The sequence below is a fragment of the Streptomyces sp. S063 genome, from assembly GCF_002832675.1.
Classification (GTDB): domain Bacteria; phylum Actinomycetota; class Actinomycetes; order Streptomycetales; family Streptomycetaceae; genus Streptomyces; species Streptomyces sindenensis.
On the sequence record NZ_CP021707.1, the window covers coordinates 916,498 to 973,532 of the forward strand.

Below are 57,035 nucleotides of genomic sequence, written 5' to 3' on the forward strand. Positions count from 1 at the left end.
GGACCGCGAGCTGCACCGCGCGGGGGCGGCCGATGTCGCCGAGCGCGTCGAGGGCGGCGCGGATCGTGCGGCCGGAGAAGAGCACGTCGTCGACCAGGACGACCAGGCTGCCCTCGATCCCCTCGCCGGGGATGTCGGTGCGGGCCAGGGCGCGCGCCGGGCGCAGCCGCAGGTCGTCGCGGTACATGGTGATGTCGAGCGATCCGACCGGCGTCTTCCGGCCGGTGATCTGTTCGAGTTTGTCGGCGAGCCGACGGGCGAGGAACACGCCCCGGGTCGGGATGCCGAGCAGCACCACGTCGTCGGCGCCCTTGGCGCGTTCGACGATCTCGTGGGCGATACGGGTCAGCACACGGGCGATGTCGGGGGCCTCGAGAACGGGGCGCGCCGCGTTGCCGGTGTCGTCGTGCTGTGCGTCCATAAGAAACGGACCTCCTTCTCCGCCTCACGGGACGGATCGTTAAAGGACGTCGAAATTGCGTCATCCACGCTACCAGGGCTTGCGCCCGGCCCTGGCCCCACCCCCGGGAGGTGCCGGTCCGGACCATTCGGCTTGACGCATCCAAGTAACGCTGCGTAACCTCACAGTGAGTTACCAGCCACGCGGCGGAGCCGCACACTGTTCCAGCGTCCGGGGAGCCATATGTCCAGCGAATACGCAAAACAGCTCGGGGCCAAACTCCGTGCCATCCGCACCCAGCAGGGCCTCTCCCTCCACGGCGTGGAGGAGAAGTCGCAGGGTCGCTGGAAGGCCGTCGTGGTCGGTTCGTACGAGCGCGGCGACCGTGCCGTGACCGTGCAGCGCCTCGCCGAGCTGGCGGACTTCTACGGGGTCCCGGTGCAGGAGCTGCTGCCCGGCACGACGCCGGGCGGAGCCGCCGAGCCGCCGCCGAAGCTCGTCCTGGACCTGGAGCGCCTCGCCCACGTCCCGCCGGAGAAGGCCGGTCCGCTGCAGCGTTATGCCGCGACCATCCAGAGCCAGCGCGGTGACTACAACGGCAAGGTGCTCTCGATCCGCCAGGACGACCTGCGCACGCTCGCCGTGATCTACGACCAGTCGCCTTCCGTACTCACGGAGCAGCTCATCAGCTGGGGCGTGCTGGACGCGGACGCGCGCCGCGCGGTCTCCCACGACGAGAGCTGAGCGAACGGGGCCGGACCCCACAGCAGAAACGTGCCGCCGGGTGGGCGGGGACCTTCGGGTTCCCGCCCACCCGGCGTTTGTGCGCCCGGGGCTCCGATGGCGGGGCGGGCGCTCGAACCCGCGGCCGACGGATCATGGGACCGCCGCTCCGGCCGGCCCGGTACACCGAAGGGCCCACGGTCGGCTGACCGTGGGCCCTTCGTGGTGTGCGCGACCGAACCGTCGCGGCCGGGGCTACTGCTCCCGGCGGAGGTTCGGCTTCAGATCCTTGAAACGGGCCAGCAGGCCGTTCACGAAGGACGGGGAGTCATCGGTGGAGAACTCCTTGGCGAGCTGGACGGCCTCGTCGATCACCACGGCGTCCGGGGTCTCGTCCATCCAGATCAGCTCGTACGCGCCGAGCCGCAGGATGCTCCGGTCGACGACCGGCATACGGTCGATCTCCCAGTCCACGGCGTAGGTGACGATGAGGTCGTCGATCCGGTCCGCGTACTGCGCGTACCCCTCGACGAGCTCCATCGTGAACTCTCCGACCGGCGGCTGACGGTCGTCGGTCCGCGAGTGCCGTACCCAGTCCGCGAGGACGCTCTGCACGGACTCACCGCGCTGGTCGGCCTCGAAGAGAATCTGGAAGGCGCGCTTGCGGGCCTTGTTCCGGGCGGCCACGGTTAGCTGTTCACCCGGCCGAGGTAGTCGCCCGAGCGGGTGTCGACCTTGATCTTCTCGCCGGTGGTGATGAAGAGCGGCACGCCGATCTCGTAACCGGTCTCCAGCGTGGCGGGCTTGGTGCCGCCGGTGGAGCGGTCGCCCTGGACGCCCGGGTCGGTGTGCTGGATCGTCAGCTCGACGGCGGCGGGCAGCTCGACGTAGAGCACCTCGCCCTCGTACTGGGCGACGGAGGCGGTGAAGCCCTCGATCAGGAAGTTGGCGGCGTCGCCGACGGCCTTGCGGTCGACCATGAGCTGGTCGTACGTGTCCATGTCCATGAAGACGAAGTACTCGCCGTCCATGTACGAGAACTGCATGTCGCGGCGGTCAATGGTGGCCGTCTCGACCTTCACGCCGGCGTTGAACGTCTTGTCGACGACCTTCCCGGAGAGCACGTTCTTGAGCTTGGTGCGCACGAAGGCAGGGCCCTTGCCGGGCTTGACGTGCTGGAACTCGACGACGGACCAGAGCTGGCCTCCGTCGAGCTTGAGCACCATGCCGTTCTTGAGGTCGTTCGTGGAAGCCACGGTTGCGGAATCTCCTGGACTGAAGCTGGTGGAACGACCGAGGATCCGCGCTAGAGCGCGAGCAGCTCCTTGGTCGTCATGGTGAGTAGCTCGGGTCCGCCGTCCGCCTCGGGGCGCACGACGAGCGTGTCATCGATCCGGACACCGCCCCGGCCCGGGAGGTGGACCCCCGGTCCGACGGTGACCGGCACACAAGCGTCCAGTTTACCCATGGCTGTCGGTGCCAGTTGCGGGTCCTCCTCGATTTCGAGCCCCACACCGTGCCCGGTCCTCGGCTGAAGGCCCTCTGTGTGTCCTGCGGACTCCAGCGGATGGCGGGCCGCGCGGTCCACGTCCCGGTAGGCGGCCCCGGGCGCCAGGGCCTCCCTGCCTGCCCGCTGAGCGGCGAAAACAAGGTCGTACAGCTCGATCTGCCACTCGGCGGGGGCGGTGCCGATGACGAAGGTGCGGCCGATCTCGCAGCGGTAGCCGTGGTAGCTCGCGCCGAGGCGGACGGAGAGGAAATCTCCCTCCTCCACCCTGCGGTCCGAGGGCCGGTGGCGTCCCTGGCCGGAGTTGGGTCCCGTGGCCACGGAGGTGACGAAGGCGGGGCCGTCCGCTCCGTGGTCCACGAGGCGGCGCTCCAGTTCGAGGGCGAGATGGCGTTCGGTGCGGCCGACCAGGATCGATTCCAGGAGTTCGCCGAGGGCCTGGTCGGTGATCTCGGCGGCGATCCGGAGGCAGCCGATCTCCTCCTCGTCCTTGACGATCCGGTGCTGCTCCACCGTGAAGCCCAGATCGGCCAGTTTCAGCCGCGGGGCGGACTTTCCCATGGCCCGGTGCCGGGCGACGGTCAGGTCGTGCTCCTCGACGGCGAGGGACTCGGCGCCCGACGCGGCGGCGAGGCCCGCGGCGGCGACCACCGGATCCTCGTCCGGGACGGGCAGGATGTCGATCCGCAGGGCCTCGTCGGGCCGCCCGTGGGCGCCGTCGCCGGCCGGGGCGCGGGGGCAGAGCAGAACGTCCTCACCGGGGCCGAGCAGCAGCACGGCGCCGGGGGGCGCTCCGCCCGCGAGATAGCGGACGTTGGCGGGGCGGGAGACCAGGGCGGCCGCGGAGCCCGCGGCGGCGCACCGGTCGCGGAGCAGCCCGCGTCGGACGGCGTGCACCTCTGACATGGTTCGAGCGTACGAGCGGGCGCGGTGGCCCGCCCGGCCAGCGCACCCGACCGGGGGCGGGGCTCCGGGACGCTGCCGCTACCAGGCGGGCGGGCTCGCGATGGAGCGGGCCAGCACGTCGTCCAGGACGCGGGCGGTGGTCTCGACGTCGTAGGTCGAGTTGTCGATGATCGGGAGGCCGGAGCCGTACCAGCCGGCCATCCGGCCGTGGATGCGGGCGACCTCCTCGTCGGAGAGCCGGCGGTTGCCGCTGCGCGCCGCGTTGCGCTCCAGGACGATCTCCAGGCCGGGCAGCAGGACGACGGGCAGCAGACCGGGGCCCACGTGGCGCTTCCAGCCGCCGAGGCCGACGACGGGGCGGTCGGGGAAGACCGCGTCGTCGAGGATGCAGGAGATGCCGTTGGCGAGGAAGTTGCGGGCGGCGAAGCCGCAGGTGCGGCGGGCCAGGCGGTACTGGGCCTCGGAGTGGTCGTTCCAGCCGGCCTGCGGGTCGGCGAAGCCGGAGCGGACCCATTCGCGGACGTCGTCGAGCGAGACGTGGGCGGTGGGCACCCGGCGGCGGGCCGCCCAGAGCTTGGCGACGGTGGTCTTGCCCGCCCCGGCCGGGCCGATGAGCAGCACGGCGAGCGTCGCTCCCCCGGTGCCGGGCTCGGCGGGGGGCGCGGGCAGCGGTACGGGCCCGCCCGGCGGCAGCTGGACGTGTCCGGTGTGCCCGACGGCCTCCCTGGCGGGGGGCGTGGGGCCGGTGCCGCTCCAGCCGGGGCCCGGGGCCTGGCCGGGGGCGGGCGACGGCTGAGCGTGGCCGGGGGCGGGAGGGGCCTGGCCGGGAGCGGGGGGTGGCGGAGCCTGGCCGGGGCCGACGGGGGCGGGCCCTGACCGGGGGGCGTCGGAGGCGCGGGCCGGGCCTGGCCGGGGCCCCGGGGCGGCGGGGGTATCGGGGGCGGGCCGGGGTGGCCGGGGTGCTGGGCCTGGTACGGCCGGCCGACGTGCCCGCTACCGGGTCCGTGGGGCGGCAGCGGGGCCCCCACTGCGTGCTGCATCCGGTGCCACTCCGTCTCGTCACTGCAACTGGCGCTGCTGGGAGGGCTACCGTACCTTCCCGGGCCGTCTCGGGGTGAACGGCCCGGGAGGGTACGAAGTGCCCGTCGCCGCGCGGTGGGGCGGGCGGGGACCGGCGGGGCGTCAGTCCGTCAGTTCGTCGGCCAGGGCGCGCAGGGCGAGCCGGTAGGAGCCGATGCCGAACCCGGCCACCGTGCCCGTGGCCACCGCCGCGACCACGGAGGTGTGGCGGAACTCCTCCCGGGTGTACGGGTTGGAGATGTGCACCTCGATCAGCGGGGCGGTGCGCTGGGCGGCCGCGTCCCGCATGCCGTACGAGTAGTGCGTGAAGGCGCCCGGGTTGAGAACGACCGGAATCGATCCGTCCGCCGCCTCGTGGAGCCAGCGGATCAGCTCGCCCTCGTCGTTGGTCTCGCGTACGTCGACGTCGAAGCCGAGCTCCTTGCCGAGCACGGTGCAGGTCTCGACGAGTCCGGCGTAGGAGGTGGCCCCGTAGACGTCGGGCTCGCGCGAGCCGAGCCGGCCGAGGTTGGGGCCGTTGAGGACGAGGACCCTGCGGGTCACGCGGAGACCTCCCCGTAGGCGGCGAGCAGCACGGCCGGGTCGGGGCCCTCCAGGACGGTGGGCTTGCCGATGCCGTCCAGGACGATGAAGCGCAGGAGGTCGCCGCGGGACTTCTTGTCGACTTTCATGTTCTCCAGCAGCTTGGGCCACTGGTCGCCGCGGTAGGCGAGCGGCAGGCCCACGGACTCCAGGATCGTCCGGTGGCGGTCGGCGGTGGCGTCGTCGAGGCGGCCGGCGAGCCGGCCCAGTTCGGCGGCGAAGACCATGCCGATGGAGACGGCCGCGCCGTGGCGCCACTTGTAGCGCTCGTTCTTCTCGATCGCGTGCCCCAGCGTGTGGCCGTAGTTGAGGATCTCGCGGAGTCCGGACTCCTTGAGGTCGCTGGAGACCACCTCGGCCTTGACCCGGATGGAGCGCTCGATCAGCTCGGCGGTGTGCGGTCCGGAGGGCGTGCGGGCGCCCTCGGGGTCGGCCTCGACCAGGTCGAGGATGACGGGGTCGGCGATGAACCCGGCCTTGATGATCTCGGCCATGCCGGAGACGTAGTCGTGGACCGGCAGCGACTCCAGGGCGGCGAGGTCGCAGAGGACCCCGGCGGGCGGGTGGAAGGCGCCCACGAGGTTCTTGCCCTCGGCGGTGTTGATGCCGGTCTTGCCGCCGACGGCCGCGTCGACCATGCCGAGCACGGTGGTCGGGACGGCGATCCAGCGGACTCCGCGCAGCCAGCTGGCGGCGACGAAACCGGCGACGTCCGTGGTGGCCCCGCCGCCGACGCCGACGATGACGTCGGTGCGGGTGAAGCCGGTCTGGCCGAGCGCCTTCCAGCAGTAGGCGGCGACCTCGACGGTCTTGGCCTCCTCCGCGTTGGGCAGCTGGACCGCGATGGCCTCGTACCCCTGGTCGGCCAGGTCCTGGCGGACCGCCTCACCGGTCTCGGCGAGCGCCTCGGGGTGCAGGACGGCGACGCGCCGGGCACGGTCGCCGATGAGCTGGGGCAGCTCGCCGAGGAGCTGGTGGCCGACGAGGACCTCGTACGGGTCGGAGCCCGCGGAGCCTGCGACCTGGATGCGGGTGGGGCCCTGCTGCGTCATGCCGGTGTTCTCCACGCCGGGGGCGGCTTGGCCCTCCGGCAGTTCCAGTGCGTCGATGATCGCCTGGGCGACCTCTTCGGGGGTGTTCTCGTCGGTCGCGACGACGGTACGGGCGACCTCTTCGTACAGATGGCGGCGGGCGTCCATCAGCTCGCGCCACTGTCGGCGGGGGTTGACCGCGAGCAGCGGGCGGGCGGCGCCGAGTCCGACGCGGCGGACGGCCTCGTCCACGTCCATGGAGAGGTAGACGACCGGCAGGCCGGCCAGCAGCTCCCTGGTCGTCCCGTCCAGGACGGCTCCGCCACCGAGGGAGAGGACGCCCGGGTGCTCTGCGACGGCCGTGGCGACGGCGCGGCGCTCCAGGGCACGGAAGTGCTCCTCGCCCTCGTCGTAGAAGATCTCCGCGATCGGCTTGCCGGCCTCGGCGACGACGTCCGCGTCGGTGTCCCGGTAGGTGGTGCCGAGCCGGGCGGCGAGCAGTTCGCCGACGGTGGACTTGCCGACGCCCATCGGGCCGACGAGGACGACCAGGGGGCCGCTCATCGGATCTGGAGGTGGTCGAGGTACGACTGGACGTTGCGGCGGGTCTCGGCCACGCTGTCGCCGCCGAACTTCTCCGCGACCGCGTCGGCCAGGACCAGGGCGACCATCGCCTCCGCGACGATGCCCGCGGCCGGGACGGCGCAGACGTCGGAGCGCTGATGGTGGGCCTTGGTGGCCTCGCCGGTGGTGACGTCCACGGTGGCCAGCGCGCGCGGCACGGTCGCGATGGGCTTCATCGCGGCGCGGACGCGCAGCAGCTCGCCGGTGGTGAGGCCGCCCTCGGTGCCGCCGGCCCGCCCGGAGGTGCGCTTGATGCCGTCCTCGGTGGCGACGATCTCGTCGTGCGCCTGGGATCCGGGGACCCGGGCCAGCTCGAAGCCGTCGCCGACCTCGACGCCCTTGATGGCCTGGATCCCCATGAGGGCAGCGGCGAGCCGGGCGTCCAGGCGCCGGTCCCAGTGCACGTGCGAGCCGAGCCCGACGGGCACGCCGTACGCGAGCACCTCGACGACGCCGCCCAGGGTGTCGCCGTCCTTGTGGGCCTGGTCGATCTCGGCCACCATCGCCTCGGACGCGTCGGCGTCCAGGCAGCGGACCGGGTCGGCGTCCAGCTTCTCCACGTCGGCGGGGACGGGGACGACCCCGTACGGCGCCTTGGCGGCGGCCAGCTCGACGACGTGGCTGACGATCTCAATGCCCGCGGTCTCCTTGAGGTAGGAGCGGGCGACGGTCCCGAGGGCGACGCGGGCGGCGGTCTCCCGGGCGCTGGCGCGCTCCAGGACCGGCCGGGCCTCGTCGAAGCCGTACTTCTGCATCCCCGCGAGGTCGGCATGGCCGGGCCGGGGACGGGTCAGCGGGGCGTTACGGGCGAGCTGGGCCAGCTCCTCGGGGTCGACCGGGTCGGCCGACATGACCTGCTCCCACTTGGGCCACTCGGTGTTGCCGACCATGACGGCGACCGGGGAGCCCATGGTGAGCCCGTGGCGCACGCCGCCGAGGAAGGTGACCTCGTCCTTCTCGAACTTCATCCGCGCGCCGCGGCCGTAGCCGAGCCGTCGCCGGGCCAGCGCCTCCGCGACCATCTCCGTGGTGATCGGGACACCGGCGGGAAGACCCTCCAGCGTCGCCACCAGTGCGGGGCCGTGCGACTCCCCCGCGGTCAGCCAGCGCAACCTGCTCAACGGTGCTCCTCATGCTCGCGCCTGAAATCCAACGGCGCCACCGGGTGCGCGGCCCTGGCCCGCCGCTCCCGATCCTCCCACGAACGAAGGCACGATCCGGTCGCCGGTCCAGCAGACGGACCGGCCACGCCCGCAGGCGGTCGGTCAGCGCGAAGCGAGCGCGGCTTCCCCGGCCTGCCGCATGGCGGCCAGCGGCGCCGGGATCCGGCCGGTCATCTGCTCGACCTGGAGCAGCGCCTGGTGAACAAGGAGGTCGAGTCCGCCGACGACCGCCCCGCCGCGCGCGGACCAGGCGGCGGCCAGCTCGGTGGGCCACGGCTCGTACAGCACGTCGAAGAGGATGCCCGGAGCCTCGGGCACGGAGCCGGTGAAGGCGTCCGTCGCGCCCGCCGGGGTGGTGGCGATGACCAGGGGTGCGCTCAGTGCCGCCGCCCCGTCCGCCCAGTCGGCGGTCATGACGTCGACCCCGAGCCGCTCGCCCCAGCCGCGCATCTCGGCGGCCCGTTCGGGGCTGCGCACGTACGCCGTGACCGGGCCGGCGCAGACCACGGCGAGCGCGGCCAACGCGGAGGAGGCGGTGGCGCCGGCGCCGAGGACGGCGGCGGATTCCACCTTGTCGACGCCGCGTTCCCGCAGGGCGGCGACCATGCCGGGGATGTCGGTGTTGTCGCCGATGCGACGGCCGTCCTCGGTGAACACGACCGTGTTGACGGCCTCCACGGAGGCGGCCGTCGCGCTGACCTCGTCGAGCAGCGGGATGATCGCCCGCTTGAGCGGCATGGTCAGGGACAGCCCCGCCCAGGAGGCGTCCAGCCCTTCGACGAACCCGGGCAGCGCCGCCTCGTCGACCTCGAACCGGTCGTAGGACCAGTCCGCCAGGCCCAGCTCGGCGTACGCGGCGCGGTGCAGGACCGGGGAGAGGGAGTGGGCGATGGGCGAGCCGAGGACGGCGGCCCGGCGTGGTGCGCTCACTGGCCGGCCTTCCCGTCCTCGTACTCCCGCCGGTTCTTCTCGTGCTCCTCGTTCGTCTCGGCGAAGACGGTCTTGTCCTCGTTGATCGAGACGAAGTAGTACCAGGGGCCCGGTGTGGGATTCATGGCCGAATGCAGGGCCTCCGCACCCGGATTGCTGATGGGGCCGGAGGGCAGACCGATGATCTTGTACGTGTTGTACGGGTCGTCGATCTTCCGCAGATCGTCGACGGCACCGACGTCCAGCGTGCTCTGGCCCTTGATGTAGTTGACCGTGGAGTCGAATTCCAGCCGCCCGACGGTCTCCATGTTGCCCGGCTTGAGCCGGTTGTAGACGACCCGCGCGACCTTGTCGAAGTCGTGCTTGTACTTGCCCTCGACCTGCACGAGGCTCGCGACGGTGATGAGTTCCCACGGGGTCTTCAGGCCGAGCTTCTTCGCGCTGCCCTCCAGGTCAAGCTTGCCGTACTCCTTGTTCGCCCGCGCGACCATCCGCTTCAGCGCGTCCTCGGGCTTCGACCCCTTGGCGACCGGGTAGGCCGCCGGATAGAGGAACCCCTCCAGCGGGTCCTTGACGTCCGGGTTGTCGTCGGCCCAGTCGGGCAGCCCCAGGGACTCCGCCTTGGTCTTGGCGACCTTCGCCGTTGTGCCTTCCTTCAGTTTGAGCCGCTTGTCGATCATTTCGTAGACCTTCGCGTTACGGGTCCCCTCGGGGATCACGAACGCGTTCTGGCTCTTCGGATCGAGCATCAGCGTGATCGCGCTGGCCGCCGACATCTCCTTGTTCAGGAGGTAGACGCCCGCCTGGAGCGACTTGCCCTTCGGGTTGTCGTTCTGGGCGGCGACGAAGGCGTCGGAGGACTTGATGACGCCCTTCTTGCGCAGGATGTTCGCGATGTCGTACCCGAACGCGCCCTCGGGGATCTCGACCTCGACCTGCTCGCCGGTGCCCGACCCCGCGTAGTCGGCGGGGGCGCCGAACTGCTTCTTCCAGAAGGTGTAGCCGACGTAGCTGACGCCGCCCAGGCCACCGACCAGGACGACGGAGACCACCAGGCAAGCAACGCCACTGCGGCTCTTCTTCTTGCCCTTGCCGCCCCGGCGCTCGTTGCCCCCGCGGCCGCGGCGCGAGGCGCGCGATCCGTCGTCGTCCGGGTCATCGTCGTCGTCACGCGGGTCGCGGTCGGACGGATCGTCGGCACCGGTGAAGAAGGGGTGTGTCTCCTCCTGCGGCTGGTCCGGATCCCAGTCCGTCGGTCCCTGCTGCTGGGGCTGCTGTTCGGGCGCGGCCTCGCGGCGGCCCGGGGGCTGCGGCGGCGGGTAGGCCTCGGGGGTGCCGTAGTAGTCCTGCGTCGCGTCGTAGCCGCCGGGCTGCTGCGCGTACGGGTCCTGGGGCTCGGCCCCGTACGGCATGGCGGCCTGCTGACCGGTGCCCCAACCGCCGTCGTACTGCGGCTGGGCACCGGGCTGCTGGGCGTACGGGTCCTGCTGGGGCGCGCCGTACTCCTGCTGGTGGTTCTGCTGCTGGCCGTACTGCTGCTGGCCATACTGCTGCTGATGGTTCTGCTGCTGGCCGTACTGCTGATGCTGGTCGTACGACTGCTGCTGGTGACCCTGGTACTGCTGATGGTTCTGGTGCTGCTGGGCGTACGGGTCCTGCGGGTAGGACTGCTGCTGGTCGCCATACTGGCCCTGGCCCTGGCCGTGGGCGGCCTGGTGGCCTCCCCATCCCTGGTCCCCGTACAGGGGATCCTCGGGATGCCACGGTTCGGAGCCGGGGCCCCGGCCATACTCAGTCATCGATCCCCTAGAGCCGCGAGACGACGTTCCGTCTCTTCGCTTCGCTGTGCGGTGTTTGTTCGAACACCGCCGCATCGCGCGGAACGTTACCGTATCGCGATCAGACAACCACTTCGACGCCCTCACCGGGGGGATTGCCAGACGCCCGTTCGGACTCCAGAGCGTTCTGAAGGATCACCACAGCGGCAGCCTGGTCGATGACAGATCGGCCCTTCTTGGACTTCACGCCCGAGGCGCGCATGCCCTGGGCCGCCGTCACTGTGGTCATCCTCTCGTCCACGAGTCGCACCGGGACGGGGGCGATCGACCGGGCGAACACCTGGGCGAAGTCACGGACCTTGGCCGCCGCCGGGCCCTCGCCGCCACCGAGCGAGCGCGGCAGGCCGAGGATGACCTCGATCGGCTCGTACTCCTCCACGATCTGGCGGAGCCGCCGGTGGGCGGCCGGGACATCGCGTCCCGGCACGGTCTCCACCGGCGTGGCCAGGATCCCGTCGGGGTCGCACGAGGCGACCCCGATCCGGGCGTCCCCTACGTCGACGGCGAGCCGCCGGCCTCGGCGCATCTGCGTCATCGCGCTCGTCACGCCGTCTCGGTGACGAGGCGTTCGACCGCGGCGACGGCGTCGCCGATGGCGGCCGGGTTCGTGCCGCCGCCCTGGGCGACGTCCGGCTTGCCGCCGCCACCGCCGCCGAGGGTCTTCGCGGCCGTGCGCACCAGGTCACCGGCCTTGAGACCGCGCTCGCGGGCGGCCTCGTTGGTGGCGATCACCGTGAGCGGACGGCCGTTGGCCGTGGTGAACAGGGCCACGACGGCCGGGCGGCCGCCCTGGATACGGCCGCGCACGTCCAGGACCAGCTTGCGCAGGTCGTCGGCGGAGGTGCCGTCGGGGACCTGGCCGGTGACCAGGGCGACGCCCCGGACGTCCTTGGCGGAGTCGGCCAGTCCGGCGGCGGCCGCGAGGACCTTCTCCGCGCGGTACTTCTCGATCTCCTTCTCGGCGTCCTTCAGCTTGCCGAGCATGCCCGCGATCTTCTCGGGAAGCTCCTCGGGACGGCCCTTGACCAGCTCCTGGAGCTGGGCGACGACCGTGTGTTCCTTGGCCAGGAAGTTGTACGCGTCCACGCCGACGAGGGCCTCGATACGGCGCACGCCGGAGCCGATGGAGGACTCGCCGAGCAGCTTCACCAGTCCGAGCTGGGCGGTGTTGTGGACGTGAGTGCCGCCGCACAGCTCCTTGGAGAAGTCGCCGATGGTGACGACGCGGACCCGCTCGCCGTACTTCTCGCCGAACTCGGCGATGGCGCCCTGCTTCTTGGCCTCGTCGATCGACATGACCTCGGCCTGGACGTCCAGTTCCCGCGAGAGGACCTCGTTGATCCGCTGCTCCACATCGGTGAGGACCGTGCCGGGGACGGCGGCGGGGGAACCGAAGTCGAAGCGGAAGCGGCCCGGGGAGTTCTCGGAGCCGGCCTGGGCGGCCGTCGGGCCGAGCGCGTCGCGCAGCGCCTGGTGCGTGAGGTGCGTGGCACTGTGGGCGCGGGCGATGGCCCGTCGGCGGGTGGCGTCGATGGAGGCGAAGACCGGGGCTCCGACCGTCACCTCGCCGACCTGGACGACGCCCTTGTGGACGTGGACGCCGGGGACCGGCTTCTGGACGTCGCGGATCTCGATCACGGCACCCGTGTCGAGCCGGATACGGCCGGTGTCGGCGAGCTGGCCGCCGCCCTCGGCGTAGAAGGGGGTGCGGTCGAGGACGACCTCGACCTCGTCGCCCTCGGTGGCGGCGGGCGAGGGCACCCCGTCGACCAGCAGGCCGACGATGGTGGACTCGCCGGCCACGCTGGTGTAGCCGGTGAACTCGGTGGCGCCGGAGGTGTCGGCGACCTCGCGGTAGGCGGAGAGGTCGGCGTGCCCCGTCTTCTTGGCGCGGGCGTCGGCCTTGGCCTTGTCGCGCTGCTCCTGCATGAGGCGGCGGAAGCCGTCCTCGTCCACGGAGAGCCCCTGCTCGGCGGCCATCTCCAGGGTGAGGTCGATCGGGAAGCCCCAGGTGTCGTGGAGCAGGAACGCCTTGTCGCCGGCGAGGACCTTGCCGCCGGCGGCCTTGGTCTCGGTGACCGCGGTCTCCAGGATGTTGGTGCCGCCCTTGAGGGCCTTGAGGAAGGCGGCCTCCTCGGCGAGCGCGACCGTCTCGATGCGCTTGCGGTCGGTGATCAGCTCCGGGTACTGCTGCCCCATCGTGTCGATCACGACGTCGATCAGGTCCTTGACGACCGTGCCGGTGGCGCCCAGGAGGCGCATGTTGCGGATGGCGCGGCGCATGATGCGGCGCAGCACATAGCCGCGGCCCTCGTTGCCGGGGGTGACGCCGTCGCCGATGAGCATCACCGACGTACGGATGTGGTCGGCGACGACGCGGAGCGAGACGTCCGTGCCGTTCTCGGCGCCGTAGCGGACGCCGGTCAGCTCGGTGGCCTTGTCCATGACGACGCGCAGGGTGTCGGTCTCGTACATGTTCTGTACGCCCTGGAGGATCATCGCCAGGCGTTCCAGGCCGAGACCGGTGTCGATGTTCTTGGACGGCAGGTCCCCGAGGATCGGGAAGTCCTCCTTGCCGTCGCCGGCACCGCGCTCGTACTGCATGAAGACCAGGTTCCAGATCTCCACGTAGCGCTCGTCGTTGACGGCCGGGCCGCCCTCGACGCCGAACTCGGGGCCACGGTCGTAGTTGATCTCCGAGCAGGGTCCGCAGGGTCCGGGGACGCCCATGGACCAGAAGTTGTCCTTCTTGCCCAGGCGCTGGATGCGCTCGGCGGGGACGCCGATCTTGTCGCGCCAGATGGCTTCGGCCTCGTCGTCGTCGAGGTAGACGGTGATCCAGAGCTTCTCGGGATCGAGGCCGTAGCCGCCGTCCTCGACGGAGTTGGTCAGCGCCTCCCAGGCGAGCTGGATGGCGCCTTCCTTGAAATAGTCCCCGAAGGAGAAGTTGCCGCACATCTGGAAGAAGGTGCCGTGGCGGGTGGTCTTGCCGACCTCTTCGATGTCCGGCGTACGCACGCACTTCTGCACGCTGGTGACGCGCGGGGCGGGCGGCTTGACCTCTCCGAGGAAGTACGGCTTGAAGGGAACCATGCCCGCGGGGACCAGCAGCAGAGTCGGGTCGTCCGCGATGAGCGACGCCGAAGGCACGGCAGTGTGACCGCGCTCCTCGAAGAAGCTCAGCCAGCGGCGGCGAATTTCAGCCGACTCCATCAGTGGTCCTCATTCCGGTTGTTCGATGTGTAGGGGAGCTTGCGGTACGTGTTCGGACGCGCGGCGGGTTCGGACGCTTCGACCGCCCAGTGCCGCTGTACGGGAAGGTCCTGGTCGACCGGGGTCTCCAGGCCGAGGGCGCCGCCCAGTTCGGCTTCGCGCCGGACCATGCCCTCACGTACGTCGAGGGCGAAGTCCTTGAGCTTGTGACCGGTCTCGATCGCCTTGTCCGCGGCCTGCGCCGCGAGGCTCTCGGGCGTCAGCTGCTTGAGCTTGCGGTTGACCTTGGTGGTGGCCCACACACCGGCGGCTGCGCCGGCGGTGAACCAGAACGTGCGGCGGAACATCGCTCGATCAGTCCTTCTGTCCGCGGGCGTTGCGGCGCCGGCTCCTGCGTCCGCGCGCCGAGGGTACGGTCCGACCGACGATCACCGTACGGCGGGCGGAGCCACGGCCCCGCGCCGTTTCCGGTTCGGGCTCGGGCGCCGTGCGGCGGCCGAGCGCCTGCCGTACGCCGTAGCCGAAGGCGGCGACCTTGACCAGGGGGCCGCCGAAGGTGGAGGCGACGGTGGTGGAGAGCGCGGAGGCGTTGGAGGTGACCTCCTGGACGTCGCTCGCGATGGCGTCGACCTTGTCCAGCTGGCTCTGCGCGGAGCGCACCGTCGCCGAGGCGTCGGCCAGCAGCGGAACGGCCTGTTCGGTCACGTCCGCGACGAGTTTGGTGGTCGCCCTGAGCGTCTGGGCGAGCCTCGCCAGCACCACGGCGAGGAACGAGACCAGGATCGCCCAGAAGACGGCCACGAGGATCCCGGCCACCTCTCCACCGGACACTGTGCACCGCTCTCTGCTTGTCGATCGGCCCCTGTGGGGGCTTGTCTCCGTCGGTGCCGCCGGCTGCCGCCCGCGCGCCCGATCGTCGTCCCACGAGCCTATCGCGCCGCGCATCTCCTCCCCTACCGCATTCCCCGCGGGCCGGGCGGGAGTTGTCCGGCGAGATTGTACGGAGAGCTTTCAAGCCAGTACGCTCCGTGTTTCATGCGACGCCTGCAGGACCCCCGCCCGAATCCCGATGATCCCGACGCCCGTCCCGTGGCGGTGCCCGGCACCCTCCCGGCCGAACTGACCCGGTTCGTGGGCCGCGAGGGCGAACTGGCCGAGCTGGGCGGGCTGCTGGAGGAGTCCCGGCTCGTCACGGTCGCCGGGGTGGCGGGCGTGGGCAAGACCCGGTGCGTGATCCGGGTCGCCGCGCTCCGGGAGAAACGGTACTGCGACGGCGTTCTGCTGGCCGAGCTGTCCACCGTCCGCGATGCCGACCTGCTGGAACACGCGCTGATCGACGCCCTGGGGCTGGCCGATCACACCAGCCGGCCGCCGCGCGCCGTCCTCGTCGAGCACCTCCGCGAGCGCCGGACGCTGCTGGTGATCGACGGCTTCGAGCATCTCGTCGACGCCTGCGCCGACCTCGTCACCGATCTGCTGCGCCGGGCTCCGGGCCTCCAGGTGCTCGCGGCGGGGCGCTGCCCGCTGCGGGTGGACGGGGAGCGGACGTATCCGCTCGCCCCGATGTCCGACGGGGACGCGGTGGAGCTCTTCACCGAACGGGCGCGCGGGGTGCGGCCGGGCTGGGCGCCCGCCACGGACGAGCGGGCGGCCGTGCTGGAGCTCTGCCACCGCCTCGACGGCATTCCGCTGGCCCTGGAGCTGGCGGCCGGGCGGCTGCGCGCCCTCTCGGTGGAGCAGGTGCTGCTGCGCCTCGACGACCGGTTCCGGCTGCTCACCGGCGGCCGTCGCGGTGCGCCGCCGCGCCACCAGACGCTGCGGACGGCGATCGGCTGGAGCCATGAGCTGTGCACGCCTGAGCAGCGGCTGCTGTGGGCGCGGCTCTCGGTCTTCGCCGGGCAGTTCGACCTGGAGGCAGCCGAGTACATCTGCGGCGGGGCGGATCTGCCGGCCGACTCGGTGCTCGACGTGCTGGACGAGCTGATCGCTCAGTCGGTGGTGGAGCGCGAGGACGGCCCAGCCGGGGCCCGCTACCGGCTGCTGGACACGGTCAGCGAGTACGGGGCGCAGTGGCTGGCGGCGGCCGGGGACGCCCAGCGGCTGCGGCGGCGGCACCGGGACTGGTTCCTGGGGCTCGCGACCTGGTGCGAGCTGGACTGGTTCAGTCCGCGCCAGGCGGAGGTGGCGGCGCGGATCGACAGCGAACTGCCCAATCTTCGCCGGGCGATGGAATGTTCGATGGAGAGTCCCGACGAGGTGCATCTCGCGCAGCATCTGGCGGGCACCCTGTGGTTCTACTGGACCGGCTGCGGGCGGCTGTCCGAGGGGCGGCACTGGCTGGACCACGTCCTGGAGGAGCCGACCCCGCACGATGCCGCACGGCTGAAGGTGCTGTGGGTGCTGGGGTACGTGGCGGTGCTCCAGGGCGACGCGGTGGGCGCGATCTCGGCGCTCCAGGAGTGCCGGGAGGAGGCCGAGCGCTGCGGGGACGCGACGGCGCTGGCGTACGCGGTGCACCGCACGGGGTGTCTGGCGATCGTGACGGACGACATGGAGCGCGCCGAGGACCTGCTGCGCGAGGCGCTCGGCCGGTACCGCGAGGTCGGCGAGTTGAACAGCAACGTCCTGATGGCGCAGGTGGAACTGGCCATGGCGGTGGCGTTCCTCGGCGATCTGGACGCGGCGGCGGTGATCTGCGACGAGGTTCGCGAGGTCTGCGAGGACCACGGGGAGCGGTGGGCGCTGGCGTACGCGCTGTACGTCCTGGCGTACGCGGCGCTGCGGCGGGGGCGGCCGGCCCGGGCGCGGCAGATGCTCGGCGAGTGCCTGACGATCGGCCGGACGTTCAACGACCTGCTGGGCACGGTGCTGTCGCTGGAGCTGCTGGCGCTGGTGACGGCGGTGGAGGGGGACGCCGGGGAGGCCGCCGTGCTCCAGGGTGCGGCGGAGGGCATCTGGCCGTCGGTGGGGCTGCAGCTGTTCGGCTCGGCGTTCTACGGGCGGCCGCGGGTGGAGTGCGAGGAGCAGGCGCGCCGGGAGCTGGGGAACGCGGCGTACGAGGAGGGACTGCGGGCGGGGAGGCGACTGGATCCGGCCACGGCGGTCGACCGGGCCCTGGCGGGTGGCGGGCCGGGTGCGCCGGTGGACGCGCCGGGCGCGGGCGGAGTGCCGGCACCGGGCGGACCCGGGGGAACGCGAAGGCCCGCCGCCTCCCGGATGACAGGGAGGGGCGGGCCGGAGCGCTGGTGAGAGCGGCTACGCCTGGATCAGCGGGCGTAGTACTCGACGACGAGCTGCTCGTCGCAGATCACCGGGATCTCCTTGCGGTTCGGGTCCCGGTCCAGGCGGAAGGCCAGGGCCTTCAGGTTCACCTGGAGGTAGCGCGGGGTCTCACCGTCGGTGTCGTAGCCACCCTCGCGGGCCACCTGGAAGGGGACCTTGGAGCGGCTGCGCTCGCGGACCTGGACGACGTCGTCCGGGCGCACGCGGAAGGACGGCTTGTCGACCTTGCCACCGTTGACCTCGATGTGGCCGTGGACGACCATCTGACGGGCCTGGTAGATGGTGCGGGCGATGCCCGAACGCAGGACCAGGGCGTCGAGACGGCGCTCGAGCTCGACGACGAGCGCCTCGCCCGTCTTGCCCTCGGCCTTCTTGGCACGGTCGTAGGCGCGCGCCATCTGGCGCTCGCTGATGTCGTACTGCGCACGCAGGCGCTGCTTCTCCAGCAGACGGACCTTGTAGTCCGAGTTCTGCTTGCGGCCACGGCCGTGCTCGCCCGGCGGGTACGGACGCGCTTCGAAGTACTTGACAGCCTTGGGCGTCAGGGCGATGCCGAGGGCACGCGACTTCTTGACCTTGGGACGCGACTGGTTAGGCACGTTCTCCAGACCTCCGTTGTAGGTTAGGTTAGGCTCACCTTACTCAAGGAGATCGCATGTCTTGCCCGGGGAACACCACTCACGTCACGGACAACACAGACAGCGGCAGCACCTCAGAGGAGGATGCTGCTACGACGGAAGGCCGATCAGATCGTGGTCAGCCGCGTCCCAGCGGGCCAGAAAACACTCGGATGCCGTCAGCAGCCGAACGCACACGAACTCTCGTACAGAGTACCTGCTCCGCGCGGCTCGTCGTACCGGGGCTCGATCCGGCCCACGCCGAACCCCTGGTCCCGGACAGCCGGTGCGTGGGACCCGAAGGGGATGTGTTCCTCGAATTCGCCGCGGATTCCCCGGCGGTACGGGCCGCGACGCACGCCCGGGGCGACGAGCTGACCGCCGTGCTGGAGATCACGGACGTCGCTCCCGTCTCCGTACCGCACCGGATCCGGGGCCGCGCCTGGGTCTCCGGCTGGCTCACCTCCGTACCCGGCATCGCCGAGCCCGGCCGGATGATGCTGCGCCTGGAGTTCGGCGAGGCGTACGTGGACGACCTCTGGGGCGCCGAGGACATCGAGCCGGAGGACTTCCGGGACGCGGCCCCCGACCCGCTGGTCCGCCACGAGGCGGAGCTGCTCCAGCATCTGGCCTCCGCCCACGACGAGCAGATGCGCACCCTGTGCGGGCTGCTGGGCGAGCGGGGCGGTGCGCCGAACCGGCCGAACGCCGTGCCCGTGGCGCTGGACCGCTTCGGGCTGCGGGTCCGGTTCGTCGAGAGCAGGGACGCGTGCTTCGACGCCCGCTTCGAGTTCCCCGAGCCCGTGCGGGACGTCACCGAACTGCGCCGCGCCATGCGCACCCTCTTCGAGGCGGCCGCGTCCTGAACCGGGCGGCGGATGACCCCTATCCCCGCTCGCCGCCCTCGCCGGCGCGGCCGAGGCGCTCGCGGACGCGCTCGACGACGTCCGCGTACCGCGCCTCGGCGCCGTAGCGGGTGGGGGTGTAGTACTGACGGTCGCGGACGGCGTCCGGGGCATACTGCTGGGCGGCGATGCCGCCCTGCACGTCGTGCGGATAGACATAGCCCTGGGCGTGGCCGAGCTTGGCCGCGCCCTTGTAGTGGCCGTCGCGCAGATTGGCCGGGACGGGTCCGGCGAGCCCTCTGCGCACATCGTCCTGCGCGGCGGAGATCGCTAGGGTCGCCGCGTTGGACTTGGGGGCCAGCGCCAGCGCGATGGTGGCGTGGCTGAGGGTGAGCGCCGCCTCCGGGAAGCCGATCATGGCGACCGCCTGGGCTGCCGCCACCGCCGTCGGCAGCGCGGTGGGGTCCGCGAGCCCGATGTCCTCGCTGGCCGAGATCATCAGCCGCCGGGCGATGAACCGGGGGTCCTCCCCCGCCTCGATCATCCGGGCCAGATAGTGCAGTGCGGCGTCCACGTCGGAGCCGCGGATCGATTTGATGAGCGCGCTGGCCACGTCGTAGTGCTGGTCGCCGTCACGGTCGTACTTCACGGCGGCGCGGTCGACGGTCGCCTCGACCGTCTCCAGCGTGATCTCCGCCTCCTGCGTGGCGATGGCCGCTCCGGCCGCGGCCTCCAGCGCGGTGAGCGCCCGGCGCGCGTCGCCGCCCGCGATGCGCAGCAGATGCGCCTCGGCGTCCTCGGGCAGGGTGACCGCCCCGCCGAGGCCCCGCTCCTCGGTCAGCGCCCGGCGCAGCAGAGAGCGCAGGTCGTCGTCGGTCAGCGGCTCCAGGGTGAGCAGCAGGGAGCGCGAGAGCAGCGGGGAGATGACCGAGAAATACGGATTCTCCGTGGTGGCGGCGATGAGCGTGACCCAGCGGTTCTCCACTGCGGGGAGCAGGGAGTCCTGCTGGGCCTTGGAGAAGCGGTGGATCTCGTCCAGGAAGAGGACGGTCTCCTTGCCGAAGCCGCCGGAGGCGCGGCGCGCGCTCTCGATGACGGCGCGGACCTCCTTGACGCCCGCGGTGATCGCGGAGAGCTCCACGAAACGCTTGTTGGTGGCCTTGCTGACCACGTACGCCAGGGTCGTCTTACCGGTGCCGGGCGGGCCCCACAGGATGACGGAGGACGCCCCCGCAGGGCCGCTCCCCCCGTCGCCGACGAGGCGGCGCAGGGGCGAGCCCGGCTTCAGCAGATGCTGCTGGCCGACGACCTCGTCGAGGATGCGCGGACGCATCCGGACAGCGAGGGGGCTGCTGGACGGGTCCTTCTCCTGGCGGTCTTCGGCGGCTGCGGTAAAGAGGTCGGGCTCCACGTCATGAAGCCTAAGCGACCTCACTGACAGGGCCGCCGGGGGCGTCTTCGGCGGAGCAGCCCGCCGGCACACAGCCGGAGTCGTCGGTGGCCTCAGCTGGTCCAGAAGTCCCACCAGCGGGTCAGGATCAGCATGCCGATGATCCCGATCCACATCACCGGAAGCACCCACGGGAACTCGGTGAGCCCGTTCCGCAGCCAGGCCGGGGCCGGGAGGATGCGGTGCTTGACGTTGTGCGTGGTCACGTAGCAGAACATGACGATGGTGGCGACCCAGGCCAGGCAGCACCACAGGCAGAGCGAGTTGATGTTGTACAGCGACTGGTACTGGAGCCAGGTGCAGAAGCCGACCCCGAACAGCGTCCCGGCGTTCAGCCCGAGCCAGAACCAGCCGCGGTAGCGGGCCCCGGCGAGCAGACCCGTCCCGATCGCGATGACCATGCCGTACGTGACCAGGCCCAGCATCGGGTTGGGGAACCCGAACGCCGAGGCCTGCTCGCTCTTCATGATGTTGCCGCACGCGACGACGGGGTTGAGGCTGCATCCGGGGGTGAAGGAGGGGTCCTCCAGCAGCTTGAACTTGTCGATCGTGATGACCCAGGAGGCCAGCAGGCCGGCCGCGCCGGTGATCACCAGAAGCAGGGCCAGACCGCGTCCGGCCCCGAAGGTGCGCTTGCGGCCGCCCTCGTCCTGGTCGGAGGAGAGGCCGTGGTCTACCGCTGCTGTCGTCATATCGCCGTTCCGTCACCGAGTGGTCAGCCGGGCAAGGTCATTGTGCCGCACCCCCGTACCGGTCCACCGTTCGATGGACATAAAGGTGTACGTCCGGTGGGCAGCGGATCGTCGGCCGCACGGAAGGCTCGGACCCATGACGGAACTCGTGGTGAACGTGCGCGGACTGCGCAAGCGATACGGCGGTGTGACCGCGCTGGACGGCCTGGACCTGGGCATCCGGCGCGGCGAGGTGTGCGGACTGCTCGGCCCGAACGGTGCCGGGAAGAGCACCTGTGTGGGAGTGCTCCAGGGGCAGCGGGACCGGGACGGCGGCCAGGTGGAAGTCCTCGGTGTCGACCCCGCGACGGCCGACCGCCGTCAACGGTCCCGGGTCGGGATCGTCTGGCAGGATGAATCCGCTCCCGCCGAGTTGACGGTGCGGGAGACGGTCCGGCACTTCGCCCGCTACTATCCCCGCCCGCGCGACCCCGACGAGACCATCGCCCTGGTCGGACTCTCGGCGAAGGCGGGATCCCGGACGAAGGCCCTCTCGGGCGGTCAGCGCCGCCGCCTCGACGTGGCGCTCGGAGTGGTCGGCTCCCCCGAACTCCTCCTGCTCGACGAGCCGACCACCGGTTTCGATCCGGCGGCCCGGCGGCAGTTCTGGGAGCTGATCCGGCTGCTCGCGGACGACGGCACCACCATCCTCCTGACCACGCACTATCTGGAGGAGGCCGAGGCACTCGCCGACCGGCTCGTGGTGGTCGCCTCGGGTGCCGCGGTCGCCGAGGGGACTCCCGGGGAGCTGCGGGCCCGGTACGGGACCCGCGCCACGGTCCGGTGGACGGAGCCCGACGGATCGCCTCGCTCCGAGGAGACCGCGACGCCGACCCGTACGGTCACCGCGCTCGCCGGCCGGTTCGGCGGAGAGGTTCCGGGGCTGCTGGTCACCCGGCCCACGCTGGAGGACGTCTATCTGCGGCTCACCGGGCAGTCGGAGGCCGACCGATGACCGCGCCGGAGGCCGCCGGCCTGCCCGGTGCGTGGCGCCTGGGTCTGCTGCGCGGCGGTCTGGAACTGAAGCAGTTCTTCCGCCTGCGCGACCAGGTCGTCTTCTCGCTCGCCTTCCCCGTCGTCCTCCTGGTGCTGCTGGCCTCGATCTTCGGCGGTGAGGTGGAGGACGGCGGCGTCCACGTCTCGCAGATCTATGTGGCCGCGATGCTCGGGGCGGGCATCATGGCGACCAGCTTCCAGTCGCTCGGCATCTCCATCGCGATCGAGCGCGACGAGCGGCTGCTGCGCCGTCTGATCTCCACACCCATGCCGCCCGCCGCCTACTTCCTGGGAAAGGTGTGGCTGGTCCTGGTCACGGGGGCCCTGGAGGCGGCCGTCCTGCTGACGGTCGGAGTCAGACTGTACGATCTTGAGCTGCCCGGGGAGGTGTCCACCTGGCTGACGTTCGGCTGGATCTTCCTGCTCGGGACGGCGGCCTGCGCGCTGCTCGGCATCGCGATCAGCAGTCTGCCCGGGTCGGGCCGGAGCGCGGGCTCGGTGGTCATCCTGCCGTTCCTGGTGCTCCAGTTCGTCTCCGGCGTCTACATCCCGGCGAGCCAGCTCCCGGACTGGATGCTGAACATCGGCGCCCTGTTCCCGCTGAAGTGGATGTGCCAGGGCTTTCGCGGGGTCTTCCTGCCCGAATCGGCCGCCGTGCTGGAGCAGGCGGGCGGCTGGGAGTTCGGACGGGTCGCCCTGGTGCTGGGCGCGTGGTGCATCGGAGGGTTGCTGCTGTGTCTGCTGACGTTTCGCTGGAAGAACCGGCGCGACGGCTGACCGGTACGGGCGGGGCGCGTGACTCCGATGTCTGGGTCCGGTCGCTGCCTCCCTGGGACGGGTATTTCGCCGTCGTCTGGGCGGTCACGCTCGCCGTGGTGCTGGGGGCGGCCGAGCCGTCGTGGCCGGTCCGCCTGACGGCGGCCGCGATCGTGGCGCTGAATCTGCCGTGGTACGTCCTGGTCGGCCGGCCGGCCATGCTGGACGACAGCGGGGCCGAGGGGCCGGCCCGCCGCTATGTGGTGGGAGCGCTGCTGCTCTTCCTGCCCACCGCGATGCTGGTCGGCGAGACGCAGCTGGTCACCTTCGCGCTGGCCCCGCAGTGCTTCATGCTGTTGCGGCTGCGGGACGCGCTGTGGGTGCTGGGCGGCATGGGTGCGGTGCCGTTCGTCGGCTGGACGCTGCTGTGGCATCCCACGGCGGGCGAGGCCGCGTTCCGGCTGCTGCTGGCGGTGGCGACCTTCGCGTTCAGCGCGTTCCTGGGCCGGTGGACGATGCGGATCATCGCCCAGAGCCGCGAGCGGGCCGCGCTGATCGCCGAGTTGGAGGCGGGCCGCGAGGAGATCGCCCGGCTGTCCACGGCCCACGGGGCGCTGGCGGAGCGGGAGCGGATGTCTCGGGAGATCCACGACACGCTGGCCCAGGGCTTCACCAGCCTGCTGATGCTCGCGCAGGCCGTCGAGTCCGAGCTGGAGCACGATCTGCCGCGGGCCCGTCGGCATGTCGCGCTGATGGCCCGGACCGCGCGGGAGAACCTCGCCGAGGCACGGGCGCTGGTGGCCGGCGGTTCACCGGCCGATCTGGCGGGCAACTCGCTGGTGGACGCCCTGAACCGGCTGACCGACCGGCACACCGCGCAGACCGGCGCCCCGGCCGTGCTGACGGTGACCGGAGGCGTCCGCCCGCTGCCGACCGCGTACGAGGTCGTCGTCCTGCGCGCCTGTCAGGAGGCCCTCGCCAACACCCGTAAACACGCGGGCCCGTCCGTACCGGTGGCCCTCGGGCTGGCGTACGCCTCCGACGCCCTGACCCTGTCCGTACGGGACGAGGGGTGCGGCTTCGACCCCCGGGCGCCGCGCGAGGGCTACGGTCTCGACGGCGTCCGGGCCAGGGCCGAGGAGGCGGGCGGCGGCGCGACGGTACGCAGTGAGCCGGGCGCCGGGACCTCGGTGACCGTGACCCTGCCGCTGCCGCCGGCCGCCCCGTCCACGGGCGACGCTCAGCCTGGAAGGAGTTCCTGATGATCCGAGTCCTGCTGGCCGACGACCACCCCGTCGTACGGGAGGGGCTGCGCGGGATGCTGGACGCCGAGCCGGACCTGACCGTGGTGGCCGAGGCGTCCAGCGGTCCGCGTGCCGAGGCGCTCTGCGCGGAGCTGCTGCCGGACATCGTGCTGATGGACCTGCGAATGCCGGGCGGCGGGGGCGTCGAGTCGATCCGCCGGATCAGGGCGGCCGGGCTGCCGTGCCGGGTCGTCGTGCTGACCACGTACGACAGCGACAGCGACATCCTGCGCGCGGTGGAGGCCGGCGCGTCCGGCTATCTGCTCAAGGACCTGGGCCGGGCGGAGCTGGCGGACGCGATCCGGGCCGCGGCCCGGGGCGAGACGGTGCTGGCCCCGACGGTGGCGACCCGGCTGGTGGACCAGTTGCGCGAAGCGCCGGAGGTGCCCCGGCTCTCGGAGCGCGAGACGCAGGTGCTGCGGCTGGTGGCGGAGGGGTGCACCAACGCGGAGATCGGGCGGCGGCTGTTCATCGGCGAGTCGACGGTGAAGACCCATCTGCTGCGGGTCTTCGGCAAGCTGGGCGTCAGCGACCGGACCGCCGCGGTGACGGGGGCGATGCGCCACGGGCTGCTGTGAACGCGAAGGGGCGCGGGCGGCAGGACCTGAGGTCCTGCCGCCCGCGCCCCCGTTCACGGCTCGGTCAGCCGAGGCGCTTCGCCAGCTCGGCCTCGACCTCGGACAGCGGCACCGCGCTCTGCTCGCCGGACTCCATGTCCTTGAGCTGGACGACGCCCTCGGCGAGATCGCGCTCGCCCGCCACCAGGGCGTAGCGCGCACCCGAGCGGTTGGCGCTCTTCATCGCGCCCTTCAGGCCCCGGCCGCCGAACGCGAAGTCCGCGGCGATGCCCGCACGGCGCAGCCCGGTGACGACGCCGAACAGCGCCCGGCGGGCCTCCTCGCCGAGCGGGACGGCGTAGACGCTGGTGGTGGCCGGGAGGTCGAGCTCGATGCCCTCGGCCTCCAGGGCGAGGACCGTGCGGTCCACGCCGAGCGCCCAGCCGACGGACGGCAGCTCGGGGCCCCCGATCATCTCGGAGAGGCCGTCGTAGCGGCCGCCGCCGCCCACCGCGGACTGGGCGCCGAGACCGTCGTGGACGAACTCGAAGGTGGTGCGGGTGTAGTAGTCCAGACCGCGGACGAGCTTCTCGTCGTCCTCGAAGACCACGCCGGCGGCCGTGAGGAGCGCCCGGACCTCCTCGTGGTACGCCTTGCACGCGTCGCAGAGGTAGTCGCGGAGCTTCGGGGCGTCCGTGAGCTGCTTCTGTACGTCGGCCCGCTTGTCGTCCAGGACGCGCAGCGGGTTGATCTCGATGCGGCGGCGGGTCTCCTCGTCGAGGTCGAGGTCGCGCAGGAAGGTCTGGAGCGCCTCGCGGTAGACCGGGCGGCACTCCTTGTCGCCCAGCGAGTTCAGCAGGATGCGGAACTGCCGCAGGCCCAGCGAGCGGTACGCCTGGTCGGCGAGGATGATCAGCTCGGCGTCCAGGACCGGGTCCTCGGTGCCGATGGCCTCGGCGCCGACCTGCGAGAAGTGGCGGTAGCGGCCCGCCTGCGGGCGCTCGTAGCGGTAGTACGAGCCGGAGTACCAGAGCTTGACGGGGAGGTTGCCCGCCTTGTGGAGGTTGGCCTCCAGGGCGGCCCGGAGCACGGACGCGGTGCCCTCGGGACGCAGGGCCAGCTGGGAGCCGCCCTTGGTGGTGAGGGTGTACATCTCCTTGGTGACGATGTCGGTGGACTCACCGACACCGCGCGCGAAGAGCTCGACGCTCTCGAAGCCGGGCGTCTCGATGTAGCCGTAGCCGGAGTCGCGCAGCGGGGCCGCGATGGCCTCGCGCACCGCGAGGAACGTCGCGGAACGGGGCGGGGTCAGGTCGTACGTGCCCTTGGGGGCCTGAAAGGTGCTCACGTGAATACGTCTCTCGTCTACAGTCCTCGGCGCGGCGCCGCGTCCAGACCGTTCAGATACGGGTTGGTGGCGCGCTCGCGGCCGATGGTCGTCTGGGGGCCGTGGCCGGACAGCACCACGGTCGAGTCGTCGAGCGGCAGGCACACACGGGCCAGCGACTCGAGCAGCTCGGCGTGGTCGCCGCCGGGCAGGTCGGTACGTCCGACGGAGCCGGCGAAGAGCAGGTCGCCCGAGAAGAAGACCGGCGGAATGTCCGCGGCCTCGGGCATCCCGAACGTCACCGACCCCTTGGTATGGCCGGGCGCGTGCGAGACGCCGAACTCCAGGCCGGCCAGGGTCAGCTTCGACCCGTCGGTCAGCTCCTTGACATCGTCCGGCTCCCCCACGGTCAGCTCGCCCATGAGCGGCATCCCGATGGAGCGGCCCAGCGCCTTCTCCGGGTCGCTCATCATGTAACGGTCCTCGGGGTGGATCCAGGCGGGGACGTCGTGGGCGCCGCAGACGGGCACGACCGAGGCCACGTGGTCGATGTGGCCGTGGGTGAGAACGACGGCGACGGGCTTGAGCCGATGCTTCTTCAGCGCTTCCTCGACGCCCTGGGCGGCCTGGTGGCCCGGGTCGATGATCACGCACTCCTCACCGGCGGCGGGGGCGACCAGATAGCAATTGGTCCCCCAGGCCCCGGCGGGGAACCCGGCAATAAGCACGATCGTCCTTAATGTTCGGCGGAGGATGCGGCCCGCAGTACAAGGGTGCGGCGGATCAGAGCCTACCGGCGCTCCTCATGACACAGGTAACCCATATACGGTACGGGCAGCTCAGGCCCTCATCCGACGATCCACGACGTAACAAGGAGCCCAACCGGTGTCCAGCAGCGAACAGCGGCGGCGGCAGCTCGCCCGGGAGAAGTTCGAGCGCCAGCAGAAGCGCCGGGAGGAAGCCCGCCGCAGGACGAGGCGCATCACCGCGATCGTCGCGGCCTCGGTGGCCGTGGTCGCCGTCGTGGGCGTGAGCGCGTTCGTCGTGGCGGGCAAGGACGACGACAAGGACAAGAAGAGCGAGGCGGCGGCGGACCAGACCCCCACTCCGGAGCCCTCGGAGAGCGAGAGCAAGGCTCCCACGCCTCCGATGAAGATCGACAAGAAGGCCACGTACACGATGTCGCTCGACACGAGCCAGGGCGACATCGCGTTCTCGATGGACGCGGCGAAGACCCCGGAGACGGTGAACTCCTTCAAGGCGCTCGCCGACAAGGGGTACTTCAACGACACCAAGTGCCACCGGCTGACCACCCAGGGCATCTTCGTGCTCCAGTGCGGCGACCCCAAGGGCGACGGCACGGGCGGTCCGGGCTACAACATCCCGGACGAGAACCTGGACGCGCTCGGCAAGGCGGGCGACGACGGTACGGTCGTCTACCCGCCGGGCACGGTGGCGATGGCCAACACCGGCCAGCCGGACTCCGGCGGCAGCCAGTTCTTCCTGGTCTACAAGGAGACGAAGCTCCCGCCCACCTACACGCCGTTCGGCACGATGGACGACGCCTCGCTGAAGGCGGTCGAGAAGGTCGGCGCGGCCGGGGTCGAGGGCGGTGCGGGCGACGGCGCCCCGAAGAAGGCCGTGACGGTCGAGAAGGTCTCCGTCGAGAAGAGCTGATCCCGCGGGACGGCGACCACCGGGAAGGGGCTCCGCCCGGGCGGAGCCCCTTCACCCGCCCGAGCGGAGAATTTCAGCCGCGCTGAGTGCGGACAGCCGGGCGGCCGGTCGCCTAGATTGGCGTTGTGCAGGGCGGGCGATGCCCGCCCCAGGAAACTGTGGACGATGCCCGGGGGGCGAACCCCCTCGCAGGCATCAGGTGGAGGAGGCGCTGTGAGCAGCGACCCGTGGGGCCGCGTCGACGAGACGGGCACCGTGTACGTGCGTACAGCCGAGGGCGAGCAGGTCGTCGGATCGTGGCAGGCCGGTTCCCCCGAGGAGGCTCTGGCCTATTTCGAGCGCAAGTACGACGGCATTGTGGTCGAGATCGGCCTCCTCGAACGGCGGGTGAAGACCACCGATCTGTCGGCGAAGGACGCGACGACGGCCATCGACCATCTGCGGCAGCAGGTCGACGAGCACCACGCGGTGGGCGACCTGGACGCGCTGCGCAAGCGGCTGGACGCGCTCGTGGCGACGGTCGAGGCGCGGCGCGAGGAGCGCAAGGCGCAGAAGGCCAAGCAGACCGACGAGGCCAAGCAGGCCAAGGAGGCGCTGGTCGCCGAGGCCGAGGAGCTGGCGCGGAGCGAGCAGTGGCGGTCGGCCGGCGAGCGGCTGCGGGCGCTGGTGGACACCTGGAAGGGGCTGCCCCGCCTCGACCGCAAGTCGGACGACGAGCTGTGGCACCGCTTCTCGCACGCCCGCTCGGCGTTCTCCAAGCGGCGCAAGGCCCACTTCGCCGCGCTGGACGCCCAGCGCGAGGAGGCCCGCAAAGCCAAGGAGAAGCTGGTCACCGAGGCCGAGTCGCTGTCCGGTTCGACGGACTGGGCGGGCACGGCTGCGCGCTACCGCGATCTGATGACCGAGTGGAAGGCGGCGGGCCGCGCCCAGCGCGAGGCCGAGGACGACCTGTGGAACCGCTTCCGCGGCGCCCAGGACGTCTTCTTCGCCGCCCGGAGCGAGGTCTTCGCGGAGCGGGACGCCGAGCAGGGCGAGAACCTCAAGCTCAAGGAGGAGCTCGCCGCCGAGGCCGAGAAGCTGGTGCCGGTGAAGGACCTCAAGGCGGCCCGCGCCGCGTTCCGGTCCATCAACGAGCGCTGGGAGGCCATCGGTCACGTACCGCGTGACGCCCGCCCGAAGGTCGAGGGCCGGATGCAGGCGGTGGAGCGGGCGCTCCTGGAGTCCGAGGAGTCCGAGTGGCGCCGGACGAACCCGGAGGCGCGGGCCCGCGCCGAGGGTCTGACCGGTCAGCTCCAGGCCGCCGTGGACAAGCTGCGCGGCCAGATCGACACCGCGCGCGCCCAGGGCAACAACGCCCGCGCGGACAAGCTGGCCAAGGAGCTGGAGGGCCGCCAGGCGCTGCTGGACCAGGCGCTGAAGGGCCTGGAGGAGTTCGGCGGCTGAGCAGCCGGCTGACGGGAAGGGCCCCGGTACGCGTTGCGGCGCGTTGCGTACCGGGGCCCTTCCCGTGTTCGAGGTCAGGGGGCGGGGTGTTCCACCGTGCGGCGGGCGCCGCCCACCACGAACAAGGCCAGTACGGTCAGCGCCGCGCCGACCCACAGCACGCTCGTGGTGCCGATGCCGTCGACGGCGAAGCCGCCGAGGAACGCGCCCAGCGCGATGGACAGGTTGAACGCCGAGACGTACAGCGAGGTCGCCGCCTCGGTGGCGTCCGGTGCGGAGTCGAGTATCCAGGTCTGGAAGGTGACCGGCACCGCACCGTAGCCCAGCCCCCACAGCACCAGGATCGCCCCGGCCGGGAAGGCCCCGGCGTCGGTGAGCGCGAGGACGGCCATGGCCGCCGTGAGGACCGCCGAGATACCCATGACGCAGCGCCGGAGGTGGTGGGTGACGAGGGCTCCGGCGATGAAGTTGCCGCAGATCCCGGCGACTCCGAACGTCAGCAGCAGCACGCTGATCGAGCCGTCGGTCACACCGTCGCCCTGGAGGATCGGCCGGACGAACGTGTAGGCGAGGAAGTGGCCGGTGATGACCAGGAAGGTGAGGGCGATCCCCACCCGGACGCCGGCGTTGCCCCTGAAGACCTGTGGCAGGGCCGAGAAGGTGACGGTCCGCCCGGCCGGGACCCTGGGCATGAAGAAGAGCATGCAGGCCAGGGAGACGAGCCCGAGGATGCCCACGGCGGCGAACGCGGTGCGCCATCCGCTGAGATCGCCGATGAGCGTTCCGCTGGGCACCCCCAGGACGGACGCGGTCTCCACCCCGCCGAAGATCACGGCGGTGGCCCGGGCGACATGCCTGGCCGGCACCAGCCGCAGGGCGATGCCTCCGGCGATGGACCAGAAGCCGCCGACGCTGAGACCGATCAGGAACCGGGCGACGAGGACCACCGTGAAGCTGGTGGCGAAGGCGGAGGCCAGATTGGCCGCGCCCATCAGCCCGATCAGGACCACCAGGACGACACGGCGGTCGATGTGCCCGGTCGCCACGGTGACCAGGGGCGCCGAGACCGCGGCGACCAGACCGGGCACCGTCACCATGAGCCCGGCGGTCCCCTCGGAGATGTCGAGGGCCTGGCCGACGGGGGTGAGCAGCCCCACGGGGAGCAGCTCGGAGGTCATCAGGGAGAAGATGCCCAGGGTCACCGCCATGACGGCGAGCCAGCCCCTGACGGGTGAGCGACCGGTGGCCTCGGTCGTCCCGGTCTCGACGGTGGTCACGGGGTACCGGGTGTCTTGCGCGTGGTGACGTTCATCCGGTTCCACGCGTTGACGGTGAAGATGAGGGCGATGAGCTGGGCGAGCTCCTTCTCCTCGAAGTGCCGTTCGGCTTCCTCGTACACCGCGTCCGGCACGCCCTCGGGCAGGAGGGTGACCGCTTCGGTCAGGGCGAGGGCGGCCCGCTCCCTCTCGGTGAACAGGCTCGACTCCTCCCATGCGGAGAGCTGGTAGATCCGCTCCTCCGACTCTCCGGCCTTGCGGGCGTCCCCGGTGTGGTAGTCGATGCAGTAGGCGCACCGGTTGATCTGCGAGGCGCGGATCTGCACCAGTTCCAGCAGGACGGGGTCGAGACCTTCGCGGGAGGCGGCGTCGAGGGCGAGGACAGCCTTGAAGACCTTGGGAGAGACGGCGGAGAAGTTCATGCGCTGAGGCACCTGGAAAGTGGTCATGGAAGGACCGTAGGCGCGGAAGCGACCCGGAACGGGGTGCATTCTCAGGGCAGAATCATGGGTCAATCCCTCGCCCATGCCCCTCCCTGACCGCGCCTACGGCCCATGACCTCAGGCCTGCGGGCCGATGACCGTGGCTTACGGCCTGCGGGCCGACGTGACCCGGTAGACGTCGTAGACGCCCTCCACGCCGCGTACGGCCTTCAGGACGTGGCCCAGGTGCTTGGGGTCGCCCATCTCGAAGGTGAAGCGTGAGGTGGCCACCCGGTCGCGGGACGTCTGGACGGCCGCCGACAGGATGTTGACGTGCTGGTCGGAGAGGATCCGGGTGACGTCGGAGAGCAGTCGGGAGCGGTCCAGCGCCTCGACCTGGATGGCGACCAGGAAGACGGAGGACTGGGTGGGCGCCCACTCGACGTCGAGGATCCTCTCGGGCTGCTGCGAGAGCGATTCCACGTTGACGCAGTCCGCGCGGTGCACGGAGACGCCGCTGCCCCGGGTGACGAAGCCGATGATCGGGTCGCCGGGGACGGGCGTGCAGCAGCGCGCGAGCTTGACCCAGACGTCCTCGACGCCCTTGACGACGACGCCGGGGTCCGCGTTGGCGCGGCGCTTGCTGCGCCCGCCGTGCGAGGGCGGGGTGGACTCGGCGATGTCCTCGTTGGCCTCGTCGTGGCCGCCGAGCGCCTGCACCAGCTTCTGGACGACACCCGCCGCCGCGACATGGCCCTCGCCGATCGCCGCGTACAGCGAGGAGATGTCGGGGTAGCGCATCTCGTGGGCGAGGGTGACCAGGGAGTCGCCGGTCAGAATGCGCTGGATCGGCAGGTTCTGCTTGCGCATGGCCCGCGCGATGGCGTCCTTGCCCTGCTCGATGGCCTCGTCGCGGCGCTCCTTGGAGAACCAGGCGCGGATCTTGTTGCGGGCGCGCGGCGACTTGACGAAGCCGAGCCAGTCCCGGGAGGGCCCGGCGCCGGCCGCCTTGGAGGTGAAGACCTCGACCAGGTCGCCGTTGTCGAGCGTCGATTCGAGCGGGACGAGCCGCCCGTTGACGCGTGCTCCTATGGTCCGGTGGCCGACCTCGGTGTGGACGGCGTACGCGAAGTCGACGGGGGTCGCGCCGGCGGGCAGCGCTATCACGTCGCCCTTCGGCGTGAAGACGAAGACCTCGTTGCGCGAGAGGTCGAAGCGCAGGGACTCCAGGAACTCGCCGGGGTCCTCGGTCTCCTTCTGCCAGTCCAGGAGCTGGCGCAGCCACGCCATGTCGTTCACCGTGTCCTGGCCGCGCCCGGTGTTCTTGGGGACGTCGGTACGGACCTTGGAGGCGCCCGCGACGGCTTCCTGCTTGTACTTCCAGTGGGCGGCGATGCCGTACTCGGCGCGGCGGTGCATGTCGAACGTACGGATCTGGAGCTCGACGGGCTTGCCGCTGGGACCGATCACCGTGGTGTGCAGTGACTGGTACATGTTGAACTTCGGCATCGCGATGTAGTCCTTGAACCGTCCGGGCACCGGGTTCCACCGGGCGTGGACGGTGCCGAGCGCCGCGTAGCAGTCGCGGACGGTGTCGACGAGGACGCGGATGCCCACCAGGTCGTAGATCTCGGCGAAGTCACGGCCTCGCACGATCATCTTCTGGTAGACGCTGTAGTAGTGCTTGGGGCGGCCGGTGACGGTGGCCTTGATGCGGGCGGCGCGCAGGTCGGACTGGACCTCGTCGGTCACTATGGCGAGGTATTCGTCGCGCTTGGGGGCCCGCTCGGCGACGAGACGGACGATCTCGTCGTACATCTTGGGGTAGAGGATCGCGAAGGCGAGGTCCTCCAGCTCCCACTTGATGGTGTTCATGCCCAGCCGGTGCGCCAGCGGGGCGTAGATCTCCAGGGTCTCGCGGGCCTTCTTCTCCTGCTTCTCCCGCTTGAGATAGCGCATGGTGCGCATGTTGTGCAGGCGGTCGGCGAGCTTGATGACGAGGACCCGGGGTCCTTGGCCATGGCGACGACCATCTTGCGTACGGTCTCGGCCTGGGCGGCCTCGCCGAACTTGACCTTGTCCAGTTTGGTGACACCGTCGACGAGCAGGGCCACCTGGTCGCCGAAGTCCCGCTTGAGGGTGTCCAGGCCGTACTCGGTGTCCTCGACCGTGTCGTGGAGCAGACCCGCCATCAGCGTCGCCGGGTCCATGCCGAGCTCGGCGAGGATCGTGGTGACGGCGAGCGGGTGGGTGATGTAGGGGTCGCCGCTCTTGCGCTTCTGGCCTCGGTGCCAGCGCTCCGCGACCTGGTAGGCCTTCTCGATCTGGCGGAGCGTGGCCGTCTCGATCTTGGGGTCGTTGCCCCGGACCGTACGCAGCAGGGGTTCCAGGACGGGGTTGTACGGGCTGGAGCGCTGTACGCCCAGCCGGGCGAGGCGGGCCCGCACCCGGTTGGAGGAGCCGCCGGAGCGGGAGGCGGAGCCGGTGGCGGCCCCGGCCTTCGCGGGGGGCCCCGGGGGCGGGGGCTTGGGCGCGGCGGGGGCCGGCTTCCTGACCGGAGGCTGCGCGGGGCCCGTCGTCCCGGCCGGTTCCGGCGGGGCCTCGGGGGCCGCGGGTTTCACGGGAGGAGTGGCGGGCTTCGCGGTCCGGGGGCGCGCGGGATCGGCGGCCCGCTCGGCGGGCGCGGGCTCCGGCGCGTTCGAGGGCGCGGCCTTCTCGGGCGTGGCGGGGGCCGCCACGGGCTTGTCGGGCTGCGGGGCGGCGGCTGACTGGGCCTCGTCTGGCAAGAGCGCTCCTCGTGCGGATCCGGGGTACCCGGAGAGCCCATGGTATCGATCCCCCGGCGGGACCTCGCCCGGGGACGGTGGGAGCCTGCACAACGAGGGATGGGCACCCGGTGCTCCCGGGTGCCCATCCTGGTGTGCTCGATGTCCGTCGCCGGACGGCGGTCCGTTGTTCAGACCGTGATCAGGGCCTCCAGCGGGGCGCCCGCGAGGCCCGGCTCCAGGCGGGCGCGGCCCGCGAGGAAGCCGAGCTCCATGAGGACCGCGACGCCCGCGACCCGGGCGCCGGCCCGCCGGATGAGGTCCAGGGAGGCCTCGGCGGTGCCGCCGGTGGCGAGGACGTCGTCGATGACCATGACCCGGTCATCGGCGTCGAGGTCCTCGGCGTGGATCTCGATCTCCGCGCTGCCGTACTCCAGCTCGTAGGTCTGGCTCAGCGTGGCTCCGGGGAGCTTTCCGGCCTTGCGGACCGGGACGAAGCCGATGCCCGACCGGACCGCGACGGGCGCGGCCAGGATGAAGCCGCGCGCCTCCAGGCCGACGATCTTCGTGGCTCCGTGCCGTACGCACAGCTCCGCGAGGGTGTCGGTGAGCGCCGTGAAGGCGACCGGGTCCGCCAGCAGCGGGGTGATGTCCTTGAACACCACGCCCGGCTTCGGATAGTCCGCGACATCGCGGATCCGGCTGAGCAGCAGCTCCCTGATGGATTCGGTGGTGCTCGTCATCGCTCAGCGCTTCCCGGGGGTGCGGTGCGACCGGGGGCGGCCGATCGCCGTGCCCGCCGTCTCGGCGTCGTAGCCCCGGTCCTCGGGGCCGTCGTCGGGGGACTCCCCCTTGGCACCCGCGGCGGCCCGCTTGGCCAGGACCCGCTTCTTCAGCGCCTTCATCTGCGGGTCGCGTTCCTTGAGGTCGGCGACGAGCGGCGTGGCGATGAAGATCGAGGAGTAGGCACCGGCGGCCAGACCGACGAACAGCGACAGCGAGATGTCGTTCAGCATGCCGGCGCCGAGGACGCCGCCGCCGATGAACAGCAGACCGGCCACCGGCAGCAGCGCCACCACGGTGGTGTTGATGGAGCGGACCAGGGTGCTGTTGATCGACCGGTTGGCGATCTCGCTGTACGTGAAACGGGTCTGCTTGGTGATGTCCTTCTGGCCCTCCTTGAGGCTGTCGAAGACGACCACCGTGTCATACAGGGAGTAACCGAGAATGGTCAGCAGACCGATCACCGTGCCCGGGGTGACCTCGAAGCCGACCAGGGCGTAGACGCCGACCGTGATGGTGATGTCGTGGATCAGCGCGATGAGGGCGGCGACGGCCATCCGCCACTCGAAGGCGATGGCCAGATAGATCACCACCAGGACCATGAAGACCCCGAGGCCGGTCCACGCCTTGTTGGCGATCTGCTCACCCCAGCTGGGGCCGACCAGGTCCGCGTTGATGTCGTTGGCGGGGATGCCGAGCTCGTCGGAGAGGGTCTCCTTGATCTCGTTGGCCTTGGCGGTGTCGACCTCGGTGATCTGGATACGCAGACCGCCGTTGCCGAGCTCCTGGACGATGGCCTGGTGGCCGGAGGCCTCGGTCGCCACGTCGGTGGCCTGGGCGGTGGAGATCTGGGCCTTGGTGTCGGTCGTGAAGACCGCGCCGCCCTGGAACTCGATGCCCATGCGGAGGCCGCCGACCGCCACGCCGATGATGGCGGTGATGGTGATCAGGATCGAGACGCCGTACCAGATCTTGCGGTTGCGGATGAAGTCGTAGCCGACCTCGCCGCGGTAGAGCCGGGCGCCGAGATTGCCGAGTCGCGACATCTCACGCCTCCTTCGGTTCGGTGGGGGCGTTGACACGGCGCGAGCGGCGCAGCGGCGGCTGGGCGCCGAGCCGCTTCGGGTCCAGCCCGGACCACGGGCCGCCCTGGGAGAAGAACTTCGTCCGGCCCATGAGCGTCATCAGGGGCTTGGTGAAGAGGAACACCACGACGACGTCGAGCAGCGTGGTGAGGCCGAGCGTGAAGGCAAAGCCCTGCACCTTGCCGACGGTGACGATGAAGAGCACCGCGGCGGCCAGGAACGACACGAAGTCGGAGACCAGGATGGTGCGGCGGGCGCGCGGCCAGGCGCGCTCGATGGCCGGTCGCAGCGTGCGTCCTTCGCGGATCTCGTCCCTGACGCGTTCGAAGTAGACGATGAAGGAGTCCGCTGTGATGCCGATGGCGACGATGGCGCCGCAGACCGCGGGGAGGTTCAGCGCGAAGCCGATGGCCGGGCCCAGCAAGGACATGATCGTGTAGGTCAGGACGCCGGAGACCAGAAGGCTCAGCAGCGCGATGAACGCGAGACCTCGGTAGTAGACGACCAGGTAGATGATGACCAGCGCCAGACCGATCGCGCCGGCGATCAGGCCCGCCTGGAGCTGCTCGCTGCCGAGCGCGGCGGTCACCGTGGTGACGCTGACCTCCTTGAAGGTCAGCGGGAGGGCGCCGTAGGACAGGATGTTGCCGAGGTCCTCGGCCGACTGCTGGGTGAAGCTGCCGGAGATCTGGGCGTTCTTGCTGAGCGCCGTGCGCACCGACGGGGCGGAGACGACCTCGCCGTCGAGGACGATCGCGAACTGGTTCATCGGCGGCTGCTGCTGCGAGAGCCGACTGGTGATCGTCTGGAACTTCTTCGCGCCCTTGGAGGTGAACTCCATCGACACGATCCACTCGCCGGTCTGCTGGTCGATGGCGCCCTTGGCGTCGTCGACGTCGCCGCCGGAGACCTCGGCGGGACCGAGGATGTACTTCTCGTAGCTGCCCGGGACGTTCGAACCGCAGGCGACGATCGTGTCGGTGGCCTTGGCGTTCTTGCCCGCCTCGGTCCGCTGCTTGGGGTCGGTGCAGTCGAGCTTGGCGAACTCCTCCTGGAGCTTGGCCGTGGCCGGGTCCGCGGAGGGCGACGCCTCGGGGGATTCGGACGCCTTCGGCTTGTCGGAGGCGCCGGGGGTCGGGTCGTCCTTCTTCAGGGCGCCGGTGACCGCGCGGCCCTGGGTGGTGGCGCTCGCCGAGGGGGTGGCCTCCGAGCCGGTGGCCTCCTCACCCTGGGGCTTGCCCTCGTCCTCGCCCTGGGCGGACTCACCGGGCTTCGGGGTGGCGGAGGCCGAGGGGGTGGCGGAGCCGGAGGGCGTGGGCGTCTCGGGGCCGCTCGCCTGTACCGTCAACACAGGCCGGAAGTAGAGCTGGGCGGTGGTACCGACCTGCTCCTGGGCCTGCTTGGAGTTCGTCCCCTTGGGGATGTTGACGATGATGTTCTTGTTGCCCTGGGTCTGGACCTCGGCCTCGGAGACGCCCAGACCGTTGACCCGCCGCTCGATGATCCCGACCGCGGTGTCCATGTTGGTGGGGTTGATCGCGTTCGGCTTGCCGGGCTGGTTCTGCGCTTCCAGCGTGATCGACGTCCCGCCGGCCAGGTCGATGCCCAGCCGGGGTGTGGTGTGCCCGGACAGGAACATCCCTCCGGCGAGCGCGACCATGACGATGAGGATCAGCGCCAGGGCACGCCCCGGCCTGCCCTGACCGCTGGACGGCCCTCGGCCCTTCTTGGGTGCTGCCACCTTCTCGTTTCTCCCTGTCCAACCGCCCCGCGCCGGGTACGCGCCCGAGCGGCCACGAAGTGTAGTGGGGACCCTGCCCCCGCAGACGACCGCACGGTCTCGGGGACGCCCCGCGCCGGTGGGCGCGCGACGTCCCCGGGATCGTGAGAACTACTTGGAGTCGGCGTCGCCGTCGGTCTTGCCCTCGCCCTTGGCGTCCTTGGCGTCCTTGGCCGTGGCGTCCTCGGTCTCGGCGTCGTCGGCCGCGTCGTCCTTGCCCAGGTCGATCTTGGCGACCTCGGCGTCGGTGTCACCGGTCAGCGAGGAGGCGTCGTCGGGAACGACGGTGCTCTCGGCGTCGAGCTCCTGGTCGTCGCCGTGGACGATGCGGTTGTACTCCGCGTCGTCGAGAACGGCGCCGATGGCGTTCTTCGCGTAGACCGCGTGCACGCCGGGGGCGACCTCGAGGAGCACGGTGTCGTCGTGGACTTCCTTCACGGTCGCGTACATGCCCCCGATCGTGCGGACGCCGGTACCGGGCTGCATGTCGTTGCGCATCTGGGCGGCCGCCGCCTGCTTCTTCTTGGCGGAGCGGGTCATCAGGAACATGGCCCCGATGAGCACGATGAAGGGGAGGAGAGTGATGAGATCCACGGGACGGGAATTCCTTCGCACGACCGCGACTGGAATGCGGCCTCTATATACGGGGGTGGGTACACCGACCGGTTAGGGCGGCATCGGCGGAGTCTAGATGAGTCCGCATCGATGGAACAACGCCCAGCATGGCACCCAGGTTCCGGTCCGGGCGAACCTGTGACGTATCACGCCCCGAAGAGGCCCTGTTGTCCCTTTGCTCCGTGCTGCGGCGGGACCAGTCCCAGGTGGGCCCAGGCCGCGGGCGTGGCGACCCGGCCACGCGGGGTCCTGGCCAGCAGTCCTTCCCGTACGAGGAAGGGCTCGGCGACCTCCTCGACGGTCTCGCGCTCCTCCCCCACGGCGACCGCCAGGGTGGACAGGCCCACGGGGCCACCGCCGAACAGCTTCAGCAGGGCGCCGAGGACGGCGCGGTCCAGCCGGTCGAGTCCGCGGGCGTCGACCTCGTACACCTTGAGGGCTGCCGCGGCGATCTCCCGGTCGATCGCCCCCTCCGCCTTGACCTGGGCGTAGTCGCGGACACGGCGGAGCAGCCGGTTGGCGATACGGGGGGTGCCCCGGGAGCGTCCGGCGATCTCGGCGGCGCCCTCCACGTCGATGCCGACGTCCAGCAGCCGGGCGGAGCGGTGGATGACGCGCTCCAGCTCGGCGGGGGCGTAGAACTCCATGTGGCCGGTGAAACCGAAGCGGTCGCGCAGCGGGGGCGGCAGCAGCCCGGCCCGCGTGGTGGCCCCGACCAGGGTGAAGGGGGGCAGCTCCAGCGGGATCGCGGTGGCCCCGGGGCCCTTGCCGACGATGACGTCGACCCGGAAGTCCTCCATGGCCATGTAGAGCATCTCCTCGGCGGGCCGGGACATGCGGTGGATCTCGTCGAGGAAGAGGACCTCGCCCTCCTGGAGGGAGGAGAGGATCGCCGCGAGGTCGCCGGCGTGCTGGATGGCGGGGCCCGACGTGATGCGGATCGGGGCGTTCATCTCGGCCGCGATGATCATCGAGAGGGTGGTCTTGCCGAGGCCGGGGGCGCCCGAGAGCAGCACATGGTCGGCGGTGGCGCCGCGGGCGCGGGCCGCCTTGAGGACCAGGTCGAGCTGTTCGCGGACCTTCTCCTGGCCGACGAACTCGTCCAGGTCCTTGGGGCGCAGCGCCGCCTCGACCGCGGTGTCCTCGCCGTCGGCGTCCGCGTCGACCAGCCGGTCGTCGAAGACCGGGCCGGTGGGCTCGTCGGTCTCGGGTCCGGTCTCGTCCCAGTTCATCAAGGGCCTCTTCGGTGGTTCGGTGCCGGTCAGCGTGCGCGGTTGAGAGTCTGCAGGGCGGCCCGCAGGAGCTGGGGCACGGGGGGTGCGGTGCCCTCGGCGGCGGCGGCCTCGGCCTGCGGGGCGACGGCGTTGACGGCCTCGTCGGCCTCGCGGCTCGCGTAGCCGAGGCCGATCAGGGCGGCCTGGAGCTGGTCGCGCCACCCGGCAGTGACGGGGGTGCCGATGCCCTGCTGGCCGATGTGCGCGCCGACGGGTTCGCCGAGCCGGTCCTTGAGCTCCAGCAGCAGCTTCTGGGCGCCCTTCTTGCCGATGCCGGAGACGGCGGTCAGCGCCTTCTCGTCGCCGGTGGAGACCGCGAGGCGCAGGGCGTCGGGGCTGTGGGTGGCGAGCATGGCCTGGGCGAGCCGGGGGCCGACTCCGCTGGCGGTCTGGAGCAGCTCGAACACCTGCCGCTCGTCGTCGTCTCGGAAGCCGTACAGCGTGAGGGAGTCCTCCCGGACGACGAGGGAGGTGGCGAGCCGGGCCTCCTTGCCGACGCGCAGGTCGGCGAGGGTGTGCGGGGTGCACTGGACGGCCATGCCGATGCCGCCGACCTCGATGACGGCCGTGGTCGGGGCGAGGGCGGCCACCGGGCCGGAGACGAAGGCGATCATGCGGAGCAGCCTTTCAGCGTGCGCGGGGCGCGGGACGCGCCGGAGGTACGGGGTGCGGCGGACGCGCCGGGCGCAGGGGCGATGCCGGAGGTACCGGACGCGCCGGGGGCGGTGCCGGACGTGCGGGAGGCTCCGGTCGGGCCTGCCGAACGACGGGGCGTGGCGGACGCGTCAGGCGTACGGGGCGTGGCGGACGCGCCGGGGGTGCGGGAGATGCCCGGTGTGGCCTGGCGGCGAGAGGCGGTCGGCGTGCGGTGGGCCGTCACCGCCTGCTGGAGCCGGTTCTGCGCGGGGGCCCGCCAGATGTGGCAGATGGCGAGGGCCAGGGCGTCGGCGGCGTCGGCGGGCTTGGGCGGGGCGTCCAGCCGGAGCAGCCGGGTCACCATGGCCCCGACCTGGGCCTTCTCCGCACGGCCCGAGCCGGTGACGGCCGCCTTGACCTCGCTGGGCGTGTGCAGGGCGACCGGGATGCCGCGGCGGGCGGCACAGAGCATGGCGATCGCGCTGGCCTGGGCGGTGCCCATCACCGTACGGACGTTGTGCTGGGCGAAGACCCGCTCCACCGCCACATAACCCGGGGAGTACTCGTCGAGCCAGGCCTCGATGCCCCGCTCGACGGCGACGAGCCGATCACCCAGCTCGGCGTCGGTGGGGGTGCGCACGACGCCGACGCCGAGCATGGTCAGCCGACGGCCCGCGACCCCCTCGACCACGCCGACACCGCACCGGGTCAGCCCCGGGTCAACGCCCAGAACCCGCATGGAGCCCCCCTGATCCTCGCCGCTCGCGACGCCCACTCGTTCATCTGTTCCCGCAGGCTATCGGCTCGCACTGACAAAGCCTCGCAACCACATGACGACGGGCCGACGGGGTGTCCCCGTCGGCCCGTCGTACCGTGCTGTGCCGGCCGCGCCTCAGGCGTCGACCTTCTCCATGACCTCGTCGGACACGTCGAAGTTGGCGAAGACGTTCTGCACGTCGTCGCTGTCCTCCAGCGCGTCGATGAGCTTGAAGATCTTGCGGGCGCCCTCTTCGTCCAGCTCGACCTGCATGGTCGGCAGGAAGTTGGCCTCGGCGGAGTCGTAGTCGATGCCCGCCTCCTGGAGGGCGGTGCGCACCGCGACCATGTCGGTGGCCTCGCTTACCACCTCGAAGGTCTCGCCGAGGTCGTTGACCTCCTCGGCGCCCGCGTCGAGGACCGCGCCGAGGACGTCGTCCTCGGTCAGTTCGCCCTTGGGCACGATCACGACGCCCTTGCGGTTGAACAGGTACGAGACGGAGCCCGGGTCGGCCATCGAGCCGCCGTTCCGGGTCATCGCGACACGTACGTCGGAGGCGGCACGGTTGCGGTTGTCGGTGAGGCACTCGATGAGCACCGCGACACCGTTCGGGCCGTAACCCTCGTACATGATCGTCTCGTAGTCGGTACCGCCCGCTTCGAGACCGCCGCCGCGCTTGACGGCGGAATCGATGTTCTTGTTCGGGACGGAACTCTTCTTCGCCTTCTGGATGGCGTCGACGAGTGTCGGGTTGCCATCGGGGTCGACGCCGCCGGAGCGGGCCGCGACCTCGATGTTCTTGATCAGCTTCGCGAAGAGCTTGCCGCGCTTGGCGTCAATCACGGCCTTCTTGTGCTTCGTCGTAGCCCATTTAGAGTGGCCGGACATCTGCCTTCTCCTTCGCGTCACCAAAATCGAGTCGAACCCGAGAGATCCTACCGGGGTCCGCTCACTTCACTGCGCGCACCATGTCCACGAACAGAGCGTGCACGCGATGGTCGCCGGTCAGTTCGGGATGGAACGACGTGGCGAGGACATTCCGCTGGCGTACGGCCACGATGTGGCCGCCGTGCTCGGCGATGACCTCGGCCCCGGCCCCGACGGACTCCACCCAGGGGGCGCGGATGAACACGCCCTCCACGGGGCCGCCGTCGATCCCGGCGACCTCGACCGCGGCCTCGAAGGACTCGTTCTGCCGGCCGAAGGCGTTGCGCCGCACGATCATGTCGATGCCGCCGACGGTTTCCTGGCCGGAGCGCGGGTCGAGGATCTTCTCGGCCAGCAGGATCATCCCGGCGCAGGTGCCGTAGACCGGCATCCCGGCCCGGACCCGCTCGCGCAGCGGCTCCATCATGCCGAAGAGGACCGCCAGCTTGGACATGGTGGTCGACTCGCCACCGGGGATGACCAGGCCGTCGACCTCCGCCAGCTCCTCGGGACGCCGGACCGGCCTGGCCAGGGCGTCCGCCGAGGCCAGGGCGATCAGGTGCTCCCGTACGTCGCCCTGGAGCGCCAGGACGCCGATCACAGGGGTGTCACTCATCAGTGGTTACCAGCCGCGGTTGGCGTAGCGCTCGGACTCGGGCAGGGTGTCGCAGTTGATGCCGACCATGGCCTCGCCCAGGTTGCGGGAGGCGTCCGCGATGACCTTCGGGTCGTCGTAGAAGGTGGTGGCCTTCACGATGGCGGCGGCGCGCTTGGCCGGGTCGCCGGACTTGAAGATGCCGGAACCGACGAAGACGCCCTCGGCGCCGAGCTGGCGCATGAGCGCGGCGTCGGCCGGAGTGGCCACACCACCGGCGGAGAACAGCACGACGGGCAGCTTGCCGAGCTCGGCGACCTCCTTGACCAGCTCGTAGGGGGCGCGGAGGTCCTTGGCGGCGGCGTACAGCTCGTTGTTGTCGAAGCCGCGCAGCCGCGCGATCTCGTTCTTGATCTGGCGCAGGTGGCGGACGGCCTCGACGACGTTGCCGGTGCCGGCCTCGCCCTTCGAGCGGATCATGGCCGCGCCCTCGGCGATACGGCGCAGGGCCTCGCCCAGGTTGGTGGCGCCGCAGACGAAGGGGTGGTGAAGGCGAACTTGTCGCTGTGGTTGACCTCGTCGGCCGGGGTGAGGACCTCGGACTCGTCGATGTAGTCGACACCGAGGGACTGGAGGACCTGGGCCTCGACGAAGTGACCGATGCGGGACTTGGCCATGACCGGGATGGAGACGGCCCCGATGATCTCCTCGATCATGTTGGGGTCGGACATACGGGCCACGCCGCCGTCCTTGCGGATGTCGGCGGGGACCCGCTCCAGGGCCATGACGGCCACGGCGCCCGCGTCCTCGGCGATCTTCGCCTGCTCGGCGTCGACGACGTCCATGATCACGCCGCCCTTGAGCTGCTCGGCCATGCCGCGCTTGACGCGGGCGGTGCCGGTGGCGGGGGACTCGGCGGACTGCGGGGTGCTGGGAAGCGTGGACACGGGACCTCACTCGGTGAAAGACGCTGGATACTGCACCGCCGAGCAAACGCTGTGCGGCCAGGCCACAGCAAGGGCCAATGAACAGGCCGTGGATCGTTTTGGCCTGGGATCGCTCTCCCGACCGCTCTCCGGCTCGGAGGCCGTCAGGTGCCCGGGCGGTCCGCCAGGGCCACCGGCGGGGCGTCGTCCATCTCGAAGGCGAGCGGGAACGGCGCGTGCCCGGCCAGCCGGAGGAGCCGGACGGTGCGGTGCCGGCGCAGGGCGCGGGCGGCGCGCACGGCGTCGTTGTGGAAGCGGCGGGCCATGGGCACGCGGCGTACGGCGGCGGCCAGTTCGGTGGCCGCCTCGACGCCGCCGGGGATCTCCTTCACCGCGTCGACCTGGGCCGGTTCTCCGAAGACGGCGCGCAGCGCGGCGCTCAGCTCGCTCTCGGCGACCTCGCGATGGTCCTCCTCGGCCTGCCGGGCGGCGTGCGCGGCCTCGTACAGGACGATCGAGGCGGCCGGGTCCAGGACGCCGGAAGTGGCCAGCTCCTGGGTGACCGAGGCGCGGCGCAGCAGTTGGGCGTCGAGGGCGGCGCGGGCGGCGTCGATCCGGGAGTGCAGGCGGTCGAGCCGGCCGGCGGTCCAGCTGAGGTACACGCCGATCGCGATCAGGGCGAGGACGATCCAGACGATGAGGGTTACGGTCACGGGCCCACACGCTACCGTCGTCGGCGGCCCCCGCTTCAACAGGAGGCCACCGCGACCGCGTACCGGCGCCCGGTCCACGCCGCCGCCGACCGCGAGCCCCCGGCGCTCAGTCCCGCGCGAGCCCGAACCGGGCCCGCAGCCCGGAGCGTTCGTCCGCCGCGACCGACGCGGCCCCGTCGGTCACCGTCTCGTACACCGCGAGGATGTCGGCCCCCACCGTCGCCCAGTCGAAGCGCCGTACGTGGGCCTCGCCGCGCTCCCGCAGCCCCTTCCGGCGCTCCGGGTTGCCCAGCAGCCGGATCGCGGCCTCGGCCAGCGCGTCGGCGTCCTCGTTGGCGAACAGGTCGCCCGCCGCGCCCTGGTCCAGCACCTGGGCGAAGGCGTCCAGGTCGCTCGCGAGGACCGGCGCACCGGCCGACAGCGCTTCGACCAGGATGATGCCGAAGCTCTCGCCGCCGGTGTTCGGGGCCACGTACACATCGACGCTGCGCAGCAGCCGGGCCTTGTCCTCGTCGCTGACCATGCCGAGGAACTCGACGCGTTCGCGCAGCTCCTTCGGCAGCGTGGCCACCGCCTCCTCCTCGTCGCCCCGCCCGGCGACCAGCAGCCGTGCCTCGGGGCGGGCGGCGAGGATCGCGGGCAGCGCCTTCATCAGGACGGGCAGGCCCTTGCGGGGTTCGTCGATGCGGCCGATGAAGCCGAGCGTCTGGCCCTGCCACTCGGCCTTCGGCTCGGCCTGGGCGAAGAAGCCGACGTCGACGCCGTTGGGGATGACGACGGCGTCCCCGCCGAGGTGCTCGACCAGGGTGCGCCGCGCGTACTCGCTGACCGCGATCCGGGCGCTGATCTTCTCCAGCGCGGGCTGGAGGATCGGGTACGCGGCGATCATCGCCCGGGAGCGCGGGTTGGAGGTGTGGAAGGTGGCCACGATCGGACCCTGCGCCGCCCAGCAGGCCAGCAGGCCCAGCGACGGGGAGGTCGGCTCGTGGATGTGGATCACGTCGAACGTGCCGTCGTGCAGCCAGCGCCGCACCCGGGCCGCCGACAGGAAGCCGAAGTTCAGCCGGGCGACGGAGCCGTTGTACGGGACCGGGACGGCCCGGCCCGCCGAGACCACGTACGGAGGCAGCGGGGTCTCGTCGTCGGCGGGGGCCAGCACGGAGACCTCGTGGCCGAGCCGGATCAGGTGTTCGGCGAGGTCCCGGATGTGGAACTGCACGCCGCCCGGTACGTCCCAGGAGTACGGGCAGACGATGCCGATCTTCACTGCGGTCCCCCCCGGGGTCCAGGTCGTCCAGCCAGAGCCGCTGGAGCATGTGCCAGTCCTCCGGATGCTCGGCGATCCCGCCGGCGAAGGCGTCGGCCAGCGCTTGCGTCATCGCGGACGCCTTCTCGATACGGGTGCCCTCCTCGGGCACCTCGACCGCCGGGTGGACGCGGGCGCCCATCACCGGCGTGCCGTCGTACCAGAGGGTGACCGGCAGCAGGAGAGCGCCGGTCTGCTGGGCGAGCAGCGCCGGGCCCGCGGGCATCCGGGCGGTGGCGCCGAAGAACGACACCTCGACGCCGGAGGCGGACAGGTCCCGGTCCGCGACCAGGCAGACCAGGCCGCCCGCGCGCAGCCGCCGGGCCAGGGTCCCGAAGGCGGCCCCGCCGCTGTGCGGCAGGACCTCCATGCCGAGGCCCTCGCGGTAGGCGACGAAGCGGTCGTAGAGGGTGGCGGGCTCCAGCCGTTCGGCGACGGTGGTGAAGGGGACCTTGAGGTGGGTGGTGACCCAGGCGCCCGCGTGGTCCCAGTTGCCCAGGTGGGGCAGGGCGAGGATCACGCCCTTCCCGGCGTCCAGGCCCTCGGTCAGCAGGTGGGCGTCCTGGACGTCGATGCCCTCCCTGATCCGCTCCGGGCTCCACGTCGGCAGCCGGAACGACTCCATCCAGTAGCGCATGTAGGAGCGCATCCCGGCCCGCGACAGCTCGGCCAGCCGCTCCGGTCCGGCGTCGGGGGCGACCCGTGCCAGATTGGACTCCAGGCGCAGCACGCTCTTGCCGCGCCGCTTCCACGTCTGGTCGGCGATGGTGCGGAAGAGCCGGGCGGCGGCGGGCTCGGGCAGCGTCTTGACCGCGCTCCAGCCCAGTCCGTACAGCCCGTCGGTGAGCCGGCCCCTCAGGTCGGAAGCGGTCACCGGTCGGCCTCGCTCCCTCGGCCCGCGGGCCCCGAGGCGGCGGCCTCGGCGGCGTCCGCCTCCGCCGACTCACGACGTACGGTCACCACGCGCTGGACCAGCGTCACGAGGCTGCCGACGGCGACGATCCACAGCGCGATCGGGAGCAGGACGTCGATGCCGGGCACGCCGAACTTGTGCAGTCCGGCGAGACCGGCGGCGACCAGCGAGATCACCAGGCGCTCGGCGCGCTCCACCAGGCCGTTGACCGCGACCGGCAGCCCGATCGACTCGCCGCGCGCCTTGGTGTACGAGACCACCTGGCCGCTGGCCAGGCAGAAGATCGCGACGGCGCAGAGGATGTTGTCGTCACCGCTGCCCGCGTACCAGAGGGCGAAGCCGGCGAAGATCGCCCCGTCGGCGACCCGGTCCAGTGTCGAGTCGAGGAACGCGCCCCACCGGCTGGAGATCCCGGCCTGCCGCGCCATGTTGCCGTCGACGAGGTCGGAGAAGACGAAGATCGTGATGACGATCGTGCCCCAGAAGAACTCCCCCATCGGGAAAAAGACCAGCGCACCTGCCATCACTCCGGCCGTGCCGATGAGAGTGACCGCGTCGGGGCTGACCCCGAGGCGGAGCAGCAGAGCGGCGAACGGTGTGAGGACACGCGTGAAGAATGCACGCGCGTACTTGTTCAGCATGGCCTTCCCGAGGGTTCGGTTCGCCGGGCGGCCCTTCGGCCACCGGCTGGCCCATCGTAGTCACGGCCGGTCCCTTCCACCGGACGGGCACCCGCCGCCGGGTGTCACCCGCCCCGGCCCCGCCGCGCCCGGGGCGCGATCCACGGAGGCGGCCGCCCGTGCGCGAGCTGTGGACGAGGTCCCGCCACGGTGCCAAGCTCGAAGGACCGCGGGCGTCGCCGAGACCGCCGCGGCGGCCTCCCCACCCCGTGACCACCGCTGCTCGCGCGCGGTCGCCCTCCCCCGCACCGCGCCATCGACCGGGAGGCACGCACCATGGGCGACAAGGCACACGCACACCCCGGAGCCGCCGGAGGAGCACCGGCGGCCGGCCACCCCTCCGCCGTACGGAACGTGGTGCTGGTCGGCCCCAGCGGATCGGGCAAGACCACCCTGGTCGAGGCCCTGGCCCTGACGGCGGGGGCCGTGAACCGGGCCGGCCGGGTCGAGGACGGGGCGACCGTCTCCGACTACGACGAGATCGAGCAGCGCCGCCGGCGTTCCGTCCAGCTCTCGCTGGTTCCGGTGGCCTGGGACGGGTGCAAGATCAATCTGCTGGACACCCCCGGCTACGCGGACTTCGTCGGGGAGCTGCGGGCCGGTCTGCGCGCGGCGGACGCGGCCCTCTTCGTCGTCTCGGCGGCGCAGGAGGCCCAGTCGGTGGCGGCGACCACCCGGGCCGCCTGGGAGGAGTGCGCGCTCGTCGGCATGCCGCGCGCGATCGTCGTCACGCATCTGGACACCGCCCGCACCTCCTTCGACGACATGACCCGGATCTGCGCCGAGAACTTCGGGGGCGACGACCCCGACGCCGTACTGCCGCTGTACCTGCCCGTGCCGGGTCCCGAGGCGGCCGACGGGCACGCCCCGCTGACCGGCCTCACCGGACTGCTGAGCCGGCGGATCCTGGACTACTCCTCCGGCGAACGCGCCGAGCTCCCGCCCGCGCCCGGCCAGGAGGAACCACTGCGTCAGGCCCGCGACCGGCTGATCGAGGGGATCATCGCCGAGAGCGAGGACGAGTCCCTGATGGACCGCTACCTCGACGGCGAGGACATCGGCATCGCGACCCTGACCGCCGATCTGGAACGCGCCGTCGCCCGGGGCTCCTTCCACCCCGTCCTCACGGCCGCCCCCGCGGCCGAGGGCGCCCGCCAGGGCATCGGCACCGTCGAACTGCTGGAGCTGATCACCCGCGGTTTCCCGACCCCGCTGGAACGCACCCCGCCCGTCGTCACCACCCCCTCGGGCGGGCCCCGGCCCGCGCCGGTCTGCGACCCCGACGGCCCGCTGGTCGCCGAGGTCGTCAAGACGTCCTCCGACCCGTACGTGGGCCGCGTCTCCCTGGTCCGCGTCTTCTCCGGCACCCTGCGCCCCGACGACTCGGTGCATCTGTGCGGCCACGGCCTGGACGCCACGGGGCACGCCCCGCGCCCCTGCCACGAGGCGGAGATCCGCGTCGGGGCGCTCACCTCCCCGTTCGGCCGCCGGCAGAACGCGCTGGACCGGTGCGTCGCGGGCGATCTGGCGTGCGTGGCCCGGCTCGGCGAGGCGGAGACCGGCGACACGCTCTCCCCGGCCGGCGACCCGGTCCTGATCGAGCCCTGGTCGACGCCGGACCCGCTGCTTCCGCTGGCCGTACGGGCGCACGGCAAGGCGGACGAGGACAGACTGTCGCAGGGCCTGGCCCGGCTGGTCGCGGAGGACCCCACCCTGCGCCTCGAACAGAACCCGGACACCGGCCAGGTCGTCCTGTGGTGCCTGGGCGAGGCCCACCAGGAGGTGGCCCTGGAGCGGCTGCGCAGCCGTTACGGCGTCCAGGTCGACGCGGAACCGCACCGGGTGCCGCTGCGCGAGACGTTCGCGAGCCGGGCCGCCGGGCGCGGACGGCACGTCAAACAGTCCGGCGGACACGGCCAGTTCGCGATCTGCGAGATCGAGGTGGAGCCGCTGCCGCCGGGCTCCGGCATCGAGTTCGTCGACAAGGTCGTCGGCGGTTCGGTGCCGCGCCAGTTCATCCCCTCGGTGGAGAAGGGCGTCCGGGCCCAGGCCGCCAAGGGGCTGTCCGACGGGCACCCGCTGGTCGACGTACGGGTCACGCTGCTGGACGGGAAGGCGCATTCGGTGGACTCCTCGGACGCCGCGTTCCAGACCGCCGGGCGCTGGCGCTGCGCGAGGCCGCGGCCGAGTCCCGCATCCGGCTCCTGGAGCCGGTCTGCGAGGTGAGCGTCCTGGTCCCCGACGACTACGTGGGCCCGGTGATGAGCGACCTGTCGGGGCGGCGCGGCCGGGTCGTGGGCACCGAGCAGAGCGCGGGCGGGCGCACCCTCGTACGGGCGGAGGTGCCGGAGATCGAGGTCGGCCGGTATGCGGTGGACCTGCGCTCCCTGTCGCACGGCACCGGCCGCTTCGACCGCATGTACGCCCGGCACGAGCCGATGCCGCCGCAGATCGCCGACCGGGTCCGCGCCGAGCCGGCGGACGGGGCCCCCGGCGCCTGACCGGCGACCCGGTCGGCGACGGCCGCCCCTGTTCCCGGTCATCGAGTGGCCCCCGGCGCGTGACCGGCGCACTGTCGCACACGCCGTCCGTGTGCACGCCGGTGACCGCCGGTGGGGTGATCCGGACGATACGCTGTGGGCGCAGCTCAGAAGGTATGCCGCGTACGGTAGTTGGGCACACCGCAGGAGCAGACGTGCGGCGAGTGGGGGCGACAAGGTGGCCAACGACGGATTCGACTTCTCACCCGGGGCCCAGATCCCGATCCAGGGCTCGGGCAGTCAGACCGTGGCGACCAATGCCCTGGCCTCGGCGGCGTACCGGGACAGCCCGGTGGAGACGATCCTCGACGCCAACAGCGAGTGGCACAAATCGGAAGTGAAGCCGGGCTCCTCCAAACTCTTCAAGTCCGACTACTTCAAGCCGAATCTCGGCGAGGCATTCGCCCGCGCCGTCCAGGAGCGCATGCTCGGCGGCGCCCGCAAGGCGCTCATCCAGTCCTTCGGCACGGACCCGCAGACCGTGGTGGAGCACTGCCTGTCGGCGAACAACCTGCGCAAGGCCCGCGACACCCGGCTCACCCTGGTGACCGTGGTGTTCGGCGTGCTGTTCCTGCCCGGCATGCTGGCCTGGGTGATCGCCTTCCGGATCCGGGACGCGCTCAACAAGTCCAAGGACACGGCGTTCCGGGCCGTCGGCACGGTGCTGCTGGCCGCCTTCGGGATCGGCGCCCTGGTCCTGATGATCCGGCTCCCCTGGACGGGCTGCTCGCGCTCTACGTCCGGGCCGCGATCGTCGCCCCGGTGATCGGCTGGCTGCTCGCCAAACGGATCGCGGAGACCTCGGCGAAGGACCTGCGGGCCCGCTGGGAGGGCCTTCTCTCCGGCACCGGGGTGATCGCGAAGATCCCCGAGGCGGTGCCGAAGAACCCCAACGAGACCGCGCGCGAGGCCCTGCGCCAGGGCCTGGAGAAGCTGTCGGCCGAGCAGCAGTCGAACGCCGTCTTCTACGCCGGCCCCAAGGGCGTCCTCGGGATGGGCACCCGCTGGGGCAGCTGGCAGCTGGCCGAGGAGCTGATCCCCAAGGACCCGACGAAGGAGATCCACCAGTTCCGCAGCTGGGACCTGATCCGGATCATCCACGACCAGCTGAAGATGCTGGAGCGCGGACCGCTGAACACCGGCGGCTTCCCGAAGCCGTCCGTGAAGCACTGGATCGTCTCGCCCATCGGGGAGAACGCCGACGCCGTCACCCGCCCCGAGGGTGAGGACGTCGCCACCTTCCAGGTGAAACCGCACGAGATACAGCGGATCTGCAACCACCAGCAGTTCGGCAGCGGCGACCGGCACTATCTGGGCGTCCAGTTCACCCTGTGGGACGGTCAGCTGGTGATCACCATGATGATCACTGTCACCGTGCTCCACGAGACGCTGCGCATCGAGGTCACCGGCCACGCGCTCGGCCCGGTGCACGGTCTGTTCCTCACCAAGCCGGCGGCGAAGACGAAGACGGTCAACAAGACCGTCCGCTTCTGGGAGACCCGGGACGTCCAACTGGCGCTGGTGGACGCCAAGGAGGTCGTCCGGCTCGCCCTGCGGGCTCCCCTCACCTGGTATCCGCCGCTGCTCGACTACCTGGGCGGAAAGATCGTGCTGCCCGAGCCGTTCGGGCTGCGACACGCGTGGGCGGCGAAGCCCTGGAACCACCGCTTCATGGCGGACGACGCGATGCGTGCCGCCACCCCGGTGCTGCGGGCGGTCCACTCGGCGGCGATGCGCGTCCTCGAGGAGAACGGCGTCGACACCGAGCGCTTCGACAGCCGCTCGATGATACTGAGCGGTCTCGTCCAGGACCCGGCCCCGCGCAAGGCCGACGTCTACGACGCGTAGGGCACGACGTCGTACGGAGAGGGCCCCCACCTCGGTGGGGGCCCTCTCCGTACGACGAGCTAGACGGCGGCGGGCCAGACCTCGGCCAGCATCGCCCGGGTGTCGCCCAGCAGCTGGGGCAGCACCTTGGTGTGGCCGATGACCGGCATGAAGTTGGTGTCCCCGCCCCAGCGCGGCACCAGGTGCTGATGCAGGTGGGCGGCGATCCCGGCGCCGGCCACGGAGCCCTGGTTCATGCCGATGTTGAACCCGTGCGCCCCGGAGGCGGCACGCAGCGCCACCATCGCCCGCTTGGTGAAGTCCGCGAGCTCCGCGGTCTCCGGATCGTCCAGCTCGGTGTAGTCGGCGACATGCCTGAAGGGCACGACCATGAGGTGGCCGCCGTTGTACGGATACAGGTTCAGCACCGCGTAGACGTGCTCGCCGCGAGCCACGACGAGCCCGTCCTCGTCGGATTTCGCCGGGATCGAACAGAACGGACAGCCGTCCTCGGCACCCGGGCCACTCGGCTTGTTCTCACCCTGGATGTACGCCATCCGATGGGGCGTCCACAGGCGCTGGAATGCGTCGGGCGTCCCCACGCCGATCTGCTGCTCCGGCTCACTCGTCATGCCGATCAGCATATTGCGTCACCCCGGCGGAGCGTGTCGCCGGGGCCGGACCGCTCGGCCGCCCACGATGCTGAGGCGATGAGCGACCGACCCGCCCCCGATCCACCCGCCCGGCTGACCCGCTGGGAGCAGCGCACGGAGGTACCGCTCTTCGCCGCGGGACTGCTCTTCCTGACGGGGTACGCGGTCCGGGTGCTGGCCCCGCGCGACGCCGAGCCCTGGCACGACATCGCGCTGATCCTCGTCTGGTCGACCTGGCTGCTCTTCCTCGTCGACTACGCGACCCGGCTGCACCTCAGCGGCCTGGGCGCGCGCTTCGTTCCCGTGCGCTGGCTCGACACCCTGGTCCTGCTGCTGCCACTGCTGCGCCCGCTGCGGATGGTCCAGGTGTACCTGGCGGTGCAGCGCCGCCGGGACCGGCCCAGGCTGAACCTCTACGCGCGCGTGATGGCGTACGCGGGCCTGACCGCCGTGCTGCTCGGCTTCGCCGCCTCGCTCGCCGTCTACCACCTGGAGCGCGCGGCACCCGGCGCGTCCATCCGCACCTTCGGTGACTCGGCGTGGTGGGCGTGCGCGACGCTCACGACGGTCGGTTACGGGGACGCCGCACCGGTCACGTTCTGGGGGCGGGTGGTCGCCGCGGGACTGATGGCCGGCGGTCTCGCGCTGCTGGGGGCGGTGACGGGGTCGTTCTCGTCGTGGCTGATCCAGGTGTTCACCAGGGAGGACGAGAAACGGCCCCCGGAGCGCGATTAGCGCTCAGGGGCCGTTCCCGCCGTACGGATCAGACCTGTACGCGGTCCTCGACGGCCTTCGCGATCTTGGCGATGGCCTCGTCGACCGGGATGCCGTTCTCCTGCGAACCGTCGCGGTAACGGAAGGAGACGGCACCATTGGCCATGTCCTCGTCACCAGCGATGATCATGAACGGGACCTTGTTCTTCTGCTGGTTGCGGATCTTCTTCTGCATCCGGTCCGAGGACGCGTCCACGTCCACCCGCAGCCCCTGCTTGCGCGCCTTGGCGGCGAACTCCTGGAGGTACGGGATGTGGGCGTCGCCGATCGGGATGCCGACCGCCTGGACCGGGGCGAGCCAGACCGGGAACGCGCCCGCGTAGTGCTCCAGGAGCACGGCGAAGAAGCGCTCGATGGAGCCGAACAGGGCACGGTGGATCATCACCGGGCGCTGCTTGGAGCCGTCCGGGCCGGTGTACTCCAGGTCGAAGCGCTCCGGCAGGTTGAAGTCGAGCTGCACGGTCGACATCTGCCAGGTGCGGCCGATGGCGTCCTTGCACTGCACGGAGATCTTCGGGCCGTAGAACGCGGCGCCGCCCGGGTCCGGGACCAGGGGCAGCCCCTGCTTCTCGGCGACCTGACGGAGCGTCTCGGTGGCCTCTTCCCAGGTTTCGTCGGAGCCGACGTACTTCTCCGGGTCCTTGGTGGACAGCTCCAGGTAGAAGTCGGTCAGCCCGTAGTCGCGGAGCAGGTTCAGCACGAAGGTGAGCGTGCGGTCGAGCTCCTGAGCCATCTGCTCCTTGGTGCAGTAGATGTGCGCGTCGTCCTGCGTGAAGCCGCGCGAGCGGGTCAGGCCGTGCACGACGCCCGACTTCTCGTACCGGTACACCGTGCCGAACTCGAAGAGGCGCAGCGGCAGTTCGCGGTAGGAGCGGCCGCGCGCGTCGAAGATCAGGTTGTGCATCGGGCAGTTCATCGGCTTGAGGTAGTAGTCCACCCCGTCGTCGAGCTGCATGGGCGGGTACATGCCGTCGGCGTACCAGTCCAGGTGCCCGGACTTCTCGAAGAGCTTGCCCTTGGTGGCGTGCGGGCTGTAGACGAACTCGTAGCCCTCCTCCTCGTGCCGGCGGCGCGAGTAGTCCTCCATGGCCCGGCGGATGACGCCGCCCTTGGGGTGGAAGACGGCGAGGCCGGGACCGATCTCGTCGGGGAAGGAGAAGAGGTCCAGCTCGTTGCCGAGCTTGCGGTGGTCGCGCTTGGCGGCCTCCTCCAGGAACTCCAGGTGCGCCTTCAGCTCGTCCTTGGTGGGCCAGGCGGTGCCGTAGATGCGCTGGAGCATCGGGTTCTTCTCGCTGCCGCGCCAGTACGCCGCGGCGTTGCGCATCAGCTTGAACGCCGGGATGAACCGGGTGGTGGGCAGGTGCGGACCCCGGCAGAGGTCCTTCCAGCACAGGTCGCCGGTCTTGGCGTCGAGGTTGTCGTAGATGGTCAGCTCGCCGCCGCCCACCTCGACGTCCGCGCCGTCGTCCGAGGAGGCGGAGCCCTTGATGCCGATGAGCTCCAGCTTGTACGGCTCGTCGGCGAGCTCCTCGCGGGCGTCCTCGTCGGAGACCACGCGGCGGGAGAACTTCTGTCCCCGCTTCTGGATCTCCTGCATCTTCTTCTCGATGGCCTTGAGGTCCTCGGGGGTGAACGGCTTCTCGACGTCGAAGTCGTAGTAGAAGCCGTCCTTGACCGGCGGGCCGATGCCGAGCTTGGCCTCGGGGAAGAGCTCCTGCACGGCCTGGGCCATGACGTGCGCGGTGGAGTGGCGCAGGATGTTGAGGCCGTCCTCGGAGGAGATCTCCACGGGCTCGACGCTCTCGCCGTCCTGGAGGACGTACGAGAGGTCCCTCAGCTCGCCGCCGATGCGCGCGGCGACGACGGTGCGCTGACCGGGGAAGAGCTCACCGGCGGTCGTGCCCGTCGTCACCACGTGCTCTTCCCGCTCGGAATCGCGTTGGATGATCACACGGACGTCTGACACCGGTCTCTCCTGACTGAGGGGGATGCCTGCCTTCGTATGGCTAAGCAGAACGAATCGTACCGAGCCCTCACCCCCCGATGCGAACGCCTTCCGGGCGGCCCTACGCCTCCTCCCCCACGCACGCCTCCTCGAAGAAGTCGACGTTCTCCTGGAGCGCCTTCATCAGCCGGTCCCGCTCGGCCTCGTCGACCTGGACGGGCGCGACCTGTGAGGCCCCGGTGAGACACCGGAAGCCGCCCCGGTTCTCCAGCCGCCCCTCGACCCGCAGCGGCAGCCCCACGAGGTGGGCGTGGCCCGCGATGCGGTACGCCTCCTCGTCCAGCTCCACGCGGACGTGCGCGACCTCGGCCCCGGCCAGCACCCGCAGCCGTACGATCCCGGGGCCGCGCGGCCCGGAGCGGCGCAGCCGGACCACCGCGCCGGTAAGCCGGACCAGCACGGCGGGTTCGTCGCGGAGGTAGCGGGCCCCGGCGGCGCGCAGGGCGGGCAGGTCGCCCGGGGAGAACTCGACGGGTGCGGGGCGGGCGGGGCAGCCGTCCGGGGTGCCCGCGGCGGGCGCCCACCGCAGATCGATCCGGGCCCCTTCCGAGCCGCGCACCAGGGCGACCAGCGCCTCGGTCAGCTCCCGCCCGGCACCCGCGGCGATCGCGCTGTCGAAGGCCTCCATGCCGCCGGTGGCCCGCTGGTAGTCCACGGCCTCCCGGGTGGCATGGAGGGCGTGGCAGAGCTGGACGGCGACGGCGCGTCCGGAGGCGACGGGGACGTACGCGGTGAGGCTGCGGCCGTCGGCGCCGGGCCCGATCAGGGCGTCGTCGAGGGCGGCCCGGGCCTTCCGGCGGTGCCGGGCACCGTGGTAGCCGGCCCGGCCGCGGGCCGCGAGGGCTCCGGCCATGAGGACCTGCCGGGCGGCCGACCGCAGCTCGTCGGCTTCGGCCCAGCCCGCGGCCCCGGCCGCCCCGGCCGCGGATTCGGGGACCTCGCGCCACCAGCGGATCTCGTCGCTGGGCACGGCGAGGGAGACGAGGACGTCGCGGGCGGAGGGGGCGGCGCTGCGGCCGAGGGCGAGGAGGGCCTCCTCGATCAGCTCTCCGCTGTCGGGGAAGGCCGCGCTCTCGGGCACCAGCAGGCTGGTGGCCCCGGCGGCGGATCCCGGCGGGGTCCAGCGGCCGTAGCGGCCCGGCGCGCCACCGCGCCGCTGCCAGCCGTGCCGGCGCAGGAGGGCCCCGAGGACGGCGGGGTCGGGCAGTTCGGTGCCCGCCTCGGCGAGCGGCGGGGGCCAGGGGCGGGCGGTGGGGTGCGAGCGGGCGGCGGGCAGTCCCGCCGCGCCCGTGGGCTCGTCCATCGACCGGTGCATCAGGGTCTCCCTCCGGCCCCGACCCGGGCCATGATGTCGCAGAGTGCGCGGTCGTCGAAGATCCGCGAGGTCGGGATGCGCACAGTGGTCCGGTGCCGGCCCGTCACCGCGTGGCCGGCCAGGTTCGTCCAGTAACAGCAGTGACGCAGGTCGAGGCCTCCGGGCCCGGCGTGCAGCCAGTCGTCCCGGCTGCGGGGCACGATCATCACGACCAGGATCTTGTGCACCGTCACCGGGGAGCGGGCGAGCTTGACGAGGTGGGCGTTGTCGAGGGTGAAGGAGAACGCCCCGCCCGCCGGGTGCGGCGGTATCTGGTAGGTGCACTTGAGCTGCACCTTGATGGTCACTTCGTCGTCGACGGTGTGGGTCGGGGCGCCGTGGCTGACGTGCCAGTCGATGCCGTTGTCGGGGAAGGGCTGGGACAGGGAGCATCCCGCCGCCGCCGCGACGGCGTGCAGATAGCCCACCTGAAGGGTCTCCATGCAGGCGGTGGTGGCGAGGGAGCCGCGCAGCGGCGCTCCCGGCTGCTGCGGCAGCCGGGGCCCGAAGGGCTCGGCGCGGGCGGTTCCCCCGGGGTCGGGCTGCGCGAGCGCCATGGCTCCGTGTGCCTTCCGGGCGTGCCGATCGACGGCAGGCAGCCTGCCGACGGGTGTGGTGGGACGGGACGGACCGATGGACGTCGACGGCAACTCTCCGACGTCTCACTTGTGTTGTCACCGCATCAGACCGCCCGCAAACGGCGTATCAGGCAAACAGCCCGGGTATCACCGATATCGGGCAGAGGAATCACTCCATCTGCCGTGCGGGTGCGAGGAGTTCGGGGATGATGCACTGGTTCGAAGGGCCGCTGGCCGCTTTTGACACGGAGACGACAGGCGTGGACGTCGAGCGGGACCGGATCGTTTCGGCCGCTCTCGTCGCGCAGGACACCGCGGGCGGTCGCGTCCGCGTGACTCGTTGGCTGATCAATCCGGGGGTTCCGGTCCCGCCCGGGGCGACCGAGATCCACGGGCTGACCGACGATCACCTTCAGCGCAACGGGCGTTGGCCGGCCCCGGTGATGGACGAGATAGCCCGGGCGCTGGCGGAGAGCTGTGCGACCGGCCGGCCGCTGGTCGTGATGAACGCGCCCTTCGATCTGACGCTGCTGGACCGGGAGTTGAAGCGCCACCGGGCGTCGTCGCTGGCGCGGTATCTCGACGGGGTGCCGATGCGGGTGGTGGACCCGCGGGTGCTGGACAAGCATCTGGACCGCTATCGCAAGGGCCGCCGGACGCTCACGGATCTGTGCGCGAGTTATGAGGTGGTGCTCGACGGGGCCCATGACGCGGCGGCCGACGCGACGGCTTCACTGGAGCTGGTGCGGGCGGTGTGCCGGCGCTTCTCGACCCGGCTGGAGCGGCTGTCGCCGTCGGAGCTGCACACCTTGCAGGCGACCTGGCACGCGGCCCAGGCACGGGGCCTGGAGGCCTGGTTCGCGAAGAG

General features: G+C 71.4%; 46 protein-coding genes and 7 pseudogenes (2 of these 53 only partly in view). 13 read left to right on the forward strand and 40 right to left on the reverse strand.

Annotated elements, in window-relative coordinates; all coding sequences use genetic code 11:
- Positions 1-421: the 5' portion of a bifunctional pyr operon transcriptional regulator/uracil phosphoribosyltransferase PyrR gene (gene pyrR, locus CCZ36_RS04055; protein ID WP_069737333.1), read on the reverse strand. It extends 164 nt beyond the left edge of the window; the window shows 421 of its 585 coding nt (coding positions 1-421); the start codon lies at positions 419-421; the stop codon falls past the left edge of the window.
- Positions 422-643: 222 nt separating this feature from the next.
- Here pyrR and bldD point away from each other — a divergent pair, with 222 nt between their 5' ends.
- Positions 644-1,144: a transcriptional regulator BldD gene (gene bldD / locus CCZ36_RS04060; RefSeq protein ID WP_006123181.1), complete on the forward strand. Its 501-nt coding sequence runs from the start codon at positions 644-646 to the stop codon at positions 1,142-1,144.
- A gap of 234 nt (positions 1,145-1,378) precedes the next feature.
- Here bldD and nusB read toward each other — a convergent pair whose 3' ends face one another.
- The 13 genes and pseudogenes from nusB to CCZ36_RS04125 form a co-directional block, all read right to left on the reverse strand.
- Complete coding sequence (nusB, locus tag CCZ36_RS04065) at positions 1,379-1,810, reverse strand: transcription antitermination factor NusB (protein ID WP_010057335.1); 432 nt, start codon at positions 1,808-1,810, stop codon at positions 1,379-1,381.
- A 2-nt stretch (positions 1,811-1,812) separates the two neighbouring features.
- Positions 1,813-2,379 (reverse strand): elongation factor P, encoded by a 567-nt coding sequence (gene efp / locus CCZ36_RS04070; protein ID WP_006123185.1) that lies wholly within the window; start codon positions 2,377-2,379, stop codon positions 1,813-1,815.
- Positions 2,380-2,429: 50 nt separating this feature from the next.
- Positions 2,430-3,536 carry a M24 family metallopeptidase gene (locus CCZ36_RS04075; protein WP_069737335.1) on the reverse strand — a complete coding sequence of 369 codons (1,107 nt, stop codon included), beginning with the start codon at positions 3,534-3,536 and terminating at the stop codon, positions 2,430-2,432.
- 78 nt (positions 3,537-3,614) lie between these two features.
- Positions 3,615-4,576, reverse strand: a pseudogene (locus CCZ36_RS36650) (AAA family ATPase).
- Between the two features lie 142 nt (positions 4,577-4,718).
- Positions 4,719-5,159, reverse strand: a complete 441-nt coding sequence (locus tag CCZ36_RS04085; protein ID WP_010057329.1) for a type II 3-dehydroquinate dehydratase — start codon at positions 5,157-5,159, stop codon at positions 4,719-4,721.
- On the reverse strand, positions 5,156-6,793 hold the full coding sequence (aroB, locus tag CCZ36_RS04090) for a 3-dehydroquinate synthase (protein ID WP_079134345.1): 1,638 nt from the start codon (positions 6,791-6,793) through the stop codon (positions 5,156-5,158). Before aroB ends, CCZ36_RS04085 begins: the two co-directional genes overlap by 4 nt.
- Positions 6,790-7,974 (reverse strand): chorismate synthase, encoded by a 1,185-nt coding sequence (gene aroC, locus CCZ36_RS04095; protein WP_069737337.1) that lies wholly within the window; start codon positions 7,972-7,974, stop codon positions 6,790-6,792. Before aroC ends, aroB begins: the two co-directional genes overlap by 4 nt.
- 144 nt (positions 7,975-8,118) lie before the next feature.
- The gene (locus tag CCZ36_RS04100; RefSeq protein ID WP_069744560.1) at positions 8,119-8,946 is read right to left on the reverse strand and encodes a shikimate dehydrogenase; all 828 of its coding nucleotides are present in this window, start codon (positions 8,944-8,946) and stop codon (positions 8,119-8,121) included.
- Positions 8,943-10,745, reverse strand: coding sequence for an endolytic transglycosylase MltG (mltG, locus tag CCZ36_RS04105; RefSeq protein ID WP_128817041.1), 1,803 nt, complete (start codon positions 10,743-10,745; stop codon positions 8,943-8,945). Before mltG ends, CCZ36_RS04100 begins: the two co-directional genes overlap by 4 nt.
- A 100-nt stretch (positions 10,746-10,845) precedes the next feature.
- Positions 10,846-11,319, reverse strand: coding sequence for a Holliday junction resolvase RuvX (gene ruvX / locus CCZ36_RS04110; RefSeq protein WP_006123196.1), 474 nt, complete (start codon positions 11,317-11,319; stop codon positions 10,846-10,848).
- 8 nt (positions 11,320-11,327) lie between these two features.
- Positions 11,328-13,997 (reverse strand): alanine--tRNA ligase, encoded by a 2,670-nt coding sequence (gene alaS, locus CCZ36_RS04115; protein ID WP_069737341.1) that lies wholly within the window; start codon positions 13,995-13,997, stop codon positions 11,328-11,330.
- A complete protein-coding gene (locus CCZ36_RS04120) occupies positions 13,997-14,344 on the reverse strand; it encodes a DUF6167 family protein (protein ID WP_069737342.1) in 348 nt (115 codons plus the stop codon). Before CCZ36_RS04120 ends, alaS begins: the two co-directional genes overlap by 1 nt.
- Positions 14,345-14,351: 7 nt before the next feature.
- On the reverse strand, positions 14,352-14,813 hold the full coding sequence (locus tag CCZ36_RS04125; protein WP_069737343.1) for a DUF948 domain-containing protein: 462 nt from the start codon (positions 14,811-14,813) through the stop codon (positions 14,352-14,354).
- 219 nt (positions 14,814-15,032) lie between these two features.
- On the opposite strand from CCZ36_RS04125, the gene CCZ36_RS04130 reads away from it, so the two are divergent.
- Positions 15,033-17,246 (forward strand): ATP-binding protein, encoded by a 2,214-nt coding sequence (locus CCZ36_RS04130; protein ID WP_128817042.1) that lies wholly within the window; start codon positions 15,033-15,035, stop codon positions 17,244-17,246.
- Positions 17,247-17,263: 17 nt separating this feature from the next.
- On the opposite strand, the gene rpsD is transcribed toward CCZ36_RS04130, so the two are convergent.
- Positions 17,264-17,878: a 30S ribosomal protein S4 gene (rpsD, locus tag CCZ36_RS04135; RefSeq protein WP_018524225.1), complete on the reverse strand. Its 615-nt coding sequence runs from the start codon at positions 17,876-17,878 to the stop codon at positions 17,264-17,266.
- A 191-nt stretch (positions 17,879-18,069) separates the two neighbouring features.
- Between rpsD and CCZ36_RS04140 the strand changes: the two genes are divergently transcribed.
- Complete coding sequence (locus tag CCZ36_RS04140; RefSeq protein ID WP_128817043.1) at positions 18,070-18,762, forward strand: DUF2470 domain-containing protein; 693 nt, start codon at positions 18,070-18,072, stop codon at positions 18,760-18,762.
- 19 nt (positions 18,763-18,781) lie between these two features.
- On the opposite strand, the gene CCZ36_RS04145 is transcribed toward CCZ36_RS04140, so the two are convergent.
- Entirely contained in the window at positions 18,782-20,152 is a 1,371-nt protein-coding gene (locus CCZ36_RS04145) for a replication-associated recombination protein A (RefSeq protein ID WP_128817044.1), read from the reverse strand.
- A 92-nt stretch (positions 20,153-20,244) separates the two neighbouring features.
- Positions 20,245-20,883, reverse strand: a complete 639-nt coding sequence (locus CCZ36_RS04150; RefSeq protein ID WP_069744554.1) for a vitamin K epoxide reductase family protein — start codon at positions 20,881-20,883, stop codon at positions 20,245-20,247.
- Positions 20,884-21,019: 136 nt separating this feature from the next.
- Between CCZ36_RS04150 and CCZ36_RS04155 the strand changes: the two genes are divergently transcribed.
- Genes CCZ36_RS04155 through CCZ36_RS04170 form a run of 4 tightly spaced genes read left to right on the forward strand, consistent with a single transcriptional unit; the run spans position 21,020 to position 24,556 of the window.
- The gene (locus CCZ36_RS04155; protein WP_069737348.1) at positions 21,020-21,877 is read left to right on the forward strand and encodes an ABC transporter ATP-binding protein; all 858 of its coding nucleotides are present in this window, start codon (positions 21,020-21,022) and stop codon (positions 21,875-21,877) included.
- Complete coding sequence (locus CCZ36_RS04160; protein ID WP_128817045.1) at positions 21,874-22,695, forward strand: ABC transporter permease; 822 nt, start codon at positions 21,874-21,876, stop codon at positions 22,693-22,695. Before CCZ36_RS04155 ends, CCZ36_RS04160 begins: the two co-directional genes overlap by 4 nt.
- On the forward strand, positions 22,653-23,936 hold the full coding sequence (locus CCZ36_RS04165; RefSeq protein WP_069737350.1) for a sensor histidine kinase: 1,284 nt from the start codon (positions 22,653-22,655) through the stop codon (positions 23,934-23,936). The genes CCZ36_RS04160 and CCZ36_RS04165 overlap by 43 nt, the downstream gene beginning before the upstream one ends.
- Positions 23,936-24,556 carry a response regulator gene (locus CCZ36_RS04170; protein ID WP_069737351.1) on the forward strand — a complete coding sequence of 207 codons (621 nt, stop codon included), beginning with the start codon at positions 23,936-23,938 and terminating at the stop codon, positions 24,554-24,556. Before CCZ36_RS04165 ends, CCZ36_RS04170 begins: the two co-directional genes overlap by 1 nt.
- A 64-nt stretch (positions 24,557-24,620) precedes the next feature.
- Here CCZ36_RS04170 and hisS read toward each other — a convergent pair whose 3' ends face one another.
- Both hisS and CCZ36_RS04180 read right to left on the reverse strand, forming a co-directional pair.
- Positions 24,621-25,883 (reverse strand): histidine--tRNA ligase, encoded by a 1,263-nt coding sequence (gene hisS / locus CCZ36_RS04175; protein WP_128817046.1) that lies wholly within the window; start codon positions 25,881-25,883, stop codon positions 24,621-24,623.
- Positions 25,884-25,900: 17 nt separating this feature from the next.
- Positions 25,901-26,590, reverse strand: a complete 690-nt coding sequence (locus CCZ36_RS04180; RefSeq protein WP_128817047.1) for an MBL fold metallo-hydrolase — start codon at positions 26,588-26,590, stop codon at positions 25,901-25,903.
- A 157-nt stretch (positions 26,591-26,747) separates the two neighbouring features.
- Between CCZ36_RS04180 and CCZ36_RS04185 the strand changes: the two genes are divergently transcribed.
- Complete coding sequence (locus CCZ36_RS04185; RefSeq protein ID WP_069737354.1) at positions 26,748-27,539, forward strand: peptidylprolyl isomerase; 792 nt, start codon at positions 26,748-26,750, stop codon at positions 27,537-27,539.
- A gap of 213 nt (positions 27,540-27,752) precedes the next feature.
- Positions 27,753-28,982 carry a DUF349 domain-containing protein gene (locus tag CCZ36_RS04190; protein WP_128817048.1) on the forward strand — a complete coding sequence of 410 codons (1,230 nt, stop codon included), beginning with the start codon at positions 27,753-27,755 and terminating at the stop codon, positions 28,980-28,982.
- 74 nt (positions 28,983-29,056) lie between these two features.
- Here CCZ36_RS04190 and CCZ36_RS04195 read toward each other — a convergent pair whose 3' ends face one another.
- From CCZ36_RS04195 to pgsA, 17 genes and pseudogenes are all read right to left on the reverse strand, one after another.
- On the reverse strand, positions 29,057-30,259 hold the full coding sequence (locus CCZ36_RS04195; RefSeq protein ID WP_128817049.1) for an MFS transporter: 1,203 nt from the start codon (positions 30,257-30,259) through the stop codon (positions 29,057-29,059).
- Positions 30,256-30,708 (reverse strand): carboxymuconolactone decarboxylase family protein, encoded by a 453-nt coding sequence (locus CCZ36_RS04200; protein WP_164873482.1) that lies wholly within the window; start codon positions 30,706-30,708, stop codon positions 30,256-30,258. Before CCZ36_RS04200 ends, CCZ36_RS04195 begins: the two co-directional genes overlap by 4 nt.
- Positions 30,709-30,846: 138 nt before the next feature.
- Positions 30,847-33,302: pseudogene (locus tag CCZ36_RS04205) on the reverse strand (RelA/SpoT family protein).
- A gap of 335 nt (positions 33,303-33,637) precedes the next feature.
- Positions 33,638-34,189: an adenine phosphoribosyltransferase gene (locus tag CCZ36_RS04210; protein WP_069737359.1), complete on the reverse strand. Its 552-nt coding sequence runs from the start codon at positions 34,187-34,189 to the stop codon at positions 33,638-33,640.
- A gap of 3 nt (positions 34,190-34,192) precedes the next feature.
- Positions 34,193-35,275 (reverse strand): protein translocase subunit SecF, encoded by a 1,083-nt coding sequence (secF, locus tag CCZ36_RS04215; protein ID WP_069737360.1) that lies wholly within the window; start codon positions 35,273-35,275, stop codon positions 34,193-34,195.
- A 1-nt stretch (position 35,276) separates the two neighbouring features.
- Positions 35,277-37,055, reverse strand: a complete 1,779-nt coding sequence (gene secD, locus CCZ36_RS04220; protein ID WP_069737361.1) for a protein translocase subunit SecD — start codon at positions 37,053-37,055, stop codon at positions 35,277-35,279.
- A 150-nt stretch (positions 37,056-37,205) separates the two neighbouring features.
- Entirely contained in the window at positions 37,206-37,688 is a 483-nt protein-coding gene (yajC, locus tag CCZ36_RS04225; RefSeq protein ID WP_069737362.1) for a preprotein translocase subunit YajC, read from the reverse strand.
- Between the two features lie 167 nt (positions 37,689-37,855).
- Positions 37,856-38,941, reverse strand: coding sequence for a Holliday junction branch migration DNA helicase RuvB (gene ruvB / locus CCZ36_RS04230; protein WP_128817050.1), 1,086 nt, complete (start codon positions 38,939-38,941; stop codon positions 37,856-37,858).
- A gap of 29 nt (positions 38,942-38,970) precedes the next feature.
- Positions 38,971-39,597 (reverse strand): Holliday junction branch migration protein RuvA, encoded by a 627-nt coding sequence (gene ruvA, locus CCZ36_RS04235; RefSeq protein ID WP_032780883.1) that lies wholly within the window; start codon positions 39,595-39,597, stop codon positions 38,971-38,973.
- Between the two features lie 158 nt (positions 39,598-39,755).
- Positions 39,756-40,358, reverse strand: a pseudogene (gene ruvC / locus CCZ36_RS04240) (crossover junction endodeoxyribonuclease RuvC); the annotation flags it as partial.
- Positions 40,359-40,511: 153 nt separating this feature from the next.
- Positions 40,512-41,264 (reverse strand): YebC/PmpR family DNA-binding transcriptional regulator, encoded by a 753-nt coding sequence (locus tag CCZ36_RS04245; RefSeq protein WP_006123225.1) that lies wholly within the window; start codon positions 41,262-41,264, stop codon positions 40,512-40,514.
- A gap of 61 nt (positions 41,265-41,325) precedes the next feature.
- Complete coding sequence (gene pdxT, locus CCZ36_RS04250) at positions 41,326-41,919, reverse strand: pyridoxal 5'-phosphate synthase glutaminase subunit PdxT (protein WP_069737364.1); 594 nt, start codon at positions 41,917-41,919, stop codon at positions 41,326-41,328.
- A 6-nt stretch (positions 41,920-41,925) separates the two neighbouring features.
- Positions 41,926-42,845, reverse strand: a pseudogene (pdxS, locus tag CCZ36_RS04255) (pyridoxal 5'-phosphate synthase lyase subunit PdxS).
- 143 nt (positions 42,846-42,988) lie between these two features.
- Complete coding sequence (locus CCZ36_RS04260) at positions 42,989-43,537, reverse strand: hypothetical protein (protein ID WP_069737365.1); 549 nt, start codon at positions 43,535-43,537, stop codon at positions 42,989-42,991.
- A gap of 106 nt (positions 43,538-43,643) precedes the next feature.
- Positions 43,644-44,804 carry a glycosyltransferase family 4 protein gene (locus tag CCZ36_RS04265; protein WP_128817052.1) on the reverse strand — a complete coding sequence of 387 codons (1,161 nt, stop codon included), beginning with the start codon at positions 44,802-44,804 and terminating at the stop codon, positions 43,644-43,646.
- A gap of 4 nt (positions 44,805-44,808) precedes the next feature.
- Positions 44,809-45,717 (reverse strand): annotated as a pseudogene (locus CCZ36_RS04270) (phosphatidylinositol mannoside acyltransferase); the annotation flags it as partial.
- Positions 45,714-46,397, reverse strand: coding sequence for a phosphatidylinositol phosphate synthase (gene pgsA / locus CCZ36_RS04275; protein WP_069737368.1), 684 nt, complete (start codon positions 46,395-46,397; stop codon positions 45,714-45,716). The gene pgsA and the pseudogene CCZ36_RS04270, both read right to left, overlap by 4 nt.
- A 315-nt stretch (positions 46,398-46,712) precedes the next feature.
- Between pgsA and CCZ36_RS04280 the strand changes: the two are divergent.
- Positions 46,713-48,937, forward strand: a pseudogene (locus tag CCZ36_RS04280) (elongation factor G-like protein EF-G2).
- Positions 48,938-49,154: 217 nt separating this feature from the next.
- Positions 49,155-50,824: pseudogene (locus CCZ36_RS04285) on the forward strand (hypothetical protein).
- A gap of 59 nt (positions 50,825-50,883) precedes the next feature.
- Here CCZ36_RS04285 and CCZ36_RS04290 read toward each other — a convergent pair.
- Entirely contained in the window at positions 50,884-51,447 is a 564-nt protein-coding gene (locus CCZ36_RS04290; RefSeq protein WP_069737371.1) for an HIT family protein, read from the reverse strand.
- Positions 51,448-51,513: 66 nt separating this feature from the next.
- Here CCZ36_RS04290 and CCZ36_RS04295 point away from each other — a divergent pair, with 66 nt between their 5' ends.
- The gene (locus CCZ36_RS04295; protein ID WP_069737372.1) at positions 51,514-52,191 is read left to right on the forward strand and encodes a potassium channel family protein; all 678 of its coding nucleotides are present in this window, start codon (positions 51,514-51,516) and stop codon (positions 52,189-52,191) included.
- A gap of 28 nt (positions 52,192-52,219) precedes the next feature.
- Here the strand turns inward: CCZ36_RS04295 and thrS are convergent, their stop codons facing one another.
- From thrS to CCZ36_RS04310, 3 genes are all read right to left on the reverse strand, one after another.
- On the reverse strand, positions 52,220-54,196 hold the full coding sequence (gene thrS, locus CCZ36_RS04300) for a threonine--tRNA ligase (RefSeq protein ID WP_128817053.1): 1,977 nt from the start codon (positions 54,194-54,196) through the stop codon (positions 52,220-52,222).
- Between the two features lie 100 nt (positions 54,197-54,296).
- Positions 54,297-55,550: a hypothetical protein gene (locus CCZ36_RS04305; RefSeq protein ID WP_128817054.1), complete on the reverse strand. Its 1,254-nt coding sequence runs from the start codon at positions 55,548-55,550 to the stop codon at positions 54,297-54,299.
- Entirely contained in the window at positions 55,550-56,146 is a 597-nt protein-coding gene (locus CCZ36_RS04310; protein ID WP_069740696.1) for a DUF4365 domain-containing protein, read from the reverse strand. Before CCZ36_RS04310 ends, CCZ36_RS04305 begins: the two co-directional genes overlap by 1 nt.
- A 227-nt stretch (positions 56,147-56,373) precedes the next feature.
- Here CCZ36_RS04310 and CCZ36_RS04315 point away from each other — a divergent pair, with 227 nt between their 5' ends.
- Positions 56,374-57,035: the 5' portion of a 3'-5' exonuclease gene (locus tag CCZ36_RS04315; protein ID WP_128817055.1), read on the forward strand. 64 nt of this gene lie beyond the right edge of the window; the window shows 662 of its 726 coding nt (coding positions 1-662); its start codon is at positions 56,374-56,376; its stop codon lies off the right edge, out of view.

What these genes read in the sequence shown, in the direction of transcription:
- bldD (WP_006123181.1), top strand. Translation starts at nt 644, where the DNA reads ATGTCCAGCGAATACGCAAAACAGCTCGGGGCCAAACTCCGTGCCATC.
- CCZ36_RS04075 (WP_069737335.1), bottom strand. Translation starts at nt 3,536, where the DNA reads ATGTCAGAGGTGCACGCCGTCCGACGCGGGCTGCTCCGCGACCGGTGC.
- aroB (WP_079134345.1), bottom strand. Translation starts at nt 6,793, where the DNA reads ATGAGCGGCCCCCTGGTCGTCCTCGTCGGCCCGATGGGCGTCGGCAAG.
- mltG (WP_128817041.1), bottom strand. Translation starts at nt 10,745, where the DNA reads ATGACTGAGTATGGCCGGGGCCCCGGCTCCGAACCGTGGCATCCCGAG.
- ruvX (WP_006123196.1), bottom strand. Translation starts at nt 11,319, where the DNA reads ATGACGCAGATGCGCCGAGGCCGGCGGCTCGCCGTCGACGTAGGGGAC.
- alaS (WP_069737341.1), bottom strand. Translation starts at nt 13,997, where the DNA reads ATGGAGTCGGCTGAAATTCGCCGCCGCTGGCTGAGCTTCTTCGAGGAG.
- CCZ36_RS04120 (WP_069737342.1), bottom strand. Translation starts at nt 14,344, where the DNA reads ATGTTCCGCCGCACGTTCTGGTTCACCGCCGGCGCAGCCGCCGGTGTG.
- CCZ36_RS04130 (WP_128817042.1), top strand. Translation starts at nt 15,033, where the DNA reads ATGCGACGCCTGCAGGACCCCCGCCCGAATCCCGATGATCCCGACGCC.
- CCZ36_RS04140 (WP_128817043.1), top strand. Translation starts at nt 18,070, where the DNA reads ATGCCGTCAGCAGCCGAACGCACACGAACTCTCGTACAGAGTACCTGC.
- CCZ36_RS04150 (WP_069744554.1), bottom strand. Translation starts at nt 20,883, where the DNA reads ATGACGACAGCAGCGGTAGACCACGGCCTCTCCTCCGACCAGGACGAG.
- CCZ36_RS04155 (WP_069737348.1), top strand. Translation starts at nt 21,020, where the DNA reads ATGACGGAACTCGTGGTGAACGTGCGCGGACTGCGCAAGCGATACGGC.
- CCZ36_RS04160 (WP_128817045.1), top strand. Translation starts at nt 21,874, where the DNA reads ATGACCGCGCCGGAGGCCGCCGGCCTGCCCGGTGCGTGGCGCCTGGGT.
- CCZ36_RS04170 (WP_069737351.1), top strand. Translation starts at nt 23,936, where the DNA reads ATGATCCGAGTCCTGCTGGCCGACGACCACCCCGTCGTACGGGAGGGG.
- CCZ36_RS04200 (WP_164873482.1), bottom strand. Translation starts at nt 30,708, where the DNA reads ATGACCACTTTCCAGGTGCCTCAGCGCATGAACTTCTCCGCCGTCTCT.
- CCZ36_RS04210 (WP_069737359.1), bottom strand. Translation starts at nt 34,189, where the DNA reads ATGACGAGCACCACCGAATCCATCAGGGAGCTGCTGCTCAGCCGGATC.
- secF (WP_069737360.1), bottom strand. Translation starts at nt 35,275, where the DNA reads ATGTCGCGACTCGGCAATCTCGGCGCCCGGCTCTACCGCGGCGAGGTC.
- ruvB (WP_128817050.1), bottom strand. Translation starts at nt 38,941, where the DNA reads ATGAACTGGGACGAGACCGGACCCGAGACCGACGAGCCCACCGGCCCG.
- ruvA (WP_032780883.1), bottom strand. Translation starts at nt 39,597, where the DNA reads ATGATCGCCTTCGTCTCCGGCCCGGTGGCCGCCCTCGCCCCGACCACG.
- CCZ36_RS04245 (WP_006123225.1), bottom strand. Translation starts at nt 41,264, where the DNA reads ATGTCCGGCCACTCTAAATGGGCTACGACGAAGCACAAGAAGGCCGTG.
- pdxT (WP_069737364.1), bottom strand. Translation starts at nt 41,919, where the DNA reads ATGAGTGACACCCCTGTGATCGGCGTCCTGGCGCTCCAGGGCGACGTA.
- pgsA (WP_069737368.1), bottom strand. Translation starts at nt 46,397, where the DNA reads ATGCTGAACAAGTACGCGCGTGCATTCTTCACGCGTGTCCTCACACCG.
- CCZ36_RS04290 (WP_069737371.1), bottom strand. Translation starts at nt 51,447, where the DNA reads ATGCTGATCGGCATGACGAGTGAGCCGGAGCAGCAGATCGGCGTGGGG.
- CCZ36_RS04295 (WP_069737372.1), top strand. Translation starts at nt 51,514, where the DNA reads ATGAGCGACCGACCCGCCCCCGATCCACCCGCCCGGCTGACCCGCTGG.
- CCZ36_RS04305 (WP_128817054.1), bottom strand. Translation starts at nt 55,550, where the DNA reads ATGCACCGGTCGATGGACGAGCCCACGGGCGCGGCGGGACTGCCCGCC.
- CCZ36_RS04310 (WP_069740696.1), bottom strand. Translation starts at nt 56,146, where the DNA reads ATGGCGCTCGCGCAGCCCGACCCCGGGGGAACCGCCCGCGCCGAGCCC.